We start from the raw sequence: 56,066 nt of genomic DNA, 5'->3' as shown, positions 1-56,066 counted from the left end.
AGAGCAGCGCCCGGGTTCAGCTGTGTATGGGTTAACTGGCCGCCTGAAGACGTAACCTGCATTCCGCCGCTGCTGACGGCTACATTATAGGCATGGCCGCCGTTCGTAATGGCCTGGAGCCCCCCGGACAGAACAGTCGTATTGTAGGATCTACCTGCGGAGCCGACTGTCAGGGTTCCACCATTACTGATGGTCAGAAAACGATCTTCTCCTTCGTCAGAAACAGCACCACCGCTCACAACGGTTACCCTTTGAATAGAGCCACCATTTTCAACGGTCAGAATGTTACCCTCTCCGCTGACGGTACCCCCGGAGATTGCCTGACCTGAAGAAACTATCTGAGACATGAAGATCCTGATTTTGACGGGAAAGGAAATCGCAGATTTTCTAAACCTGACGATGTGAAGAGCGCGGGTTGTAGCGGAAACGCATTCAAAAACACAATTTTATTAACAAAAACTTTAAGACGCGCGGTTTCACGCCAATTTTTAGGTTTCCCTGCTTTTTTTGAGGCCTTCGACGGCCCGACAGGTAGTGTCTCTGGACAGGGAAAACCCCTACACCCTAAACTTTGACTCTTCCCGTCACTCTGCCAGACAGGCGCTTGTTCCATGCACGATCCAAAGTCCGAAACTGCTACCCTTCATGCTGGCGGCGCTTCCATGCAAGCCCCTCTTCTGAAGGGCACCATGGGACCGGACGTCGCGGATCTGCGTGGAATCCAACAGCAGCTTGGTATATTTTCCTTTGATCCCGGCCTGACGGGAACGGCAACCTGCACCAGCAAGATCACATTCATTGACGGGGATGAGGGAACGCTTCTCCACCGTGGCTATCCCATTGAAGACCTGGCTCTCAATGCCAGCTTCACGGAAACTGCTTATCTGCTGCTTTACGGAGAGCTGCCGACAACGGCGCAATATCAGGCTTTTCAGGCTGATATGAACACCCACCGGCTGCTTAACGAGCAGATCCGGAATTTCTTCAACGGTTTCCGCCGCGACGCTCACCCGATGGCGATCCTGTGCGGCACCGTCGGCGCGCTATCAGCATTTTATCATGATGGTCTGGATATTTCACAGGCCGAAGACCGCGATCTCTCTGCCCGCCGCTTGATTGCCAAAGTGCCCACCATCGCCGCATGGGCTTATAAATACTCCATCGGAGAGCCCTTCATCTATCCGGATGAAGAGATGTCGTTCTCCGAGAATTTCCTGCACATGCTTTTCGCCAGACCAGGCAACCACTACCGGGTCAACCCGGTCCTGGCACGCGCCATGGATCGGATCCTGCTTCTACACGCCGATCATGAGCAGAACGCATCAACCACAACGGTTCGACTGGTTGGTTCTACCGGCGCCAATCCATACGCCTGCATCTCTGCCGGCATTGCTGCGCTCTGGGGGCCTGCCCATGGAGGGGCCAATGAAGCTGCCCTGAACATGCTTCAGTCCATCGGAACCCGTGAAGGCATCCCTGCCTTTCTGGAGCAGGTCAAAGACAAAAATTCCAGTGTTCGTCTGATGGGCTTTGGCCATCGCGTCTACAAGAGTTTCGATCCGCGCGCGAAAATCCTACAAGCGACGTGCCATGAAGTGATTTCCGAGCTTGGCCTGGAGCGCGATCCGCTGCTCGACCTTGCCAAGGAACTGGAAAGAGTGGCCACGGAAGACGATTATTTTGTCAGCCGTAAGCTCTACCCGAATGTGGATTTCTACTCAGGTCTGATCCTGAAAGCTCTCGGAATTCCGACAAGCATGTTCACTGTTCTATTCGCGGTTGCGCGGACAGTGGGGTGGGTCAGCCAATGGAAAGAAATGATTGAAGATCCGGCCGGGCGGATTACGCGCCCTCGCCAGCTTTATGTAGGGGAAACAAAGCGGGAGTTTGTTTCCATGAGTGACCGGGGCTGAAAGGCCCCTGTCACACAGGCTGGATTAGCAATCGCAGCCCGGAGTCTGGCCATCAGCCTTGCGGACAACGTGATGGTCGATCCATTCCGCAACAAGGCGGCGTGCTTCCGTGATGGAAGATTCAGGATGATGGATGCGGTAAAGCGTCGTGCATGCAGCAAAGGCCTGCATGTCCGGCTGACCGACCTCACGCAGTTCCTGATAGGCTGTGACAACAGCACGTTCGCATTTCCGGCCGATCCGGCTGGTTTCGATGCTCACTTTTGATCCTGCTTTAGAAGAGGAAAAACGGTCTTACTCCTTAGGGGGCAAGGCCTGACTGCGCAAGCATAGATTGGGTCTCCCTATAACAGCAACAAGTGCGTACGAATTTGGCACTACCCTTTGTGTCTTGTGGCCGGTAAACCACAGAAAACGACGTCAGTGGAGAGCAGCATGACACAACATGGAGAGAGCCCGATCGCGGGTCGCACCCAGTGGGACCGGGACGCAGCCCTGACCACCGCCCGCATCCTTCTGGAGATCAAGGCCGTCAACTTCCGTCCGGAAGAGCCTTACACCCTGACGTCAGGCTGGAAGTCCCCGGTCTATATCGACTGCCGCAAGATCATCTTCTTCCCACGCGCCCGGACCAAGATCATGGAACTGGCTGTCGAGAAGATCGGCCGCCACATCGGCTATGAAAGCATCGATGCTGTTGTCGGCGGCGAGACAGCAGGTATTCCGTTCGCTGCGTGGATCGCGGACCGCATGATGACGCCGATGGCGTATGTCCGCAAAAAGCCGAAGGGCTTTGGCCGTAATGCGCAGATCGAAGGTGATGTGCCCGATGGCATGCGCACCCTGCTGGTCGAAGACCTGACGACAGACGGCGCATCCAAGATCCGATTCGCCAATGCCCTGCGCGATGCAGGCGCCATCGTGAACCACACCTTCGTCGTATTCTTTTACGGTGTCTTCCCAGGCGCCCACAAAACGCTGGCAGACATGGACATCTCCCTGCACGCGCTGTGCACCTGGTGGGATGTTCTCGAAGCCTGTGCAGGCGGCGATTATTTCTCTGAAAAGGACAGTGCCGAGGTTCGTCGCTTCCTTGAAGATCCCTGTGGCTGGTCCCGCAAGCACGGCGGTGTTGGCAGCGCCGAAGAAGCGCTGGCGCTCAAGGCCAAAGCAGAAGGCTGACGTCCGTGGGCTCTCCTGCCCTTTTGTCCCGATGCCTTGTTTTTGACTCGGGCATCGGGGGGATGGGTGTCGTTCAGGCTCTGCGCGACATCCTCCCCTCCCTCACGATCGACTATCTGGCTGACACCGCGCTGTTTCCATATGGGGAACAACCTGATGATCGCCTGACCGGCCGCATCGTCAGCCTGCTCGAAGCAGCCTGCCGTGACGTCCAGCCAGATGTTCTGGTGATTGCCTGCAATACGGCGAGCACTATTGCACTGCCAGCACTCCGGGAACGTCTCTCCATCCCTGTTGTCGGATGCGTCCCCCCTATCCGCTGGGCTGGACGTGTTTCCACAACACGGACCGTTGGCCTGCTGTCTACGTCAGCAACAGCTCGGCGACCCTATGTACTGGAACTGCATCGAGAGTTTGCCTCGGATTGTCGTCTCATCACCCATGGTGCGCGTGGACTGGCTGATCTGGCCGAACGCGCCTTTCTGGGCGATGCCATTCCGGATGCAGACGTCGAACGCGAACTAACCTGCCTGTTCGAACAGCCTCATGGCAAGGACATCGATACCGTCGGGCTTGGCTGCACGCATTACACGTTCCTGATGCCAGCGTTTCAACGCCTTGCACGCCCCAATCTGAACTGGCTTGACCCGGCACCAGCCGTCGCCCGTCAGGTGCGGACTGTGCTTGAGACACTCGCCCCCATCGCAACAGACAAAGTCGCAGCACCGCCCCGGCTTTTTATGACAAGCGCACCATTCAATGCGCCGCGCCTGGAAGCCGCCGTAAGCCGTTTAGGTTTTTCGGAATGGTCTCTTTTCAGCCCGCTCGCACTGACGGCCTGAGAGCAAAGTCTACGCCAGCCCCAAAGGGGCCGACGCAGAACGGGGATTTTTAGCGCGCCCGGTTCACGGTGAACTGAACTGTCTCAATCAGAAGGCGACGCAGTTCGCTATCCGGGAAAATAGACAGGGCTTCAACAGCTGCATCTGCATAAACCTGCGCCCGGGCGATCGTCGTATTGATCGCACCTGTTTTCGCAATCAGGTTCAGCGCGTGAGGCAGATCTTCCTCAGTCTGCTCGCCTTCCCCGATAACGCGCTCCCAAAACACACGCTCTTCCGGTGAGCCGGCCTCATAGGCAGCCAGGACTGGCAGAGTGATCTTGCCTTCCCGCATGTCATCACCGACCGTCTTGCCCAGAACCTGCTGGTCCGCGGCATAATCGAGAGCATCATCAACAAGCTGGAACGCCATACCAAGATTGGTGCCAAACTGCTCCAGAGCATCCTCTTCGGCATCCGGACGCTCGGCCACAACAGCACCGACGCGGCAGGCCGCCGCAAACAGTGCGGCCGTCTTGCCGTGAATGACTTCGAGATACCGCTCAACAGGCGTCGTGAGATCGTTTTGCACAACCATCTGAAGGACTTCGCCCTCAGCAATCGTTGCAGACGCATCTGACAGGATCGCCATGACCTTCAGGGAGCCGTCTGCCGTCATAAGCTGGAACGAACGGGCGAACAGGAAGTCCCCCACCAGAACGGACGCCTTGTTGCCAAACACGGCATTGGCTGAAGCCAGACCGCGACGCAGCGTGCTCTCGTCCACCACATCATCATGCAGCAGAGTTGCGGTGTGAATGAACTCCACGCAGGCTGCGAGCCCGACATGACGCTGATGATCAGGGCCTGGCTGATAACCACACAGCCGTGCTGAAGCGAGCGTCAGAAGGGGACGAAGGCGCTTGCCGCCAGCAGCCACCAGGTGAGCGCCAAGCTGCGGGATCAGGGGGACAGGGCTCTCCATCCGCGCGATAATGGCGCGGTTGCAAGCCAGCATGTCCTCTTCGAGATAGGCTGACAGCGCTGACAGTGCGCTTTCGCCACCTGTACCCTGAACCACAGCTTTATCAACGGTCACGGCAGCATCCGGTGCGGCAGAATCCAAGGGTCTTTACTCCAGTTCCTGCACACTATCCCAGGACTGCCCAGGACCGTGCAGGCACGATATGATGTGGCGTATCCCTGCTCGTTCTTCCTGTCTGGAAAAGCGACCAGGCCATATTAACGCCGGACGACAGGTTGGAATGACCATATGAGCGGCAGCAGGAAGGTGGTCAACCCATTGCAGCCCCCTAAGGCCCATCTGAAGAGCACTTCCCCCCTTTCTGAAAACGAAAGGGACGGAACATTGCTCAACGGACGACTCCATTACCGACAATTTCGGAAGGGCTATCGCACGGGACTTGAGCCTGTCCTGATGGCGGCAGCGGTTCCTGCACGAGCCGGAGAGACTGTTCTGGAAGCAGGATGCGGTGCAGGCGCAGGCTTGCTATGCCTTGCAGCACGCGTTGCTGGCGCGAGCGGCATTGGGCTTGAAGCAGATGCGGACACAGTAAAACTGGCGGCTCACAATTTCCTGAACAACCCGTTTCCAGACTCGCGAACATCGCTTTCGGCTCTTCAGGCCGTGCTCCCGACGATCCCATCATCCTTGCGAGCTCTGGCTCCGACAGCCAATGGTCGCTTCCATCACGTGATGGCCAATCCTCCGTGGCACAGCGCGCATGGTACGCCCTCCCCTGACGAACGACGGCGGCTGGCCCTCAGCACAGAAGACACCGACCCACAGGCGTGGATCCGCAGCCTTACCCGCTGGGTTCTGCCCGGTGGTACACTGACGTTTATCGTATCCGCAGCGATCACGGACAGAGCCTGCCAGACGCTTTTGGAAAACGGGGGCGGTTCACTCCAGCTCTACCCCTTCTGGCCCAAACAGGGGCGGGAAGCGAAGCTGGTGCTGATCCAGGCCATCCACGGCGGCAAAGGCATCTTTCGCCTGCGTCCGGGACTGGTTTTGCATAAAGAGGATGGCCGCTTTACCGATGCGGCCGAACGGGTTCTGCGACGGGGAGAGAGTCTGCCCGAAAGCTGACTCTTCTCTATCCCCAGATTATTCGAAGACGCTGCCTTCGAAGGCTTCTTCCCAGGTGCCGGACGTAGAGGCACGGGAGTATTCCGTAGAGCGGTTTTCGAAGAAGTTGGCGTGCTCAACAGCGTTCAGCATGTCATCAATCCACGGGAGCGGATTTTCTTCCTCACCATAAACCGGATCAAGACCAAGCTGCGTCAGACGACGATCCGCAATGAAGCGAATGTAACGCTTGACGTCTTCCGAGGACATTCCCTCAACCGGACCCATTTCAAAGGCCAGATCAATGAACGCGTCTTCATGCTCAACGGTCGTGCGGCAGATTTCCTTCAGTTCTTCACGGAAATCTTCCGTCCACAGCTCCGGATTTTCACGGATGAACGTGCGGAACAGACGGATCATGGACAGGCAGTGCAGCGTTTCATCACGCACCGACCAGGAGACGATCTGTCCCATGCCCTTGAGCTTGTTGAAGCGCGGGAAGTTCAGCAGGATCGCGAACGATGCGAAAAGCTGAAGCCCTTCCATGAAGGCGCCAAATGCCGCCATGGTCTTCGCAATTTCACGCTTATTGTCGATGTTAAACGACTGCATGAAATCGTATTTGTCCTTCATCTCCTTGTACTTCAGGAAGGCCGAATACTCCGTTTCTGGCATCCCGATGGTGTCGAGAAGATGGGAATAGGCCGCAATATGGATCGTCTCGATGTTCGAGAACGACGACAGCATCATCAGCACTTCGGTCGGCTTGAAGACCTGGCTGTAATATTTCATGTACGCGGAATTCACTTCCACGTCCGCCTGCGTGAAGAAGCGGAAAATCTGCGTCACGAGATGCTGCTCGGCTTCCGTCAACGTACGGTGCCAATCCTTCACGTCATCAGCCAGCGGCACTTCTTCCGGAAGCCAGTGAACGCGCTGCTGGGTCAACCAGGCGTCATAGGCCCACGGATAGCGAAACGGCTTGTACACCGGGTTCGCAGTCATCAGGTCATAATGCTGCTCGGTCGCTGGCGTTTCGCCAGCATTCGGGGTCGTGTTGCTCATGACCTTACTTTCCTCAAAGACACGTTTTCAATACGCCCGACCTGCCGGAAAGGCTCCAAGCGCACGAATACCGCTTTTTTCAATATCTTACCCAGGACACAGGGTTTCCTTTAAAGGGCGCTGAGGTGCGCAGCCAGTAAGGCCTGTAGGCGCCCCGCTGGCCCCAGCATAGCTTCGGATGCGATCATAGTCACGCTTCACAGAGCATTCTCTTGAAGCACTGGATGCCCCTAGTTATGCAAAGGACACAATCCTCCCGGCGGAGCCTCCATGCCCAAAAAAATGCGTCGCTTCTGGCCACGTTCTCACCTTCTCGCGCTGATCCTCCTGCCGATCTGCATCTATCTGCCGGAGTGGCTCGGATTACGCTCCAGCGACCCAATGATGACAACGTCACTGATGGTGCAGAACTCCGCCAGTGCGACGAAGGGACTAATCCCGGGACATCCAGGCTGGATCGACGGTTGCGCAGGCGTTTTCGTAGAAGCCCTCGGCCGACTTGTGGCGCACGACTGGGTGCATGGTGTCATTCCCTGGTGGAATCCCTACAGCGGTGTCGGCATGCCTTTGGCGGGCGAATATCAGCCTGCCGCATTTTTTCTACCATTCGTGCTATTTCTGGGGCTGCCGAATGGTCTCCTGATGATGAAGTGCACTCTGCAAATCATCGCGGGCCTGTCCACATATGCATTTTTGAAACAGCTGCGCCTCGATCCGCGTGCCGCGCTGATCGGTGGCCTGCTCTATGCTTTCAACGGCACCTATGCATGGGCGTCGGACGGCCCGTCTGAACCCCTCGCCTTTCTGCCCCTCGCTCTCTATGGCGTGGAACGTGCCCGAACCGGAAATTGGGGCTGGCTTGCCCTAAGCCTGACCTATCTCCTGCTCGCAGGCTTTCCCGAAACTGCCTTTCTTTTAGGACTGATCGCGCTAGGGCTTGCAGTTCTGCGCTTTTTCCAGACTGCTCCTGGCAGCAGATCCCGCTTTGCCCTTCACATCTGCCTTGGGGGACTCACGGCAGGTTTGATTGCCGCCCCACAACTCCTCGCTTTTCTGACATTCCTTCCCCATGCTGACATCGGTGTTCACGGCGGGATCAATGATGAGACCCTGCCGCATCAAGCATGGTCGATGCTGCTATTCCCCTACATCAACGGCCCCATATTCTACGGCTCCGAATTGGATGCATGGTATGCTCTAGGAGGCTATTGCGGGCTTACTCTCCCGTTTCTGGCTTTATGCGCCATCGGGGGCAACAACCAGCGAGGGCTGCGCTTCCTGCTGCTCGGCATTTTCCTTGCTGTCGTGGGAAAACAGGCCGGTGTTCCGGGGCTCACTCAACTCGTCGATCTGGTGCCAGGACTTGGCCACACCGTATTCTTTCGCCTTTGCGAACCCATGGTGGAAAGCTGCCTGATCCTTCTCGCAGTCTTCGCCCTGGATGACATGTTCCGTGGTGTGTGGCGCCGCAGAGCAATCATCCTGTCTGCTTGTGTGATGGGCGCCCTGATTGTCACGACCTATGCTCTGGATCATCAGTTCCTGACGAAACTTCGTTCCGTTTCCGAAGGACCAGTTTCCTCCCACATTTATGCGGTGGGATCGCTAGCTTTCGGCACCCTCTGCTTGGCTACTGTGGTTTTTCTTGCATGGAGCAGGAAACATCCGAAAATTATTGGAACGGTTCTCTGTTTTGAGACCCTTCTTTTGTTCGGATTTCCTCTTCTAAGCGCCTATCCGGAACAACCCCGCCCAGACCAACGCCTTATTACGGCACTACAGGGAGAAACCGGCCTACAGCGCTTCGTGACCATTGGACCGATTGAGCCAAATTATGGCGCTTATCTGCGGATCGCCTCTATCAATCACAATGCCATTCCCACGCCGAAAGCATGGATCGAGCGCCTGAAACAGGACTTCGGCTCAAAAGTCGACGCCGTAACCTTTAATGGCTCCTATCCTTTTGCTGAAAATGGGGATGCCTTTCTGGAAGCCTCTTTAGCCCGGCATCCTGATCTGTTCGCCAAACTCGGCGTATCAGCCCTGCTGGTTCCTCCAGGTCATGGCATGCCAAGCATCGCGCCCTACCCCCTAGAAAACCGCCAGCCAAACGGCTTTCCTCTGACGCCGAACTCGCCAGAGGTCACAATCAATATTTCATCATGGGAAAAGCCGGTTAGCCGCCTGGCAACGCTGCAATTGGGCACTTACGCCGGAAACTCGAACGGAATTCTGATTCTGTCCATTTGTTCCGACACGCAATGCGCAACGGGTCAGACACGGTTGAAAGAGGCAACAGACAACGGTCTGACGTCGATCGAACTGGATAGAATCATTCCAGCCGATGCCCACACCCTGACATTAAGCCTCAAAGAGGCCACCACAGACGTTATGATCTGGTCCACCGTGAAAGAGCGTGTGGGTTGGCCGCGCATCCGCTTTGAGACAGAGGCTGTGCGCGAAGCCATGATGCCCGTTCTGCATACGGGAACCGGAGACCTCATCCGACTGAAGAACGCTGCCCCCTATTTTGAGACTGAAGCAGCCTGCACCCTTACTCTGAAAGACCGGGAGACGCTTGCCGCAAACTGCCCGGCGCCGACTTATCTTATCCGTCGCGAAGTGATACTGCCGGGATGGACGGCCGAGGTAAATGGCACTTTCATCGTCCCGGAAGTGTGGGACGGGTTATTTGAACGTATCCCGCTTCCTGCAGGACCAACCCGGATCCACTTTCATTTTGCACCTCCCGGCGCAATATTCGGATGGATCGCTACAGCACTGGGCCTCATCCTGCTCTGGTTGGGTTTCCGTCGCGTTAGAGCGCCTGACACGCCGTGAGAACATAAAAAAAACCCGGTTCCCCAAACGAGGAGCCGGGCTTTTCAAACCGATACTACCAACCCGCCTTACTGACAGGCGAGGCACTCGTCGTAATCGCCACTGCTCATTTTGCCACGCGGGGCAGCCTGCACGGTAGCTTCGTACTTCTCATCGTCCAGAATGTCGCTCTTCACGGCCAGCGTGGAGACTGCATCGGCACGCTGTACCGACAGGGAACGACAGTAATACAGAGACTTCAGGCCTTTCTTCCAGGCCTGGAAGTGGATCTGATGCAGGTCGCGCTTATGCACATCCGCCGGCAGGAAAAGGTTGACCGACTGTGCCTGACAGATGAACGGCGCACGGTCGGCAGCATGTTCAACAACCCAGCGCTGATCCAGTTCGAAGGCCGTCTTAAAGACGTCTTTCTCATCCTGCGTCAGGAAGTCCAGATGCTGAACGGAGCCTTTGCTCAGGGTAATGTCAGACCACACCTTATCCGTATTCTGACCGCGCTCTTCGAGGATCGTGGTCAGATGGCGGTTACGGACCGAGAACGAGCCGGACAGGGTCTTCTGAAGGAAGACGTTGGCACTGATTGGCTCAATGCCTGGGCTGGCATTGCCCGTAATGATGGAAATGGACGCCGTCGGAGCAATTGCCAGCTTGTGCGAGAAACGCTCCATGAAGCCGTACTCTTCGGCATCCGGGCACGGACCACGTAGTTCCGCCAGCTTCTTTGAAGCCGCATCGGCCTGAGCGCGGATGTGCTGGAAGATCTTTTTGTTCCAGACCTTCGCCATCACGCTCTCGAACGGGATCATCCGGGCCTGAAGGAAGGAATGGTATCCCATCACGCCAAGACCGACAGAGCGCTCCCGGGCAGCGGCATACTTGGCACGCGCCATGTCGTCCGGGGCACGGTCAATGAAGTCCTGCAGAACGTTGTCGAGGAACAGCATGACGTCCTCAATGAACTGCGGATCATCCTTCCACTCGTCCCAGGTTTCCAGGTTCAGGGAAGACAGGCAGCAGACAGCCGTCCGGTTCTTGCCATGATGATCGATACCGGTCGGCAGCGTGATCTCGGCGCAGAGATTGGAGGTCTTGACCTCAAGACCGGCGAGTTTGTGATGTTCGGGGCGAGCGCGGTTCACATGATCCGAATAGATGACGTACGGCTCACCCTGCTCCATACGGGCCGTCAGGATGCGGATCCAAAGCCCACGAGCAGACACCTTGCGGATGATGCTGTGATCCTTCGGGGACAGCAGCGGCCATTCCTCGTCCGCCTCAACAGCGCGCATGAAGGCGTCTGTGATCAGAACGCCATGATGCAGGTTCAGGGCCTTACGGTTTGGGTCACCACCCGTTGGGCGGCGCATTTCCGTAAATTCTTCGATTTCAGGATGCCAGACCGGCAGATACACAGCCGCAGACCCACGACGCAGGGACCCCTGCGAGATAGCCAGTGTCAGGCTGTCCATCACGCGGATGAACGGAATGACGCCGGACGTCTTGCCGTTACGACCGATGTTCTCGCCAATCGAGCGCAGATTGCCCCAATAAGACCCGATGCCGCCGCCCTTGGATGCCAGCCAGACGTTTTCGTTCCAGAGGCCGACGATACCTTCCAGGCTATCTTCGGCTTCGTTCAGGAAGCAGGAAATCGGCAGGCCGCGGGACGTTCCACCGTTAGACAGAATCGGTGTAGCTGGCATGAACCAGTGGCGCGAAATGTAATCATAAATACGCTGGGCATGGCCCTGATCCGCCCCGTAATAGGACGCAACACGCGCAAACAGATCCTGATAATGCTCGCCTGGCAGAAGGTAGCGATTGTTCAGAGTCGCCTTGCCAAAATCCGTCAGAAGCGAATCACGCGAACGATCCACACGGACGGCATGATGACCCGGAAGCTGCACGACATCATCGAACATGTCTGGCGTTTCTTCCCCCTCCCCGACAGCACGCTCGCCAACAGGGTGGTCAACAGGCGGAAGCACGTCATGCGGGCGGCCGGCCGTATGTGGCGTGTCCATCGTCACGTCATGAAGTGTCATTGCGCTCTCCAAAATACTTCTATCGGCTGTCGGTGATTAGGCGCTTTCCTGCCCTCGAGGAGGGCAGGGTTGCAAGCAATCTCTTTGCATTTCAACCAAAGAGATTGCTTGCAAATTCAAATTACCTGTGAACCTCACGGACACTATATCTGGGGGAAATCTTCTTTTCGGGCCCCAGATATAGGGCCAATCGCAGAAAACCGCCATAGGTTCCCATTCATCCCCAAGGGCTTTTCCTGAGTGGCATCACAACCACACCACACGGTTTTTTCACGGCAACGTTTCCTGTCTGGTCACGTTGGAGACAGCATCCCCTCAACACGCGGAGAGCGTCTCATGACCATCAACAAGAAAGCTTCGGCCCACTGGAGCGGCACCATCAAGGAAGGCAAGGGCACCATCTCGACGCAGAGCGGCGCCCTTCAGGACCAGCCTTATGGTTTCAACACGCGATTCGAAGACAAGCCCGGCACCAACCCGGAAGAACTGCTCGGCGCGGCGCACGCAAGCTGCTTCACAATGGCGCTCTCTCTGATCCTTGGTGATGCTGGCTTTACGGCCGACTCCCTCGATACGGAGTCGACAATTTCCCTCGATAAGGTTGGCGATGGCTTTGCCGTCACGAAGGCCCATCTAACGCTTCGTGGCGTGGTGCCGAACGCGACTGAGGCCGACTTTCTCGATGCCGCCAACAAGGCGAAGATCGGCTGTCCGATGTCCAAGGTTCTCAACACGGAGATCACCCTGGACGCCAAGCTCGCCAGCTAAACCCGAAGGCTGGGATCAGTTGTCCCAACCGCACTGCGCGTGATTGCGCAGCAGATGGTCTGCCAGAACGCAGGCCATCATAGCTTCCGCCACGGGCACGGCACGGATACCGATACACGGATCGTGTCGTCCCTTGGTGCGAACCTCTACCGAATCCCCTGCACTGTTGATGCTGGGCACGGGTGTCAGGATCGAACTGGTTGGCTTGATGGCAAAGCGAGCCACGATCGGTTGCCCCGTGGAGATGCCTCCCAGGATGCCACCCGCATGGTTCGACGCGAACTGTGGCCCCGGTGCGATCGGATCAGCGTTCTGCTCACCACGAAGAGCCGCTACAGCGAAACCGTCGCCGATCTCAACGCCCTTCACACCATTGATGCCCATTAGAGCGCCAGCAAGGTCTGCGTCCAGCTTGCCATAGACTGGCGCACCGAGGCCCGGCGGCAAGCCTTCCGCGACAACTTCAACAGTGGCCCCGATGGACGATCCATTTTTACGGACAGAGTCGAGTAGCTCTTCCCAAGGACCAACGCTCGCAGCATCCGGGCACCAGAGCGGGTTGCGCTCCACTTCGTCCCAGTCCCAGCGGGAGGGATCAATAGTCTGACCGCCGATCCCTGTCAGAGCTGCGCGAATCTTCAAGCCTTCCCCAACCAACGTTTTCAGCAGCACACGAGCGACAGCACCCGCTGCGACACGCATGGCCGTTTCACGAGCGGACGAGCGACCACCACCCCGATAATCACGGATGCCATATTTCAAATCATAAGCAATGTCCGCATGACCCGGACGATAGCTCTGGGCAATCTCACCATAATCTTTCGACCGCTGATCGGTGTTTTCGATCATCAGCGAAATAGGCGTGCCGGTCGTCTGGCCTTCAAACACCCCCGACAGGATCCGGACCTGATCCGGTTCCCGACGCTGGGTAGTGAAGCGGGACTGCCCCGGCCGACGGCGATCAAGCCAAGGCTGGATGTCCGCTTCGGACAGCTTCAGGCGGGGTGGACAGCCGTCTACGACACAGCCAATGGCCGGCCCGTGACTTTCACCCCAGGTGGTGACGCGAAAGAGTTGCCCGAAGCTATTGTCTGACATGTCAGTCCCCGGAGCTGACAGCTGCAATGTCCGGAGCTGCCGGGTTCTTCATGCCAACCGTGTGGTAGCCACAATCCACATGATGGATTTCACCCGTCACGCCGCTGGAGAGGTCGGAGAGCAGGTACATGCCTGAACCGCCAACGTCCTTCAGGGTCACGTTACGCTCCATCGGGGCGTTGAGCTGGTTCCAGCGCAGGATGTAGCGGAAGTCACTGATGCCGTTGGCTGCCAGCGTCATGATCGGTCCTGCGGAGATACCGTTCACGCGGATATCGTCACGGCCGAGATCAGCGGCCATGTAACGCACGGAGGCTTCAAGAGCCGCCTTGGCAACGCCCATGACGTTGTAGTGCGGCATGACGCGCTCGGCACCGAGATAGGTCATGCTCAGGAACGAACCACCAGCATTCATCATGGCAGACGCGCGACGGGCGACGGACACGAAGGAATAGCAGGAAATGTCCATGGCTTGGAGGAAAGCATCACGCGGCGTGTCGATATAACGGCCGCGCAGGTACTGCTTGTCAGCAAAAGCAATGGCGTGAAGCACGAAATCAATCTTGCCCCACTTCTTTTCGATCTCGTCGAACGTGGCGTCGATTGCGGCATCATCGCTGACATCACAGGGCAGGACCAGATCAGAGCCAACGCTTTCTGCCAGCGGACGAACGCGCTTGCCAAGAGCCTCACCCTGATAGGTGAAGGCCAGTTCCGCACCCTGTGCAGCACAGGCACTAGCGATTGCCCACGCGATGGAGTGCTTGTTGGCAACACCCATAATGACACCGCGCTTACCCTTCATGAGGGTGCCGGTCACTGGTGCCGGGATGTTGTCTTCTGTTTCAGACATTGTGGTTTCCTGAATCGCGTTGGCGTGTTAGCGCCGTGGTCGCACAAGAGATGCCAGCAAACAAGAGTAACACGACACTCAATGCCCCTTCGACGGCAGTTTCCAGCCGTAGTGTGGATTTCAGGCCCATGAGGCAGGTCAAGGCATTTGCTCTTCCTTTCTCTATATAGTGCACCCAACGTCATAATTCAGAACCGGAACCTGACAGGGTCTGTTCCGGGTCCCGGACGGAACCGCTATGGTTCTTAAATCGCCCTTTCGGGCCGGCCACGCTGCTTCAGGAGACTTCCATGTCCTCTCTGCCTCTCATCGATCTGACTGCTGATCCGTTCGCACTGTTCGCAGCATGGATGTCAGATGCTGAAGCGTCTGAGCCCAATGATCCCAACGCCATGGCCGTTGCGACATCAACGCCAGACGGTCGCCCTTCCGTCCGCATGCTTCTTCTCAAAGGGGCAGATGAACGCGGGTTTGTCTTCTATACCAACGTGGAGAGCCGCAAGGGTGGCGATCTGCTGGCCAATCCGCATGTCGCCCTGCTGTTCCACTGGAAGTCCCTGCGTCGGCAGATCCGGATCGAAGGACCGGTTACGCAGGTCAGTGACGAAGAAGCAGATGCTTATTTCGCCAGCCGGTCGCCCATGTCCCGGCTGGGGGCGATTGCATCTGACCAGTCACGCCCTCTGGATGAGCGCAGCACCTTTGAAGAGCGCCTGAAGGCCGCAGAAGAAAAATATGGCAATGGCCCTATTCCACGCCCGAACAACTGGACAGGTTTCCGCGTTGCTCCAGACGCCATAGAGTTCTGGCAGGACCGGCCTTTCCGCCTCCATGACCGAGCATTATGGACTCGTGATGGATCTGAATGGAACGTCACGCGTCTTTATCCGTAAAGATAGAGAACACCCTTTTCCCAAGGTGGGGAGCCTTACGTTATGCTTATCGAAATCAAGAACATCCTTCTCCCCCTCACCGGGGCCGACGATCTGGATTCAGTCATGTCGGTGGCCCTGGATTTTGCCCGTCGTTTTGATGCACACCTGTCTGCTGTCGTTGTCGGATCAGACCCGACCGAAGTTGCCACACTCGCTGGCGAAGGCATTTCTGCCGGAATGGTGACGGAAATGATTGATGCGGCGGCCACGGAAGCCCACCGCCGCGCTATCAGGATCCGACACAGCTTCGACAGCTTTGTGCATAATAACGGACTTCGCCGCGTCGAAGCCTCCAAGATCGGCATGTCGATTGGCGGCGGTGTCAGTGCCAGCCTCGAAGTACTGGACGGCACGGAACATGATGCTCTGACATGGCGCTCACGCCTGGCAGACATGACGCTCGTGCCCAATCTCATTTCAGCCACTGACCCGCGCGCATCAGAAACACTGCATGCCATTCTTTTTGACAGCGGGCGTCCTCTGGTCATTGCTCCGCCAATTGCTCCGAAAACAGTAGGCAGCCGCATTGCTATTGCCTGGAACGGAACACCCGAGTCTTCGCTTGCACTCCGCTGCATTCTGCCATGGGCGCATACCGCGGAAGGCGTTCAGGTTTTGACATGCCAGGAATATCAGCGTCGCGGCCCTACGGGCGACGATGTTGTCCGTTATCTGCGTCTGCATGGCATTTCCGCTACGACACGCGCCTGCGACCCCATCAATAAGGATGTCGGTGCCGGCCTGTTGAAGGGGGCTGAAGATTTTGGTGCCGATATGCTGAGCATGGGGGCCTACTCCCACTCCCGTCTTCGCCAGATGATTCTGGGGGGCGTGACCCGTCATATTCTTGAGAACATGAAACTCACGGTTCTCATGAGCCGCTAATCATGCGTCCTTTTCGGGAGTTCTGCGTTGAAACAGTCATCTGACGTCACAACCAGAACCCCGGAAGGACACATTATGATCTCCCGACTTGCTGGCCCAGCTTTTTGCCTGAGTGCTCTGATCGCCATGCCGGTGCATGCCATGGATGTACCGCAAGCGCCGGACATTTCGGCTTTTACACTTCAGGAGCCTGCCAAGCGTCTGGGCCTGCATCTTGTTCCGTCCACGACACTCGGCTCTGGCTACAACACAGCTTTTTACTCCCGCGATCAGCAGACAGGTGCCCTGACGCTCACGACTGACGGCCTCCAGCCAGTCATCCGTGGAAAGGTCGCTCCGGAGACGCTTTTGCGAGAAAATACCGCGTGGTATTTTCAGCAAACGAATTCTGACATGACGGCGACCGTGCACATTGATCAGCTTCCGCGAAATGGAAAAGTGGTCATCGGCCGCCTGGCAAGCACACAGCATCCAGTGGCGGAGCTAAGTGTTCAGGGCGACCGGGTCTTTGCACTCGTGGATAATGGCACATCCAAGCAGAGCGTTGTGGTCGGCACGGTTTATCCGCATCAGACCATTCGCTATGAAATTCACACGTCTCCGAATGGTCTGATGCGCATCATCGTCAACGGAACAGAAAATCACTTCTCATTGCCCTCTGCCGCGATAGCACAGGGTGTATGGTTTGAAGCCGTGGTCGGCGAACAGGGTTGGCATGCGCCAAGTCACGCCGATATGGCCCGGGTAACCTTCACCGGTCTTCAGGTTCATCACGAAGCAGCCTGACAGTCTGTCACAAAGTTTTGCGAGCGCCATCTGACCATGCTACCCGACTGCTCATGATATCGCCCGCTCGCATGATCCATGTCTGGTTAGGTGCCTGTCTGCGCTCCACCCACTGGAATGTCGGAGGCACCAAACAGGCAAGAGCGCTTCTGACGCAAGCTGATCAGGGAACAGTTCTTGCCCTCTGGCACCGTTCCCTGACACTGGCTCCAGCGCTCTGGTTCTGGGCCCGGGCGATCGAACCACGGGTGAAGCTGCGGGTACTGATTTCCCGTAACGCGGATGGACGCCTTATCGCGGATGCTATTCGTCCTTGGGGAATCATTGGCATTCATGGCTCCACGTCCCGCAAAGGGAAGGACAAAGGCGGCGCGGCGGCACTGAGAGTCGCTTTCCGGGAACTGAAGCAGGGTGCCTTTGTCGCCATTACTCCAGATGGACCGCGCGGCCCGGCAGAGGAGGTTCAGCCGGGCATTCTCGTGCTATCGCGGATTTCCAGACGCCCCATTATTCCGCTGGGTATGGCCTGCAACAGCCTTCGTCTGCCCTCGTGGGACGGCCTTACATTTCCACTTCCCTTTGGGCGCGGGTCTGTCGTGGTCGGTGAACCGCTTCTTGAACCGGATACCGAGACGCTCCGTGTTGCACTCAATGCCGTTGCGGAGCAGGCGGAAGCTAACGTCCGCAATCAAAATCTTTCCGTCATGGATCGGTTGTGGGGGGGCGTTGGCAGCCTTCTGGCTCCTGCTCTGACGATCATGCTGCGGGTACGTCTGAAGCGAGGACGGGAGCTGCCAGACCGCCTTCGTGAAAGAATGGGTCTCGGGGGCGGTCATCGCCCTGAAGGTACACTTCTCTGGATACATGCTGCCAGCGTGGGGGAGACCCTGTGTGCGCGACCATTGCTTGATGATCTTCTGGAAAAGCGCCCGGATCTGCATGTCCTGTTCACAACCGCCACGGTGACCGGCGCAGAAATTGTCAGCCGCCATCCGGAATTCGGGCGCCGCGTCTCTCATCGTTTTATTCCTCACGATGTGCCGCGCTGGTTTGGCCGATTTCTCAAACGTTGGAAGCCGGACGGTGCTGTCTTTGTAGAAAGTGAACTCTGGCCCGGCATCATTGCAGCCTGCTACCGCAAGGCTATTCCCGTCATGCTGGTCAACGGTCGCCTCTCGGATCGCTCGGCTCGCCGGTGGAAAAAAGCCTCAAGCCTGACTGGACGCATGTTTTCTCGCCTTTCCTGGGTTGCAGCCCGAGGCCCGGAAGATGCGGCACACTTCCGCTCCCTAGGCACCAAAGCCGTTTATGAAGATGGAGACCTCAAACAGGACGCTCCTCCTCTGTCATGCGACTTCGCTGAATTGGAACGACTTCAGGACGTGATTGGAAATCGTCCGGTTTTCGTCGCGGCTTCGACTCATCCTGGTGAGGAGGAACTGGTGCTGGCCGCAGCAGCGCTTGCCAGAGAAAAACAACCCGACCTTCTGACGATCCTCATCCCCCGGCATCCAAAACGCGGAGAGGAACTGGCTTCGCGCTTCGATCTGCCCCGACGATCCGTTGGGCAGGAGCCGAACAACAAGACACATGGCTGGATTGCCGACACATTAGGGGAACTGGGTCTGTTCTACAGACTCGCAAATTGCTGCTTCCTCGGCAACTCTCTCGCGGGGAAAGGCGGTGGCCATAATCCTTTCGAGCCACTTCGCCTGGGCATTCCAACGGCAACCGGCCCTCTTATGGAAAACTGGCGGGAAGCGGTTAGCCTGCTGCACGATTATCTTCACATCGTTAAGGATATCGATAGTCTGAGCCAGTGGATCACTGAACCTCATGTCACGCCTTCACCCGCAGTGCTTCAGCGCTCCGTGGTGTCCAGACTAAGCCCCCGCATTCTGGAGACACTTGAACGATGAGACTACGGGCTCCGCGATTCTGGTCCGTCCCGAGGGTAGGCCTTGCGGCATTCATGCTGCGCCCTTTGGCAGGAATCGCGACCCGTCTGACCCGTCGCCGCATGACCCGCGAAGGCTATCGAGCCGTAGTCCCGGTACTATGCTGCGGCAACGTGACTGCTGGGGGCACGGGGAAAACACCCCTGACACTGGATCTGGTCCAACGACTGAAAGATCGTGGACATTCTCCCCATATTCTCAGCCGCGGTCATGGTGGCAGAGAGAAAGGGCCGCTGGAGGTCAATCCGGGACGTTCGAGCGCCCGTGATGTTGGCGATGAGCCTCTTCTTCTGGCAAAAGCCGCGCCAACATGGGTCGGAGCAGACCGGGCCCAGACCGCGAGACTGGCGGTTGGCCAAGGCGCTGATTGCCTTGTGATGGATGATGGTTTCCAGAACCCGGGCCTTCACAAGGACCTCTCGGTGCTGGTCGTGGATGGTGTCGTGGGGTTTGGCAATGGACAGGTCATGCCCGCCGGTCCTCTGCGTGAGCCGGTGCTGGATGCTCTGAAGCGTGCGCAGTGTGTGGTCATCATCGGGGAAGACCGTCACGGGCTGCTTCTTACCCTTCCCCCGTTCCTCTTCAAAGCTCAGGCCAGACTGGTTCCGGGCCCTGAAATCCGCGGTCTGCAAGGCCGGAGAGTTGTCGCTTTCGCGGGGATCGGCCGCCCCGATAAATTTTTCATCATGCTGCAGGATGCAGGAGTCTCTCCTGTTCGCTGCCTTCCCTTTCCGGATCATCATGCCTACTCGGCCAATGACATCCAGCGCCTTGAAACGCTGCGTCGGGAATCCGGAACCACGCTCGTGACCACAGCCAAGGATGCGGTCAAACTTCCTCCCGCTTTCCGGGCGCAGGTCACCGTCATCAACGTTGAGCTTCTTTGGGCGGACCCAAAAGCGCCGGACCATATTCTGGATCTTCTGTTCCCTCACTCATGACTTCAATTCCACATCGGGCGGAAGCCCTGCTTGTGCGCGTCCTGCTGGGCTGGCTGCGCATTCTCCCCCCTGCGGCCGCGTCCACACTGGGTGGCTCCGTTGCACGCCATATCGGACCTCTTATTCCCGTCTCCAGAGTGGCCGACCGAAACCTGCAACTGGCCATGCCACAGCTGACCAGGGAAGAGCGGCGCGGTATCGTCAAAGACTGCTGGGAAAACCTGGGGCGCACCGTGGCGGAGTTTCCGCATGTGGGCCGATTGAAACAGAACACGCCGACGGGACCAGGATGGCGTGTTGAAGGATCAGAATATCTGGAAGCCGCATGCGCAACGGGGCGCCCGATCATTTTCTTTTCCGGCCATATTGGCAACTGGGAACTCATGCCCCCGGTCGTCGCGCGATTCGGGATGCCCTTTGCTTCCTTCTATCGGGCAGCCAGCAATCCGATTGTAGATTCCATCATCCACGCCCTCCGCCGCCGAGCCATGCGCATGGATGTTCCGATGTTCCCCAAAGGAGCACGTGGAGCACGGTCTGCGCTGAAGCACCTGTCTCACGGCGGGCATTTAGGCGTGCTCGGCGACCAAAAAATGAATGATGGCATCGAGGCCCGTCTTTTCGGCCGCCCTGCCATGACAGCCTCTGCAACCGCCGTGTTTGCCCTGCGGCATAAAGCCTTGATTGTAACCGGACATGTGCGCCGCGAAGGGCCTGCCAGACTGGTACTCGTTGTGGATCCCCCCATTGATCCACAGCCTACCGAGAATCGTCAGGCAGACGTGTTGGCACTGACACAGCAACTCAATGACCGGCTTCAGGAGTGGATAGAGCAAGAGCCGGGTTCGTGGCTCTGGCTTCACCGGAGGTGGGATAAGGCGCTGTATCGGAATATGACAACAACATGTTGAGCTATGCAATTTTTGCATGGCAGATTTGTCACAGTAGAGAAAGTTTATGTCGCCGGAAGCCGTTTTGGCGTCATTTTAGATTGTGAAAGGGGCCGTTTGGATTTTAGCCTGACCTTATCGCAATCCACGGGCTCCCCCGCCCCGCTCTGATGAGGACTTTCCTGATGGCGCAGGCAACTCCCCTATACGATCTTTCACCCGTTTCGATGGGCGGTAATGTCGTGACGTTGAGGCAGGGTGTTCTCCCTCGTCATCGCGAATATCTGTCGCGGTGGCTGGAAGCCGGAATGCGGATGGGTCTCTTCGATGCAGAAATCACACCGACGGATTCCGGGATCACGAATTTCGATGGAACGACACCCATTGAGCATGTTCTGGTCTGGGTCCGTGAGAACCCGGATCCAGCCTACATGCTCCGCCCGCAAGGGATGCGCTGGGTGCTGATCGATCATCTACGCAATCATGAACTGGGCAGCTATGCCAGCTTTGAACTGGCTCTTCACACCATTCGCCCGGTTCTGCCGCTGGCCGAGACCTACGCAGCCTGATCTGCACGGTCAGGATTGCCCCTGACACGCCAGTTGGCTTTCAAGAAAAGCCATAAAAAAACACGCGCCAATCACCATGGACGCGTGTTTCTGTTTCTGAACCAGCAGTATTTTCTCAGCTTGGACGGATCGCAATGTCCCGTGATGCTGGAACAACGATGCGGGCACCACCGCCACGCTGAATCTGGAAAATGGCCAGCGCGCGAGTGACATGACCATCAGCGCGCAGGCGGAACAGGCCATCCACGCCCATATAGCCGTCCGGACGGGTCAATGCCTGAACGGTCGGGCCTCCCTGCTTCATCAGATTGCCGGCAAGAGCTGCGGCATCATAGGCGAAATCCGTCACAGGTGATGGCGCCTGATGATAAACCGCTTTGTATTGGGCCACGTACCCATTGCGATCCTTGGCATCGGGCGCAGCATACCAGGCCCCATGCAGGGCACTGAGCTTGCCATCGAATGCCTTCCAGAGTGCTGGCCCCATGATCTGCACCTGATCTGACGTCACTTGGTCAGCGTGTAGCGCAGTGATGATGCGCCCTAGCTCCATACCGGTATCTGCCAGCAGAAGAGCATCAAACGGAGGGGGCGGCACCACTGGCGCAGCAACTGGAGTTGCTGGTGGCTGCGCAGGCGTTGTCGAGTCGGCAGGCGAATCGGCGGCAGGATCAACAGCCGATGGACCGGTCGGCGTCGAAACCACAGGTGCCGGCGGCTGGCGATTGGCGATATCTGAAAGGGATTTCAGGCCATCATCGATGGTTTGTGCGTCTGTGGAATGGAAAACAATCTGAGGATCTTTCAGCCCATCATCCCGACAGGCCCGCTGCAATCCTTCTGCCATAGCGTGCCCCAAAGCATTATCCGGCAGGAAGGCTGCAAAATTCTTACGGCCTGTTGCACGTGCAGCATCCACCATCCGGCGAACCTGCTGCTCCGGTGTCAGGCCCATCACCCAGACGCCAGAACGAGCCTGCGTGGAATCGCTTGTAAACGCTAGAACAGGCTTGCCTGCTTCAACAGCCAGCGGTGCGAGAGCCGCAGTTTCTGTAGCCGTTAGCGGCCCCAGGAGCATGGCATCGCCACGCGTCAGGGCGTCATGGGCAGCCTGAGCTGCGCCACCGGCAGCGTTGCTGTCATGAACGTCCAGCACAGGCGAGCCTTGTGAAGACAGAGCCAGCTTGGCTGCATCACGCATTCGCGCACCGATGGCACCGTAGCGTCCCGTCAGGGGAAGGATAAGGCCAACGTCATGCGCGCCAGGAGCCTGGCCTGAGCCGGGAATTCCACCCACGCCAGATGTCAAAGAGGAGTTTCCGCCGGAGCAGGCGGCCAGCGTCAGGAAAGTTCCTGCGGCCAGCCCAGTGCTTACACCCTTGCGCAGACGGCTCATCGGTCCAGAATAGACCCTTGAGTTCGTCACCGAGGATGCAGATGTCCGAAAAGTCATGTTCCGCTGAAACTCCCTTGAGCGATACGGCTGAAACGTTAACGGCCGCCCCGCCTTCGGAGCATGGCCCGAGAGTGGGGGGACAACTGATATTGGTTGCGACACCGATCGGCAACCTGGCCGATATCAGCGAGCGCGCGATTGAAGCCTTGAACAGTGTTGAAGCTATTTTATGCGAAGATACACGCGTTACGGCAAAATTATTGATGTCGCGCAACATCTCCACTCCCACACGAACGCTTCATGATCATAACGAACAGGATCGCGCACCGTTCTTTGTGGAAAAAATGGTGGCTGGTGCCAGCTTCGCCGTGGTGTCAGACGCAGGTACTCCGCTTGTCTCGGACCCGGGCTATCGGCTCGTCCGGGCAGCAATCGCCGCTGGCGTTCATGTTACGGCCATCCCGGGCCCGAACGCTGTCATCACGGCTCTGACCCTTTCAGGCCTCCCCCCTCTTCCCTTCATGTTTCTCGGCTTTCCAGCGCCACGAAGCGAAGCCCGCAAGACAGGCTTCGCGACGCTTCGGGCCTCAGAACAGGCTGGCGTTCGTTCCACACTGATCTGGTATGAAGGGCCGCACCGCCTCGTCGAGACACTGGAAGACCTGATCACTGTCTTCGGCCCTGACCGTGAGGCAGCGGTTGGCAGAGAACTAACAAAACGCTTCGAAGAGATGGTGCGGGGAACGTTGGCGGAAGTGCTCGCCCATTTCCAGGAAACCGCACCACGAGGGGAGATCACGCTCCTGATCGGCCCCTCAGCGGAAGACGATAGCGGAGCAGATGATCTGGATACGCATCTCCGCGAAGCGCTGACCAGTCATTCGGTGAAGGATGCGGCCACTCTCGTGGCGGGAATTATCAAACTGCCCAAGCGCACGGTTTATGCCCGCGCACTGGAGCTTTCCCGCGAAACAAAGGACTGAACGTCAGTCCTCAGACTTCGGGAGCGTGAACAGAGATTGGGATACGCTCCCTCCCGTCCTGATATCTGACAGGGCGATGCGCGTTGTTCGGCCCTGAGCATCCACGACTTCCCACCCCAGAAGAGCAAGTGGCGCTTCGGAGAACATAAGGGTCAGATTCCCCTCACCCGGGTTGTCTGTTTTTTCAACTTGAAGGTTGATCTGACCGTTCTTACGCTCAAATCCTGTCACCGTGACATCGCCCGAGAGCTTCAGATCAGGCCGTAGCAGCAAACCGAGGGGAGTACGGTCCAGCGGCATGACCGTTACCTGTCCGACGCTCCGATCCTGAAAAACGACCTTGCCATCATTGGCGACAAGAAGAAGCGGGCTGGGACTGTCATAGTCGAAGCGCATCCGCCCCGGACGATCAAGCGTCGCTGTCCCGGCAACAGCTTTCCCATCTGGTGCAATTTGTTGAAACCGCGCCTGAAGCGTTGTGATCTGCGCCAGCGTATCCTGAACGCGCGCGACCCAGCCCTGATCCACAGGACGGAGTTGCGCGGGAACGGCCTGAGCCATGGCAGGCAGCGGAAGGGCTGCTACGGATATGAAAGCGCTGGCTACAGCCGCGCGGAAGAAAAGACGGTTCATCATGCCTCTGGAACTGCCGATCAGGTCATGGGTTGCAAAAAGCTTCGCACCTGCATTCCATAACGTGTTCCTGCACAAACCGGAAACTGATCGCAGCAGGGCTTAACGCCCTACTCCAATACGTCTGACTTTAGATCGATGCTTCGCGGAACAGCGGCTTCACATTTCCGCCCCATGCACCTTCATACAGGGCAAGCCAGTACTCAGCCTGGTTGGGACCACCATCTGCAATCAGATGCAGCGGGTCCAGGAACTGTGCTTCGTTGCGAACACGGGCACGAAGTCCCTGCTCCGCGAGAGCCACAACGCGCTTTGCCAGCGCTTTCAGGCCCCCGGGGAAGTCAGCCTGCATGCCTTTGGCAGGAACATCCGCACGGAGTTGCTGATAAACCTCCCAAGGCTGTTCCAATACCAGCTTTTCAGCGGCTTCCAATGTTGCGGCATCGTAGAACAAGCCAACCCAGAGCGCAGACTGGGCAACCATCATCTCCGGACGACCGGCGTCCGCGCCACGCATCTCAAGGAACTGCTTGAGGCGCACGTCAGGGAAAACAGTCGTGAGGTGATCCTCAAAATCACCAATAGTCGGCGTCAGACCGTCCAGAGCGGGCTGCGCACTACCTTCCAGCCAACGCCGGAAGGAGCAGCCGCTGGCATCAATGTTTTTCCCGTCCCGAGCGACGAAATACATCGGCACATCCAGCGCCCAGTCCACGTATTTCTCGAAGCTGAAATCTTCTGCAAAGAACAGCGATGGCTGACCTGAACGCTGATTATCGGTATCGGTCCAGATACGGGCGCGATTGGAAAGGAAGCCGTTTGCTTTGCCTTCCACAAAAGGCGAATTCGCGAACAGAGCCGTAGCCAATGGCTGAAGCGCCAGCGATACACGCATCTTGCGAGCCATGTCGGCTTCATCACCGAAGTCCAGATTGACCTGCACAGTGCAGGTCCGCGTCATCATATCCAGGCCCAGCGTGCCAACCTTGGGCATATAACTGCGCATGATGGCGTAACGACTCTTGGGCATCCACGGCATCTCGTCGCGCGCCCAGAGCGGCTGGAAACCAAATGGCAGAAAGCCCAATCCGAGTTCAGCAGCAGGACCGCGGATCAGATCGAAATGCTCCTGCATCTCGCTCTGCGTTTCCTGCAAAGAGACAACCGGCGCACCAGAAAGCTCGAACTGTCCAGCGGGCTCCAGAGAAATGGACCGCCCTTTCTGGCTGTTCTGCCCTGCCAGACCGATCAGCGCCTCACCGTCGTGGATAGGGGCCCAGTCCGGCCCCTCCAGTTTCCGCAGCAGCGCACCAATACCTTTGGGTTCATAAGGCGGCGCTGACAACGGTGTACGCCCATCATCCTGCCCCGGCAGTACAAAGCCGAACTTCTCGTGTTCGGTTCCGATCTTCCATTCGGACCGCGGCTTGGAGCCCCGTTCCAGAACCTCGACGAGTTGCGCCCGATTCTCGATCGTTGCGCTATTAGACGTGCCGGGATTGGACATGGCGGTTTTGCCTCGATTTGCGATCGTTGTTCGATATTGATTGAACTTGTAGCACCTCAGACTGTCCTGTCACCCTCAGGCGCCACGACGCAGTGCAAGTCGCGCCAGTCCGGCGCAGACAGCCGTCTCGGCGCGCAGCACCAACGGCCCCAGTGTCAGTGCATGAACAGCAGGATGCTTCTGAAGCATCGCCACCTCTGGATCGGAAAAGCCACCTTCAGGCCCAATGAGAAGAGCAGATGCGACCAAAGGACCATCCGCCCCGGGACGTCGCTCAAGAGCCGCAAACAGCGGCTTGTCTTCAGGCCATTCCGCAAGAACGGATTTCAAGGGCTCCAGCGGCTGGATTTCGGGAATATCCAGCCGCTCGCATTGTTCAGCAGCTTCACTGGCAATCAGGGCAAGACGGTCGAGGTTCAGGCGGTGCGTGTTGGTTCGTTCGGTTACGACGGGCCGAAAACACGTCACCCCGAGTTCAGTCCCCATCCGAATAACGAGTTCTGTTGCATCCCGCTTGAGGGGCGCAAACAGCAGTTCCACACCCTCTGTGACCTGAGGTGCGCGCTCTCGCGTTCCCAGCCGCACTGTTCCCTTGTCTTTTCGCAAGGTCTGGATGATGGCGTTCCACTCTCCATCGCGCGCATTAAAGACACGTACCGGATCTCCAGGGCTCTGCCGCATGACATTGCCAAGATAGTGGGCCTGACTGGCGGGAAGAGGAAGTTCCAGCCCTTCCGTGAAGGGAACATCCGGCACTTCAAGATAAAGACGGGGATCAGATCGGCTCATCCTTTTCCGATAGCGCGCAACAGCCATTGACGGAAGCGCATCTGCCCCTCATCACGTGCTTTGATGAGTGAAACCCGCCCCCATACCGATATCAGCCTGACAGGCTGGACCGGCCGCCTGCCTGAACCTTGGCGGTCCTACGCACTTTTGGCCCGACTGGATCGCCCAGTTGGGACATGGCTGCTGTTTCTCCCTGGGGTTTGGGGATTGTTCCTTGCACCAGATGCGCCACTCGGACTCCGAATTGTCTACACGGCCCTTTTTGCATTCGGCTCACTCGTTATGCGCTCTGCCGGATGTGTGGTTAATGACATCTGGGACCGCGATATTGATGCCAAGGTTGCTCGAACCGCGGGCCGTCCGCTTGCCAGCGGTGCGCTCTCCCTGAAGCAGGGCCTTAAGCTGCTGGCCTTTTTACTACTGTGCGGTCTGGGCGTTTTGGTGTGTCTGCCGCGCACATGCTGGCTTCTGGCGCCCTTTGCTTTGCTGCTTGTGGCGCTCTACCCCGCGGCGAAACGTGTGACGTGGTGGCCACAACTCGTCATGGGCTTCACGTTCGGTTTTGGTGCGCCCATGGGCTATGCCGCAGCAGGGGGCGGCCTGGATGGAAATGGCGCGCTGCTGTATGGCGCTGTCATCCTTTGGCAGCTTGGCTTCGATACCATCTATGGCTTCCAGGACATGGAAGATGATGCCCGCATCGGTGTTCGCTCCACGTCTCGCCTTATGGAAAAGCGCGCTCAGCCCTTTATTGCCACCTGCTACAGCCTGATGCTTCTGGCGCTGGGACTCGTCGCCATTCATGCCCATCTGCATCTGGGGTTCTGGCTGTTCTTCCTGATTGCAGGTGGCCTCCTTCTCCAGCAGGCCCGCACGCTGAACCCATACGATGCGCCAAACTGCCTGCGACAATTCAAGCAGAACGTTCCAATCGGTTTCCTTCTGGCTCTGGCCTTTATCTGCGGAAGACTTTGAACATCATGTCAGTCAGACTGCAGGACCCCGCGGCATTTATCCGCGAGAATACGGCGGTCGAGACCGCCAGCCTTGTTCCCGAAATTCCCCTGCATCTGGCAACAGACATCACTCCCATCTGGCAGGCCAGCGAAGCCTTCCTCGAAGCGCACGGTATTGAGCCCCCGTTCTGGGCATTTGCATGGCCAGGTAGCCAGCTTATTGCGCGATACATTCTGGATAATCCGCAGCGCGTTGAAGGCAAAAGAGTTCTGGACGTGGCGTGTGGGTGCGGATTAGCCGCCATTGCCGCCGTAAAAGCGGGTGCGTCCACTGCTGCGGCCAATGATATTGACCCTATGGCTCTCGAAGCAACGGCCCTTAACGCTACGCTCAATGCCGTGACAGTAGTGCTTTGTCCGGGCGATCTTGTCGGATCGAAACCGGACTGTGATCTGCTGGTGATCGGAGACGTCTGTTACAACGAGGCTATGGCTGCACGCATCATGCCATGGCTGCTGGAATGTGCCCGGCACTGCGAAGTCTGGCTCTGTGATCCGGGTCGCCATTACGCCCCAAAGCTGGATCTGGACATTCTGATTCAACAGAAAGTCCAGACCACTCAGGAGCTGGAAAGTACCGATCAGCGAACGACGACGCTCTTCAGTCTGCGAGGTATTTCCGCCCAAGACTAAGGGCAGATCCCGTTAGCGCGGCGATCATCGCGCCTCCAAGGCAGATGAACGCTGGATATGGGAAGATCGTGAAAAGAGCTGCAACGAGCAGCGCACCCGTCGTCTGGCCACCCAGCCGAGCGACGGACAGCATGCCGCTGGCCCCACCTTCCCGCCCAGCCGGCGCAGACACCATGATGGCCCGATTGTTGGGTGGCTGGAAAAGCCCGAACCCACATCCAGCCAGAAGGGTTCGCCACGCGATCGCAGCGTTGCTCGCGTCCAAGGGCAACAACCAGAGCAACATAAATCCGAATGCTGTCAGGAGCAGTCCGAGCGAGGACAGAACCGAAGCGGGAAAGCGGTCAGCAATCTTTCCAACGACAAAAGACATCACCGCGACGCCAACAGCCCAAGGCGCAATCAGCAATCCAATCGTGGAATCTCCACGATGAAAAGCCGATGCCAAGGTGAATGGCATGGCGACGATGTAGAGGTTGGACGCTACAAAACCGAGAAACCCGACCAGGCACGCTAACAGAAAAGGCCGCCGCGCCAGAAGATCCACCGGAACAATTGGCTCACGCCGTCCCTTTTGATACCGTAGAAGCAGCCACCAGCAGATGATGCCCGCTCCCGTGAGCAACGATCCTGGTAGAAAATCGCCATGCATCAATCCGTCCAACCCGATGCCGAGCAAAGCGAAGGATGCTACGGTCAGAAAGGAACCCGGAATGTCTGCCTGCGTCTCGCTCCGCGGTGTCTGTGGCAACGCAAAATGGGCCATGACGAGAGCGGCAAGTGCGAGTGGAAGATTGATCCAGAAGATCCAAGGCCACGTTGCGACCGAAAGGACGATCGACCCAATCGTCGGGCCAAGAGCGACGCCAATCCCAACAAACAGACCGTTCAGAGCAATGCCCTTACCAAGCTCTGCATGAGGATAAATGAAGCGTACGAGCGCAATATTTACGCTCATGATGCAGGCGCCACCCACACCTTGAAGGGCGCGTGCCAATGTCAGTTCCAGCAGGTTCTGGGACAGGGCACAGCCAACCGACGTAATGAGGAATAGAAAAATCCCAATCTGGCTCATGCGGGCAAAGCCTACTCGGGAGCCAAAAGACGCGAGTGGGAGCAGACAGGACAGATTGGCGAGCTGATAAGCGTTCACCACCCAGATCGCGCGAGACGACGGCGCATTCAGATCATGGGCAATGGAGGGAAGCGCCACGTTTGCTATGGCGTAATCCAGAACGGAGAGAAGCAGCCCGAGAAGAACGGCTGACATGGCTTTGGCACGCTGGGCTCCGTAGAGCCCAGCGTGCCGTTGAGGGTCGACGCCGAGATCACTCTCATCCGCCGCCTTGGCTTTCATCACGATTTAACGTCCCAGATTTCTAAGTTTCTTGCCCGAAAACAGATTGGCCTCAATCGTCTCCAAAGAAACACCTTTTGTTTCCGGAACCATCATGAGCGTGACGAGAACAAAAAGTCCATTGAACGCTGCAAACATAATGAATGTTGATGCTGCGCCCATAGCCACCATGATCATGGGAAAAGTCTTAGAAATGGCCCAGTTTGCAGCCCAGTTCGTAACCGTTGAGCAGCCAATTCCAAAATCACGTCCGCGCGTTGGCTGAACTTCAGAACACAGCGTCCAGACCAGCGGGCCTTCTCCAATAGCGAATCCGGCGACAAACAACAGAACAAATCCACACAGTGCAATCTGTGCCTCAAAGCTTGAAGCCCCGACCGCCAGCAATGCGCCCACGCCAAGGAGCGCAAACCCTGCAATTGCACAACTTAGAATGAGCAGCGGACGACGCCCCCACTTGTCCACGCAGGCAATGGCAACACCCGTCAGGATCATGTTCGTCAGACCAACGAGTGTCGTGGCCCAGATGGACGCGTTAACCCCGAAATGAGCGGCCTGAAAGACCCGTGGCGCGTAATACAACAGTGCATTGATACCCGTGAGCTGCTGCATGACCTGCAGCAGCATTCCAAGATAGACAGAGCGACGGAAATTGGGGTTGCTCCGGAAAAGACCCAAGCCAGCGTCACTGCTTTTGTGAAGACGAGCCTGGATATCGGCGAGTTCAGCTTCTGCCACTTCTTCGTCAGATCGAAGACTATTGAGCACACGACGCGCATGGTCCTTGCGTCCCTGCATCATCAGCCAACGCGGGCTGTGCGGCAGAATCAGAACAATGCCTAGGAACAGCGTGGCAGGAACGGCCATGATCCCCAGCATCCAGCGCCAATGCTGACCTGTTGCCAGCAGACTGTCAGACACAAAGGCCAGGAAAATCCCGAGCGTGACCATGAGCTGATAGAATGAAATCATGGACCCGCGAGCAGATTCCACCGTGATTTCAGAGATGTAGAGAGGAGCGGCGAACGCAGCCAAGCCGACAGCAAGCCCCAGAAAAACGCGCCCTATAATCAGCACCAGAGCCGAAGGCGCCAGCGCGCACAGTAATGTTCCCACAAGAAACAAAACCGCGGCCACAAGCATGGCTCCTGTCCGGCCATAACGGCTGGAAATCCGTCCAGCGACAAGAGAGCCGAACGCCGCCCCCGCCATCATCGAGGATACGATCCACCCCTGCAAGGCATCACTCGCGTGGAAATCTGTAGCGATAAAGGGCAAGGCGCCAGCAACAACGCCGGTATCGAGACCGAACATCAGGCCAGCGAGAGCGGCCATGATACCCAATGCCGTGGCGCGCGCCGTGCTGCGTTGAGACTCTCCTGAGGAGCCTTCACTGCGAACCGCAGCAATCCCGACCATAATCTGTAATCCTCATCTCTAACTCAGGCCTGACGTAGGGCTTGGCGGCCTTTCTAGGGCCGAACACCATGCACCGCCATAGGCTGGCAGGGGATTAGGTATACGAAAATGGGGAGTTTTGCAGTCCGGTAAAGCGATTTTGTTCCGCTATGCGTTCATTGCATAACGGAACAAAAAAACAGCTCTTACTTGTCCGCGTAAGGATTTGTCGTCCCGCGAAGCTGGATGCGAATGGGCACACCAGGCATATGAAATGTCTCGCGCAGCCCGTTCACCAGATAGCGCTTGTACGCATCAGGCAGCATTTCTGCTCGGGTACCGAAAAGAATGAATGTCGGCGGACGAGCCTTCACCTGCGTCATATAACGCAGCTTGAGGCGGCGTCCATCAACCAGAGGCGGCTGGTGACGGTCCAACATTGCTTCGAACCAACGGTTCAGTTCACCCGTCGTGACGCGCGAATTCCAGACTTCATAGGCCTTACGCACCGCCGGAAGAAGGCGATTAACGCCTGCCCCGGTCAACGCCGAAAACGTTACCACCGGGATGCCACGAACCTGAGCAAGGGACGTCTCGATCCGGTCTGAAATGGCCTGACGTGTGGCAACGCGATCTTCAACAGCGTCCCACTTATTGAGAGCCAGAACGCAGGCGCGGCCTTCCTTCTCAATCAGACGGGCAATTTGAAGATCCTGCTCGTGCACACCCAGTGTGGCATCGATCGTCAGCACGACGACTTCTGCCATTTTCAGCGCTTCGATAGAGGCGGAAACAGACATGCGCTCAAGATGCTGCTCAACGCGGGCACGCTTACGCATCCCTGCCGTATCAACAAGCTTGATCGGACCGTGTTCGTCATGCAAATCGACGGAAATCGAATCGCGGGTCAGACCGGCTTCGGGGCCGGTGATCATCCGCTCTTCACCGAGAAGGCAATTCAGAAGCGTGGATTTGCCTGCATTCGGGCGCCCAACAATCGCCAGATGAAGTGGGCCAGCCGGACGTTCTTCAGGCTCTTCACCCTCTTCCGGCTCCTCGTCACGGCGACGACGGCGCTCCTGCTTCGGCGCACCGGGAAGACGATCGACGATCTCTCCCATGAGGTCACTAATGCCCTCACCATGTTCGGCAGACAGCGCCAGAGGCGTGCCCAAACCCAGCGAGTAGGCCTCAAGTGCGGAATTGGTCCCAGCCTGCCCTTCTGCCTTATTGGCAATCAGCAGAACCGGACGGTTCTGACGACGCAGCCAGTTGGCAAAATGAGCGTCAGTTGGCGTGATACCGGCGCGTGCGTCGATGCAGAACAGCACCAGATCTGCCATGGAGACGGCAGATTCGGATGATGCACGCATACGACCGAACAGCGTGTCCGGCGCAGCTTCTTCGAGGCCCGCCGTATCAATCACACGGATGCGGCGACCACGCATGTGGGCTTCGCCCTCCTTACGGTCACGCGTCACACCGGGCTGATCGGAGACGAGCGCCTGACGACGCCCGACAAGCCGGTTGAAAAGAGTGGATTTCCCGACATTCGGGCGCCCGGCAATAACAACTACGGGCAGATTCTCAGAGGTCATTCGTTCAGCCATAGGCCCGCAGAACAGCATCCTGGGACAGCGTCAGAACCAGACCGTCACAGACGATCGGCTGAACCTGGCATGGAGCCGTGGTTTTACGGGTCGATTCAATTTTGCCGGTTACGGCATCAACAATCACCATGCCTTCCTGCGGCAGGGTAGAGAAACAGACCAGCTTGCCGTTTACGAGCAGAGGCCCCACCCACTGGATGGCGTCCTTCTGCACTTCCTGTCGGCGGAAGCGGCGAAGCTGGGTAATCCAGCGTACGTGGCCGGACAGACGGTCCAGACAGGCAAGCTGCTGATCGGTGGACAGGACAAACATCCAGTCCCCGCAGATTGTCAGGGGCGTCTGGCCACTGACTTCGCGCTCCCACAAGCGACGTCCGGAGCGCATATCCACAGCCACAAGAACGCTGGACATGGAAATGGCATACGCCGTGCCGTCCTTGATGACCGGAGCCCCGCGGATGCAGGAGAAATCCAGCATGGCGCCCATACCGTTGGCACCGCCAAGGCTATCGCTCCACACCATTTCACCGGAAGCCGCACGGAGGGCTACGAGGTCGCCACTGCCGAAGCCTGCCAGAACCACACCATCTACGATAGCCGGGGCAGCCTGACCGAAGATGACGGTGTCCGCACCCGTTGCCTGATACGTCCAGACCTGTCGGCCCGTGGCAGCCTCAAGTGCATAAAGACGCTCGTCAATCGTCCCGAAAACAACAAGACCATCAGAAATCGTAGGAGCAGATCGACCGGGTGTGCCGAGATCGACAGTCCACTTGATCTTGCCGCTGGCAGCATCGACGGCCAATGCCTGCGCAACGCCATCCACAATGTAGAGGGTCTCTCCATCAAGTGCGACGCCGCCACCAATATTGGTAGAGCGGGACTTTCGGGGAGCTGGCTGATGAGACCAGAGCTGCTTCATGCCCGGCCACGTCCACGCCTTCACCACGCCCTGTGCATCCGTGGTGAAAATCCGACCATTTCCGATCACCGGAGGGGACTGAATGGCCCCGCGGCTGTTCGGCATGATCGCCACCATGGACAGGAAGCTCGTCGGGTTCACCTCGGCGCCGATGGAACGGCTCCACTTGAGGTTAGACCCGCTCCAGACGGCATTAACCGCAACATGGTCCGGCGTGCGGTCAGGCTGAAGCCATTCCGTCACGGACTGCGGTGCAGACAGTGTGATGGGCGTATGATCGTCGGGATCGACGGTCAGACCCGCACCAGTGGAAAGCACGTCAACGCGATGGCCAGCCAACATGGGCTTCTCATCATCGTTGAACAGACTGCATCCGCCCATCGCGGTCAGAGCGGCGCCAGAACAGGCAACACGAAGCATCGAGCGGCGGTTCATAGACGCAGAAAAACGGTCAGGACGGCGCATTAACCAGCGTCTCCAAAGGTTTCGAGAAGGGCCTGTGCCCGTGCACGAGCCCCTTCAGGTGCAGATACACTTCCAACAATCTGCGTCAGAAGGCGGCGAGCCTCTTTCTGCTGGTCAGCCGTTGCGTTTGGACGGAGATCCAGAGCGACGAGACCTTCCTGAGCCAAAGCGGACCAGGCACCCCCATTCTGCGCAAGCGCTTCATAGCCGGGACGTAACGTCTTCGGGTCTGCCGTATTGGTCTGAGCATTCAGAACCATGTAACGCGCCATATCCTTCAGGGCAGGCTCGACGACAGAATCGGAAGAGACACTGTTCCAAGCCTTCAAAGCAGAGGCCAGATCGTGATCCTGCATCTTCAGATCTGCCAGACGCAGGGCGGCATAAGACCGCACGCCAACAGGCCCATGATCTGCCAGATCCTGAAAAGCGGCTTCGGCTTTCTGTGTGACAGCCTTGTCGTGCTTGGGATCAGCCAGCGTCTCCAATGTATTGAAATACTGGGCTGATGCAGCCTGCTGGGCCTGCTTCCGGGCGTGATTCTGCCATTCCCAGACACCGCCGCCAATCGCTCCCACGACGACAACACCTGCCACAACAGCACCCCATCGGCGCGCAGCTGCCCGTAGGCGCTGAAGCCGAATTTCTTCGTTCACCTCTGTGATGAAATCGTCCGCCACCTGGTCCCCTGCTGGATCGGTCTTGTAAAGTTCTTGCGGAACCATACAGGCGCCGCACGTTTGCGGCAAACGCTTCGCTTGAGAAGCTGTTACCAAAAGAAACCGGCCACCAATTTAGGGGTTCCTTAACCCCTGCCGGATAATGCTGCCGGACATGAAAAACCCAGCTTTTCTTCTATTGTCGGTTCTAGTCTTTTGCGCGCTCGCCGGGTGCGCGCCGGACCGGATTGCCTCTGCCATCACCGGAAAAGACTGCAATACAGCCTATCTGTATGATGACGAAAGCTTTTGCTCCCGTCCGGTTGGGCCACCCCCGCCCCAGCCATACTGCACCACCAGTTTTGAGGGCACGGAATGCTGGGCAAGGCCGGACCTGATGCCGAATGTCGCGCGCCAGACCTATGAAGGCCCGACTTCTCTAACGCCACAACAGAATCAGGTGCGGATGGGCCAGTGAAAACCCGTCAGTGATGTCCGAGCTTGCGTCCCGCAGCAGTCAACTCAGAGGAAAGCTTCTGAAATGACCCTGCGATGTGAGTCTGGACGGCCGCACTGGCAGAATGAATCCGTGAAATTTTCGCGCTAGCTTCCTGGCTGATGGCAGTCTCTTCACGGTTCGCCTGCCCGGAAACGCATGCATTGTAAGCTCGCGCTTCTTTCTCATAGGCTGTCACACGGTCCACGCTCTCGTTGTACTGGGCAACGGTCCCGGCCTTCACGACTGGAGCTTCCGGCTCGGCACCACATTTCGGTGCACTCCAGCCGGATTCGGCGGCTCCTGCTGTTCCAAATGCAAGCGCGGACAGAAGGGACAGACCGCAGAACGCGGCAACGGGGCGAATCATAAAACTCTCTTTCATGGTCGAAGCGTCGCGCGCCCTACGCCCCGATCAAGGCGCAAATTTGGCAAACCGTCCCGTCGCTTCACCAATCACCTCATCATCCTGCATGACCACCGTTCCACGAACGATGGTTGCCATCGGCCAACCCGTTACATGCGTACCGTCAAATGGTGTCCATCCTGCAGGAGAGACGATCCAGTCGTTGGTGATCTCCCGCTGAGCCTTCATGTCCACAAGCGTGAAATCGGCGTCGAAACCGACAGCCATGCGGCCCTTGGTCTGAAGCCCATAGACGCGGGCTGGCCCAGCGGACATCAGATCTACCAGACGTGCCAGAGACAGACGGCCTGCATTCACATGATCAAGCATAACCGGAACAATAGTCTGCACACCTGTCAGACCAGCCGGGCAATTCGGCCATGGGCGTTTCTTTGCGTCCAATGGATGCGGCGCATGATCTGAAGACACAACATCGACGCGACCATCCTGGATGGCCTTCCAGCTCGCATCGTAGTGATAGCGATCCCGCAAAGGCGGGTTCATCACGGCAAGGCCACCCAGCTTTTCGTAGCATTCCGGGCCAACCTGAGTGAGGTGATTGACCAAGACTTCAACCGTTGCAACATCCCGGAAATCAGCCATATAGGCGAGCTCTTCCGCTGTAGATGTGTGGAGGATATGAGCAGGACGCCCCGTCTTGCGGGCAATCGCCATGATGCGGCGCGTTCCCAGAAACGCGCATTCCACATCCCGCCAGACACTATGTGTGGCGTAAGGCTGGCCTTCATGGAACATCGGCTTGCGTGCCTGCAGGCGGTATTCGTCTTCGGAATGAAAACAGACACGACGGTGGCCGGAACGCATGACGGCTTCGATACCTTCGTCGTCCTCGATCATCAGGTTGCCGGTGGAAGACCCAGCGAAAACCTTGATGGCACAAACCCCTGGCTGCTGCTCCAGCATGGCAAGGTCGGGTGTGTTATCACGGGTCGCCCCAATGTACATTCCGACGTCAACATGAGCGACCTTGCTGATGTGCTCGCGCTTCCAGTCCAGCATCGCCTTGTCCGTCACGCTGGGTGAGGTGTTCGGCATGTCAAAAACCGTTGTGACACCGCCCAGAGCCGCCCCGCGCGTTCCGGTTTCAAGGGTTTCCACCGCGGCATTTCCGGGGTCACGCAGGTGAACATGGCTATCGATCAGGCCAGGCAGAACATGCAGCCCTGTCGCATCAATGACCCTGTCAGCCTCATCGTCATGTGAAACGGACAAAGAAGCGATGCGGCCGTTTCGGACACCCAGATCGGCCTCCGCTTCTCCCCATGGGAGTACACAGCGGCCACCCCGGATAATCAGATCGTAATGCATAGTCTGTCCTTGTTAGTCTGATGGAAACCGCGCTTAGCAAGAGCGGGAAAGTGTCTCGAAAACATCTCCGTCAGCCGGAATGCCTTCAACATGGTGTCGAAACCACAAAGCGTAGAACAACAGCGTCCAGGCCTGCCGGGCGTGACCGCGCTGTGTCGCTGTTGAGAAAATACGTTCGACCTTTTGTGAGGCCATAATGTCCTGGATGCAGGACTGCTGTGCGACCATCGGACCCAGTCGTTGAGACTGCTTTTCGATCCAGGGCCCAACAGGCACGGTGAAACCCTGCTTTGGAGCAAACGGCTTTGCCTGTGGAAGAGCATCCTGAAGCCACCGACGCAGGAGCCACTTGCCGTATCCATCCCGCACTTTGAAATGATCCGGGAGAGACCAGACAGCCTTGGCCACAACAGGGTCTAACAGCGGTGTGCGTCCCTCAGCAGAATGCGCCATCAGGCAGCGGTCCAACTTGAGCAATAAATCATTCGGGAGCCATTCGGCGATATCAAGCGCCTGCACTGCGGGAAGCCCCGTCAAACGCTGGGACAGTTCCATGGCCGCGAGCCCAGCGCGCCACTGACGCCCCTGTCCTGGCACACAACGACCAAACGTGCCCGAACGCCAGGGTCCTCTTCCGCCGCGCCACCACGGCTTCATGGCCCGACGATAGCGCCCATATCCGGCAAAGAGTTCATCTCCCCCCTCGCCGCTCAGGATCACAGTGACGTCCTTGCGCGCTTCCTGCGCCAGAAACCACGTTGGAATAATCGCGTAATCTGCCGCAGGATCATCCATGCAGGCCACAATGGCAGGCAGATGGGACCAGACCATTGCTTCTGTGACGGTCAGAACATGATGATCTGCACCAACCGAAGCCGCCAATGCTGCTGCATCGGCAGATTCGTCCGCTTTTCCAGTGTCAAAGCGCGCCGTCCAGGTCATGGGGCGCGGTAGCCCGAGTTTATGAGCGGCAGCGAGAATGGCAGAACTATCAATTCCGCCCGATAGAAACAGTCCCAGAGGAACATCGGCCCGAAGGTGCGCATGAACACTGTCGGTCAAGGCGGCATCTAGCCTGCGCAGAGCCTGCTCGTCCGTCAGGTCAGTGGGGATGGTTTCCGTGGCTTCCTGCAAAGCGTGGCGACGACGCGATTCAACGATTCGCCCATCCACAATCCGCAGGGTTTCACCCGGCAACAAGCGCCGTATTCCCGGGAAAACTGTTTTTTGCCCGGTTGTGAACTGAAGCTGGAGCAGTTCATTCCGCGCCTTGCTCCTGACCCGCCGGACACCAAATCCTCCGGCCAGCAAAGCCTGCGCCTCCGAGGCGAAAGCGATTCCACCTTCGTATTCCGCAATATAAAGTGGCTTGATGCCGAACGGATCGCGGGACAGCAGCATTTCGTGCTGGCCTTGCTCGTTCTCAACGGCGGCGATAGCATACATGCCACGCAGTTCGTGCGTGTAACCCGTTCCATCTCTCAGCCAGAGGTGCAAAGGCGGCTCACAATCGCTCCTGGTCTGAAAACGATCAGCAGGAAACGTACTGCGAATGTCCGGATCGTTGTAAATCTCTCCATTGGCAATCAACGCCGCATTCCCAACTCGAAAGGGTTGGGTTCCGCCAGCAATATCCACGATGGACAGACGACGATGTCTCAGCGCGGCGCCCGTAAGATCCAAGCGCCCTTCCCCATCCGGCCCACGATGAAAAATCGCAGCAGACATTCGTTCCAGCGCGGCTTTATCAGGCGCTTTTCCGGGCAGACACGACAGACCGGCGATTCCACACATCAGGTCAGCTCTCCGTCCAGAAATTCGGACCAGCGGGCCATCACAACATCCTGTGCAAACTCGCGCTCGAACCGGACACGACCATTATGTCGCAAACGCAGGGCAAGAGCTTTATCTTCCAGAATATTTCCGATCTGGGCAGAGAGGGCTTCAGCATCCTCAACGGGAGCAAGAAGGCCATCGTCGGTCCCGGAAAGAATTTCCTGAGGCCCCTGAATAGCACTTCCGACAACAGGCACCGCTGCTGAAAGACCTTCAATCACGACATTTCCAAGCGGCTCGATCCGCGATGGGCAAACCATAACATCACAGGCCCGCAACCATGGCCCACTCTCCGCGACCCACCCCGGAAGATGAACACGGTCTGAGAGATTTTCGCTTCGGATCAGCGCTTCCAGCATCGCACGCTCCGGACCTTCCCCCGCAATGACGAGGTGCACGCCTGGCAGACGGGTCATGGCACGGATCAGAACATCAAACGCCTTGTTTTCATGCAGGCGCCCTAGAGCCAGCACAAACGGAACATCGGGAGGCAGGAAATCCGGGCGTACCGGCGTCACAGACGCAAAATCTGTCGCAAAATTTGGTAGGTAATGAACGCGATCCGCAGGCCATCCCTGGGCTTTCATCCAATCTGCCAAACCACGCGTATTCCCAATCAGATGCTCGCAGCGCCGATAATTGGACAGATCGTAATATCCGCCCAGACGCCCCGCTGTCCGCCAGGGACCAGTCGGCAGTTTGCGCGCCGCACGGCTCATCCAGGCCACAACGACATCAGGCTGAAACTCATGCAGGTTCCGGAGCAAGTGCGACCGCGTTCTGACATCCAGAGCGCCACCAAATTTGAACGTATGTGTGTCGACGCGAGCGGCACGAAGACGATCTTCCCGCGCTGCATCATGGCGAATCAGGGCGCGAACGGAACGCTCATCCTGGGTTTGAGCCATGGAAAGGCGCTCAAAAAACAGTTCCGCCCCGCCGCGTGCCGACCCCGCCATGACATGGGCCACTCTGGCTTTGCGCCCGGAAAAAGACGGCGACACCATAGGCGAAGGCTGGAAAGAAACGCTCATACTTTCTCTATCGGCCATGCGGAGCAGCGCTTCAAGGTCACGTCCTGAAGGTGTTGGCATTTCCTGCCAGAATGGCTTTGGCGACATCCAGAACGGCTTCGACCGTCAGATCCTCCAACGAGGCTTTCCCTTCCGGCCCGGGAGCCGCGATCGCGAACGCTTCAGTGCCCGACGGAGCATATTCGGACATACGGGAGGGCCCAAACAGACCAAGCGTAGGCGTTCCGGCAGCGGCGGCCAGATGCATGAGGCCTGAGTCATTGCCTACAAAGAGCGCACAACGAGCAAGGAGCGCTGCCACCTCTCCGAGAGACCTGTCTCCGCCCAGGTCCAGCGCCTCCGGGAGCGCTTCCAGAACAGGCTTGGCCCGTTCCTTTTCGGCATCTCCCGGCCCATAAAACAGAACAGGTCGCATCCCCTGACGACGCAGGCCCTCAGCAAGCGCGACAAATCGCTCTGGAGGCCAGATTTTGCCATCCCAGTTCGCCGTTGGCCCCAAAGCCAGCCAGGGGCCACCCGCAAGCAGGTCTTCTGCAGTTTTGTCATGCTGTCTGGACGTCCAGACACGCGGCATCGGGGTTTTGTGACGGCCAAGCGCATCACGAAGCTGCTCGATCTTGCGTCCGTCCCGACGCCCCCCCTGAACGATCAACCTTCGACGCGTTCGGAGCGTGAGGCTGAGGAGGGAACCCCGCAGATCCACGACCATAAACCAGCGCGTTCGAACGCAGGTAGACCAGAGGTCCAGCCAGTGTCGATCGTGGCGGCGTTTTTCAAGAGTAATAACCCGCTCACAGCGAGGATTTGGTTCGAACAACCCTGCCGCGACCGGTCCACAGACAACGGTAAATACAGCTGCCGGATAGCGTTTTTGCAGAGCATCCAGCACACCGGTGGAAATAACGGCATCGCCAAGCCTGTTGGATGTGATGAACAGGATCTTCATCAGTCGCGACGCCACACTGGGTCCTTCAGATCGTCCACAAAAGCTGTATGAGCAGCCAGCTCTTCTGCACTCGGAAGCGCCATTTTCCGTGGGGTCCGGTTTGCGAGCATATTGCCCGCTTCTGCAATACTGCGGCTCCGTGAAGGTCCAGCCAGTCCAAGCCCGCGCTGGCGGCCGCCCATCAGTTCGACATACACTTCCGCCAGCAATTTGCAGTCCAGCAGAGCGTTATGAGTTCCGCGCTGGGACAGGTCGATGTTGAGGCGGCGACACAGCGCATCAAGGCTGGCGGGCATACCCGGATATTTTTTGCGCGCCATTTCGACAGTATCGATCGCACGACTGGCGTAATCCAGCGGCGCGCGGCCACATTTTTGCAGCTCGGCGTTCACGAATTTGAAGTCGAAGCGCGCGTTATGCGCGATCATCGGGGCATCGCCGATAAACTCCAGAAATCCGTCTGCGATTTCTGGAAACTTCGGCGCACCCTCCAGATCTTCAATCCGAAAACCATGCACCTTCGTAGCCTCGGCCGGAATGTCGCGCTCAGGGTGCACCATAACGTGGTAATAATTGGTCGTCGGCAGATCATCGATTAGTTCGATGGCCGCGATTTCGATGATGCGATCGCCCTGATCCGGGTCAAAGCCTGTGGTTTCCGTATCGAACAGGATCGAGCGTTTCATGAAGCCTCGCGCAGACGGTGCAAAAGAGCGCGAACCTGCCGGGCAGCAGATCCACGGGAAAGGCCGGTTCGTATCACGATGTGTGCCCGGCGTCTGCGTTCGTGGTCCGGCATTTGCCGTGCGATAAAGGAACGTGCTTGTGCCTCGCTCATTCTGGCACCCGTTTTCCCGCGCTGATGAATACGGGACAGGCGTGTTGCCATTGGGGCCTCAACCACCACCACCACATCGCATTTCCGGTCTTCCCCGATTTCCATCAGGAGCGGAATATCCAAGACACAGAACGGTTCTTTTCGCGCACGACAGTGACGCAGGAACCTCCCGCGCTCGGCTTTTACAAGCGGATGCATGATGGCCTCCAACGCTTGAAGCGCGGCGACATTTCCAACCACAGCCTGACGCAGAGCCATACGATTCAGAACGCCGCCCTGCACTGCAACAGGAAAGACGCGGGCAATGGCGGGGAGCGCCTTTCCTCTTGGCCCCTGGAGGGTCCGTACAACAGCGTCCGCGTCAAAAACCGGCACACCGGCCCGACGAAACAGAGCGGCGACTGTACTTTTCCCCGCCGCCATTCCGCCTGTCAGACCGATGATTTTCATGGGTTAGCGCAGACTTGCAGCCAGTAGATTAAAGGTTGCCTCATCGGCTTCCGGGTCTACTCCGAACCAGGATCGAAACCCTGCCCGAGCCTGATGAATCAGCATCCCGAGACCATCAACCGTTTGCAGATCGGCAGCTTTTGCCGCTTTCAGGAGCGGTGTCTCCCGCGGAGTATAAACAATATCTGTCACGCACAGGCTGGACCCGGCCTGCCGCAGCATTGCATCCCAGTCTATGTTGGCTTTGCCGTTCATACCCAGCGACGTTGCATTGACCAGAAGTGAACAGCCCGGAAGGAGAGACGGCCAGTCATACCACTCGACAGCTTCCCCTCCCTTCAGGGCCTCGACCATCGCTTCGGCGCGCGCCATGGTTCGGTTCGCGACTACAACCTCACAGCCGCGATCCAGCAGTGCAGCCGCAACAGCGCGCGCTGCGCCTCCAGCCCCCAGGATTAGCGCTCGGCCGGACAAGGTGACGCCATGCGCGGTGAGGTTGTCACAAAAACCCGTACCGTCAGTGCAGTCACCGATAATCTGACCATTCTCAAAACGCACCGTATTAACGGCTCCCGCACGCCTGGCGGTATCCGTCATGCTGTCGCAGGCTCGCATCGCGGCTTCCTTGTGCGGAATCGTGACGTTCACGCCCTGAAAGCCCGCTGCAGCCAAGCCCTTGAGAGCAGCCTCAAAATGTTCCGGTCGCGTGGGGAGCGGCACATACGCCCCGTTCACATCGTGAACCCTGCACCAGTGATTGTGCAGCATGGGCGAACGGGAATGCTCTACGGGCCATCCCATGACACCAGCAAGTTTTGTATGTCCGTCAATCATGCAGCCAGTGTCTCCCAGACCTGAGGCAGAAGTCTTGCGAGACGCTCCGCCCATGCACGTTGCCCCTCCTCATCCGCAATAAGGTCCTGTCGAAGTTCAATTTCCAGATAGGGCAACCCGTTTGCTTCTGCATGCCGGGGGACTGTGTATTCGTTGGTATCGGTCAGGACGTAAGGCTCGTTGTCTCCAACGCAAAGATCACCTTCTGCCCGCAGAGTATCGATCATCGCACGAGCCATCCGGCTATCCTTGTGATGAAGAATGCCGATCTGCCAAGGGCGCCGAACACCCGTCATTTCCGGAGTAAAACTGTGCAGGGCAATCAGCGCCGTCGGGCGCGATGTCCGTTCCGCCAGAACCTCGGCAATTGCATCGTGATAGGGATGAAGGATTTCGCGCTCGCGCCGTGTCCGGCAATGAACAGGTGCTTCACTGTTTCCTGGAACGTAGGTCCCATCACTGACATGGGGCATGGATGTCGGGTGACCCGGCGCACGATTACAATCGATGACCAGCCGGGAATAGACCTGCTCAATCAGGGGAGAGCCCAGCAGGTCACGCAGAAACCGCCCTACCCCGACGATTCCGATGTCCCATGCAATATGCCGGTGCCAGTCCGGTTCCCTGACGCCCAGAAACTCCAGTGCTTTGGGAACAGCTTTTCCCGCATGGTCACTCACCAGCACAAACGGTGACGGCTGGGTCTCGGGGAACAGGAGGAACGGTGCCGGATCATCGGCACCCAGCAGAGAAAGGGACATCGACTCTTTACGTTGTTAGCCTGCGAGGACGGACAAGGTATGGCGGACCGCATCGGCAGACCAGTCCATATTCCCAATGGCCTCGGCAACAACCTCACCCTTGGCGTTCAGCAGAAGGGACCGGGGCACGCCATGCAGCGCCATGACACTTGGCGTAAGATCTTTCAGATCGTCCGGACGTACATGCTTGATAGACGCCACCAGAGCATCCTGATCCGCCGTTTCCATCATTACAGAGGACGTCGGGTCCACGAGAAGCGGCAGGGCGTCAATCTGGTGTGCATCATAAAAAGCCCGGACCTTTGGCACCGTACTGCCGCGTACGGCTGCCGTCACAATCTGTGGCCCGTCTGCGCCCAGAGCCTTGGCCGTCGCGTTAACGGACGGAAGTTCACGAATGCATGGCGGGCACCAGGTCGCCCAGAAGTGCAGAACGAAGGGCTTGCCGAACCAATGCGACAAAGGGACTTCCTGCCCCTGCTCATTCTGGAAAGAGAGCACTGGCAGAGCACGAGGCTTGGCCAGAACGCCGAACGAATTCGGGACAAAGGGTATGCCTTTGTCTTCAGCTGAAGCACTGAAAACACGGGAAGAAGCGAGCAGTCCGGCGGCTCCGGCGAGGGCGGCACGGCGGGTCAAAGAAAAAGCCATTAGTGGAATTCCTGGTGTCGTCAGAAAATTAAAATCAGATTCCGGCAAGAACGTCGTGCAGTTGACGCGCGGCATCAGGGGCGGACCAGTTCACACCACCTTCGGCCGCAGCCCGAAGACGACCCGACGAATCAATCAGGTATGTGACTGGAATGGCGACATCGGATGTCTTCAACCATGCTTTGTAAGCAGCCTTGTCCATCGTCCACGCCGGGAGGTGCTTCAGACCCGCCGCATCCAGAAATGACGCGACCTTTTCCGGTGTGCCACTGGCTACAGCAGCGGGAATGATGGGACAGTCTGTTCCCAGGGAAGCACAGAAAGCGTCGAGCTTTGGAAGCTCCTGTTTGCAAGGACCGCACCACGTTGCCCACACATGCAGCAGGAACGGCTTACCCCGCATTGAGGCCAGCGATTGCGTTGCCCCTGCTGGGCCAATCAGTTGCAGCGCTACAGGCTCAAGCTGCGGCTTACCCGGCGCCAAACTCCTGACCGAACGAAGATTTTCCTGCTTTCCAGCCCATGCGGCGCCAGACAGGCCGGCAGCCACACTTAAACCGCCTACGCCCGCAATAAATCCACGCCGACCAATCGTCACTGCCATCAAATCACTCGTTCTGCTGTCACTTTCGCCAGAACACCATTACTTTTTCAAAGCTGCAATAACTTTTCTGAACTGCGCCACACTCTCTGGCGCCCCCCAGTCCGTTTCGCCTTCAATCACCGCGCGAAGACGACCCTCTGCATCAATCAGATAGGTAGAAGGAAAGCTCAGCGGCTTGTCGCCCAGCCAGCTCTGGAATTCATGAGCATCCGCAGACCACGGATCAATATGGGTCAGATTTTGCGCCTTAAGAAACGCAGCGACAGCATCAGGCCCATGACTGGCCATAGCGACCGGGACGATAGGGCTGTCGTCTCCAAGCGCCTTCATAAAGGCGTCCAGCTGCGGCAGTTCGTGCTTGCAGGGCGCACACCAGGTTGCCCAGACATGCAGAACAAATGGCGTGCCACGCCAGGCGGACAAGGCACGACTGCCGCCCTCCGGCCGCTGGAGCTTCAATTCCAGCGGAGCAAGACGTGCCGCCCCCGGCTCCAGAGACGGAACAATCGGTTTCGGGCGATCTTCAGCACGTGCGGAATTGCGCAGGCTGGCCGCCGCAGCTAGGCTTAGACCTCCTGAAAGAAGGGTTCGCCGGTCGATCTGCTTCTGTTTCATCCTGTTACGGTTATCATGAAAAACGTTCCTGTCGAAAAAGAAACCGATCCTGCCTCAAGCTTTGAAGGTACGGCTGCCAACCCGCAATGGGGTGGCCGTTTCGCCTCCGGACCGGCTGCGATCATGAGTGAGATCAACGCTTCCATCGGCTTTGATAAAATCCTCTGGCGTCAGGATATCCGCGGCTCTCTCGCACATGCAGCGATGCTTCAGAAGGTCGGCCTGCTGACGGAAACCGAGCTTGCGGAAATCCGGCAAGGGCTGGGTGATATCGCGCAGGAAATCGGCGAAGGACGCTTCGAGTTCTCCCCTGCCCTCGAAGACATTCACATGAACATCGAGGCACGCCTCTCCGAGCGGATTGGCGAAGCCGGCAAGCGCCTGCACACGGCACGGTCCCGCAATGATCAGGTGGCCACAGATTTCCGCCTGTGGGTGCGTGATGCGATTGACGGCCTTCAGGAACAGACCGCCTCCCTGATGCGCGCCCTTGCGACACGCGCACTGGAACATCACGCAACGCCGATGCCCGGCTTCACGCATCTTCAGGTCGCTCAGCCTGTAACGTTCGGCCATCACCTTCTGGCTTACGTTGAAATGCTCTCCCGCGACCGTGGACGCCTGCGCGATGCACGGGCTCGGTTGAACGAATGCCCGCTAGGATCAGCGGCTCTGGCTGGAACGTCCTTCCCGATCGACCGTGCAATGACGGCAGCAGCGCTGGATTTTGATCGCCCGACGGCCAATTCGCTCGACGCCGTTTCAGACCGTGATTTCGCTCTGGAGTTCCTGTCAGCCCTGTCTCTTCAGGCCATGCATCTGTCGCGACTGGCTGAAGAAATCGTCATGTGGGCATCCGCTCCTTTCGGATTCGTAACCCTGTCGGACGCGTTCACAACCGGCTCGTCCATCATGCCCCAGAAGCGTAACCCCGACGCGGCTGAACTGGTGCGCGCCAAGATCGGCCGCATTATGGGGAATTTCGTTGGCCTGCTGACTGTTATGAAGGGACTGCCGCTGGCTTACGCAAAGGACACGCAGGAAGACAAAGAGCCTGTCTTTGACGCGACAGAAGCCATGACGCTGTCCCTTGCTGCTATGGACGGAATGATCCGAGACCTTAAGCCCAACACGGACCGTATGCGTGAAGTCGCAGGCATGGGCTTTTCCACCGCCACAGATCTGGCGGACTGGCTGGTGCGTGAACTCCGCGTGCCTTTCCGAACGGCTCATCACGTTACAGGCCGTTTGGTCGGCCTGGCTGAACAGAAAGGCTGTGATCTGGCTGATCTCTCCCTTGCCGAAATGCAGGCCGTGGAGCCGGGCATCAATGCAGGGATTTTTGATGTTCTGACGGTTGAATCTTCCCTCGCCTCCCGCACCAGCTTTGGCGGCACGGCTCCGTCCAACGTTCAGCAGCAGGCGCAGGTTTGGCTGAACAAACTTGGAGAGACGACATGAAACGTTTTCTGCTTCTCAGCCTGACACTTCTCGCCCTCAGCACCAGCCTGAGTGCCTGCGGAAAGAAAGGTGCACCACGCCCACCAGGCCCAGACTCTGACGTCACATATCCGCGCACTTATCCTGCGGAGTAACGCTTTTTCTGAGAGTCACTATGTGATGGAGCAGCTTGGCCCCCGTCAGGCCGCTCCATGACTTTAGCTCTCCGCAAGCGCTTCAAGCACGAGCGGATGAGCCAGAATTTGCTCGGGTATCCACCCCGCAGCGCGCAAAGTGCGAATACCTTCTACCCCATTCCGTTTCGAGAGCTTCTGCCCACTCTCGTCTTTGATAAGGGCATGATGGCGATAGTGAGGTTCTGGCCATTTCATCAAGCACTGAAGAACACGATGAATGGATGTTGCGTCATACAGATCCCGACCACGCGTGACGCAGTTCACACCTTGTTGGGCATCATCATGCGTGACGCAAAGGTGATAGGAAACACCCGTGTCCCGTCGGGCCAGCACAACGTCTCCAAATTCGTCAGCCCGGCCAGAAATTCTTTCGTCACCCACTTCATACCAGGACGGCACTTCCTGAAGCTCATCAAGCGCGCGCGCCATGTTCAGACGCCAGGCTGGCACACGCCCGGAGATTGACCGGGCGCTTCGAAGACATGTGCCCGGATAAACAATGCTTCCGTCTGGAGCACAACGTTCGGAAGCCGCAGCGATCTCGGCGCGCGTGCAGAAACAGGGATAGATAAGCCCCCTGCTTCTGAGTTCAGACAAAACATGCGCATATTCCGCCAGATGAAGGGATTGCTGACGCACAGTCTCCTGCGGCCATAGCCCCAGCCATTGCAGGTCCTCTTTCAGAGCATCGGTAAAAGCCGACGTGCACCGCGCGGTATCAATGTCCTCAATCCGCACAAGAAACCGCCCACCCTGTCCGGCGGACGCACGCGCGTGAAGGGCAGACACAACGTGTCCAAGATGCAAGAAACCAGTCGGGCTGGGCGCAAAGCGCGTTACAGGAGGCAGCGTCATCAAGCTTTCATCAGGGTTTTCTTGCAGTTCATGAATTTTACTGAAATAGTTATCTCAAAGAAGCCGACGACGCATGTTTATCGGCGTTTGTCTTAAGTTTTCTACGCCGAAGTTCCCGCATGTGCCGTCCTTCAAAAAAGGAAGCGCGTGGTGCCTGTCAGTAGTCAGCATTTTCCGGCTCTTGTTCTGAATGCGGATTTTCGTCCGCTCTCATACTTTCCGCTGTCGCTATGGTCATGGCAGGAAGCCGTGAAGGCTGTGTTTCTGGACCGGGTATCCGTTCTATCAGAGTACGAAGACGCCGTCGTTCACTCTCCCAGCATGGCCATGCGCCTACCCAGCGTTATCGCACTGAAAGATTACATTCCCTCAGCACGAAAACCCGCTTTCACACGATTCAACGTTTTCTTGCGGGACAATTTTTCGTGTCAGTACTGCCATGATCGATTGCCAACACATGAACTGACTTTTGATCACGTCATCCCTCGGGCAAAGGGCGGGAAGACAACCTGGCAGAACGTTGTTACCGCCTGCAGCCCCTGCAATCTCCTCAAAGGCTCCCGCCTCCCCAGCGAGATCGGCATGCATCCCCACCGGAAACCCGATCAGCCCAGCAGTCGGCTTCTTCAGGAAAACGGGAGGACCTTCCCGCCCCACTATCTTCACGAAAGCTGGCGTGATTATCTGTACTGGAACACTGAACTGGAGACCTGACACCGCGTTCAGTGTCTCCAACTTCTGCAAGGATCACGTTCCATGCGTACAGGTTTCTTCGTTACCGCTCTCGCGCTAGGTCTGTCTGTCACGGCCCTGCCTGCTTCCGCTGAAACGATCCATCTTTTTGGTCCGTTCAAGGGCGAACACGGCGCCACATCCCCGATCAAGGGATCAGCCTCCGCCATGCTGGACACGACAAAAAACACCCTCTCCTACCGCTTTGAAGACAACGGCCTGACAGGTCCGGTCAATGCAATCCATCTGCATGGCCCGGCAGCCGATGGTGAAGATGCAGGCGTGATCGCTCCGATTCCCGGCCCTTATCAGACACGTATGACTGGAACGCTCACCCTGACCCCGGATCAGGTGAAGGACGTGCTCGCCGGCAAAAGCTACATCAACCTTCATACTGAGAAATTTCCATCCGGTGAGGCCCGCGCCCAGCTTACAACTGAGCTGACAGGCCATAAGCATCATATGGAACCGTAAGGTCTTTCCAGACCTCAAAAAGGCCTGCTTCGAAGGGAGCAGGCCTTTTTTGTATGTAGAGCTTAACGAGCATTTTGTCCGCTTTTGATGACCATCCAGTTATCGGAGATCTAGATTTTCTGCCGATCAGAAGGCAAATCGGCCTACGCTATCCCTGCCTTCTAGCTGCGATGAATTCGGGCCGACACGTAAGGTTCCGGCGTGTATGTCAGGTCAGGAACCCAAGGCCATGTCGGTTTACGGCGATGATTACCGATATTGACTATATCCTGATTGATAGCCCCCGGCGAAAGCGCCATGAGTGCCGGATTGGCCAGTGGCTTCATGGTTGGGTTGAGATACCCGCATTTCAGAACGACAATACTGAAATTCGTTGGCTCCAGCCCAATATCCCGGAATGCTTCCGCCGAATGATACAGACGCCGCCGAGCAGAAAGCGTCGCCGTGATGCCATTGAATTCAATGACAGCTTCACCTTCATCGGAATGCGAGACCGGCGTCAGATGTTTCACAGTCGCGCGGACATGCACAGGCTTGCACATCACGGGGTCTAAAGTCGCGCCGATAGATAACGGAAGAACTGCGCCAACACCCGCCTTGTAACAGGCATCCGTTGCAGGCCGGTCCGTCATGCCGCCCAGCAGGACATTCTTCGCGCCAGCTCTTAGCAAAGCCTGAAGGAAAAAAGTCTGGTCAGAGTTGCCGCCACCGCCCGGATTATCTCCGGAATCCGAAATGACCACGGGATGCGTTTTTGATGACATCGCACGGCTGAGACACTCATCGATCGTCCCGGTTGGTGTGCCGAAATGAAAGTCGTGTCGTGCGTCCCAGTATCGCTGCGCCAGTTCCGTAGCGATGCGTTTCTGCTCTTCGACGTTCGTACCTGTGACAACCACGGATGCAGCCGAACGGGGTTCATCAGCCCAGACATATCCAACCAGTTGGGAGACATCGAGAATACCCGGAAGCCGATTATATTCCGCCAGATCTGCCCACAGGCGGCGGCCAGGCTCCCATTCTGTGCTGCTCTGCTCCCCCGGAAGCAGCGCCGGTATGCTTGCCCACACAATTCCGGGGCGCAGGCCGTAACGCAGACAATGCGTAAGCATATCCGTAGCCCGCATGACATTCTCGATACGATCAACATGCGGCGCGGTACGGTATGCCGTCAGAGCATCCAGTGTATCGACACTGCGCTGACTAAGATTGCCGTGAAGATCGTAATAGGCAGATAATAGGCAATCCGGCCCGACGACAGACCTCGTTGCGGCATACCAGTCCCCTTCCGCATCATCCATGCCTTCGACACTCAGGGCGCCATGCATCGCCAGATAAACACCGTCCAGCGGCAAGAGCTTGCGCAGACGCTCAAGATATTCTGCTTTCAAAGCCTCATACGTCTTGCGCTCAACTGGGCCGCCTGGTGGGGCGGATGCTTCCAGGGTCGGCAGGAGGTCAAAATCATAACGATGCAGCGGCTGGGACAGCGGCGCTCCGAAAATTTCGTTGCCTCGGAGCGTGGTGAACTCCGGCATGCGGGAGCGAATACGGCTGTAAGTACTGCATTCTGACGCAATCCCACCCACGGCAATCCGGGGCGTACCTTTAAAAGCTGGTATCAGCCCGGTTCCGCGATCTTGGGCATACCCCTGCCCTCGTAATGCCAGTAGCCCCGCTGGAAGCATCTTCAAGATCAGTCTGCGACGCACGTCGTTAGCCCTCGTCCTATTGTCCAGATGTTCAAAAAGCAGGAATTGTCGCCGCGTCTTCGAAGACCCCACGTGGCTTCAGCAGAGAACCAACGAAACTTTCAGCTCTTCTCCATGGCTGACACCGGCAATTCCCCACTCGTTTTGTCCGCCAGAAAATGGCCAGGACACGAACAGGCTAAGTCTGAACGAGGTCGATATTGTTTTGCTATAAAAACTAATGTTGCGATTGCTCTAAATCGAGAGCGGTACGAACCCCCACACTCTCCGCAACATCATAAAAAAAGGCCTGCCCCATAGGGGACAGGCCTTTTCCAAATGGCTAGAGGCTTAAAATCCTCATTCCCACTCGATCGTCCCCGGTGGCTTGGACGTAATGTCGTAAGTCACGCGGTTAACACCCCGGACTTCATTAACGATACGGCCAGCAACGCGATTCAGGAACGCGAAGTCGAACGGATAGACTTCAGCCGTCATGCCGTCAGTACTGGTCACGGCACGCAGAGCGCAGGCCTGATCATAGGTCCGGCCGTCGCCCATCACACCGACAGTCCGCACAGGAAGCAGAACCGCAAAAGCCTGCCAGATGGCATCATACAGGCCGGCATTGCGGATTTCTTCCAGGTAGATCGCGTCCACCTTCCGCAGAAGATCCAGCTTTTCCTTGTCGATCTCACCTGGAATACGAATAGCAAGCCCCGGCCCTGGGAACGGATGACGTCCCACGATGTGTTCCGGAATGCCAAGTTCACGCCCCAGTTCACGAACTTCATCCTTGAACAGTTCGCGGAGAGGCTCGACCAGCTGCATGTTCATGCGATCCGGCAAGCCGCCAACGTTATGATGGGACTTGATGGTAACGGACGGGCCGCCCGTGAAGCTGACGCTTTCAATCACGTCTGGGTAGAGCGTACCCTGAGCAAGAAACTGCGCGCCACCAAGCTTTGCAGCTTCTTCCTCGAACACTTCGATAAAGAGACGGCCAATGGTCTTCCGCTTGATTTCCGGATCTTTGACGCCTGCAAGTTCACTCAGGAACAGGTCAGATGCGTCGCGGTGAACCAGACGGATATTGAAGCGACCGCGGAACGTCTTAACGACCTCGTCGGCCTCACCGGAACGCAGGATGCCTGGATCAACGAAAATACAGGTCAGCTGGTCGCCGATAGCATCGTGGATCAGCTTCGCAGCCACGGAGCTGTCCACACCGCCGGACAGACCACAAATGACGCGGCCATCCCCGACCTGCTTGCGGATACGAGCGATTTCCAGCTCGCGGAAGCCAGCCATCGTCCACGTGCCGCTGCAACCCGCAACATTGTGCGTAAAGTTACGGATCAGCGCAGCACCATGCGGCGTGTGCACGACTTCCGGATGGAACTGCACACCATACAGGCGACGGCCTTCATCGGCGATGATCGCGAACGGAGCCCCTTCCGAATAGGCAACAGCACGGAAGCCCGGCGGAAGCTGCGTTACACGGTCACCATGGCTCATCCAGACCTGCTCGCGCTTACCACGAGCCCAAACGCCACGGAACAGAGCGCAATCTTCAGCGATGTCGATATAGGCGCGACCGAATTCACGATGTTCGTGCGTTTCGACCTTACCGCCCAGCTTCTGGCACATGGCCTGCTGGCCATAGCAGATACCGAGAACCGGGCGGTTCAGGGAGAACACGATTTCCGGAATCGCAGGAGCGTTTTCATCATGGACGCTGGCAGGGCTACCCGACAGAATAATGCCACGTGGATTGAATTCGCGGATCTTTTCGTCTGTCGCCGTGAAGGGCCAGATTTCGCAGTAAACGCCGCTTTCGCGCACGCGGCGGGCGATAAGCTGCGTTACCTGGCTTCCGAAATCCAGAATGAGGATGCGGTCTTCGTGGAGTGTTTCGTCGAGCTTCGCGACGGTGGTGGCGTCCTGCTGGGTCAATGTGATGGCCTCGCGTTCCGTGTTCATGGTGCCTTTTGATGCTCTCCTATAAGGTGTTGTGTCGTCTGCGTCATCCATTCTGCATCACAGGACAGGCACAACATGCGCCCGATCGCTCTTTTTTCTCTTTCTGCCATGGCTTTTCTGGCAGCTTGCGCCACTCCTGACCCTGGAAATGATCCCTCAGGACGGTGGGTAGGCGCGCTCGTCACGGATCAAGGCTCCTGCCCGACCGAACGCACGTCCACGCTCGAAATCCGTGGACGAAAAATCGTTTTTACACCGGGAGACGGCTCTGAGGTTCTCGTGGGAACCTATCAACCTGGCGCACATCACTATCATGCGGAACTTGCCAGCAAGGACATGAATGGCCACCAGACTGCACTGGTTTTTAACGGATATCCCGTTGGCCAGGCGATTGGCGGCACTTTCGGTTCCAGCGCCTGTCGGGCCCACATCACCATGACAAGAAAGTAGAAATTAATTTTCGGAGGGGGGTTGTCAGGTTTTAAAACCGCCTGTAAAACCCCGCCTCAAGACGCACCCGTAGCTCAACTGGATAGAGCACCAGACTACGAATCTGGGGGTTAGAGGTTCAAGTCCTTTCGGGTGCACCATCTTACTTTTGGCTCTGCCAAAAACATATCGTGTTCGCACCCGTAGCTCAACTGGATAGAGCACCAGACTACGAATCTGGGGGTTAGAGGTTCAAGTCCTTTCGGGTGCACCACACGACGTCTTCATAAAAATCAGTGCTGCAACGCCTTAAGGGCGCGATAGACGTCTTCCCATTCGTATGGCTTGGGAAGGAACATCGCCTTGTTTGGCAGAGGCCGCTTTTCCTGAAGATAAGCACCAGAGGTCAGCACCACACCGATCTGCGGCCAACGAGCGCCCACCGTCTCAGCCAGATCCAGTCCGTTAATCCGTCCGGGCATATTCACGTCAGAAAATACCAAATCGACGGCTTCTCCTTTGGAAAGGATATCCATGGCTTCATCGGCAGTCGCAGCAAGAATCGGGTTATAGCCCGCATCTTCAAGCATATCCGCAGCCAGGAAGCGCAATAGAGCCTGGTCTTCAACCACCAGAACATTCTTGCGATGCGTCAGATAGGCGTTGCTCGCATGCATGCCACGAGACTGCCCGACAGACGCCGTTCCTTTCCCTGCCATGACATACATAAAGTGCCCCTTTCCGGACCGAATAAAAAGCGGGAACATCACGAATGATGTTTCCCGACCCTTCAAACGCGTCATGCAGGCGATGTTTGCAGAATTATGAAAATTCTTCTGCGATCAACTAGGGAACGAGCGGAGCAGCCAACCCGCCCGGCCCCACATCTGCCGCGACAGCAAGCCCGCCGATACCCCACGTTCCGTCAGACTTTTGAAGCAGAAGCGGAGCGCCGCTCACTCCTTTTGTCGCCTCGCAATCGTGATGGACAAGGCCACTGACTGTCACTCCATTGATATGACAGTCCAGATCGCCGAATGGCACTTCGTTTCTATCTTGCGAATACCCAACCAGCATTGCCCTTGCGCCATCCTGCACCGGAATCGCCGGAAGCAGGTCCCGCGTCGCGATAACTGGTTCTGACAGCAACAGTGTTGCCCGATCACTGGCCCCAGTAGCGGATTCGTTTTTCGGGTCGTATCCGGGTGGGATAATGAATCGCACAACATGAGCATGTTGGCGGTATGAGCCCCGCGAGTATCCCATCAGCACATGAACATCGCCTGGTCGTATATAAGTGTGCGTCTTCGGCAGCCAGAGACAGTGAGCTGCCGTCATGACTACATTGGGAGCAACGGCAAAACCCGTGCATTTGACACCGAGTTCTGTCTGTACTCGCCCCAGAATTCGCCAGGGTGCCGCACGGACATCAATCAGTTCACGTCTGGCCCCGTCCCCAAGACCGGGCAGAGACGGAAGAGGCTGCGCACAGACCGTTCCCACCACCAGCAGTCCAAGCAGACAGGGCCAGTATTTCATTCCAGATTGTCCGGACCGAATGCGTCAGGCAGCAACTCTGCGAGGGTACGTGTCAGGAGCAAGGTTCCTGTGGGCGAAATCATGTGCACTTTCAGATCAGGCAGGCCGAATTCACGTAGCTTCTGCCGACAGCCGCCACATGGTGTGCAAGGTTGATCTCCGCCCCCTACAATCACGATTTCCTCAATGCGCCGGCCCCCGGCAAGAATCATGGCTGAAATCGCGCCGCCTTCAGCACAGGTTCCGAGCGGATAGGCTGCATTCTCGACATTACAGCCTGAATGAACCACGCCCTCACAGCGCAGGGCCGCGCCAACCTGAAAGCGGGAGTATGGCGCATAGGCCCGGGATCGGGCTTCAAGAGCCCGGGAGATCAGTTCTTCCATCATAATTCAGACACTAGCGCCTGTGTGAACAGCTTGGAACATCCAAGCGTCCACGATACGGTAGGAAGATCATGAATGCTCTCTCTTCCGAACCCACGCTCAACGACCTTCTGACAAGCCGCCCTCCTCTGGAGGTCAATGCGCGCGATGGTCTTCTTTTTGAAGGCGTGCCTCTGCATGTCATCGCCGCCGTAGCAGGAACACCCTGCTGGATCACAGGAGCAGGCACTCTGCGTCGCCGGGCAAACGCGCTCAAAGCTGCGTTTGAATCTCGCAGGTTGCCGGTGCATTTCCATTTCGCGATGAAATCACAGGATCATCAAGCCACACTGACGATCCTCCGCGAATGTGGCTATGGCGTGGACATCGTGAGCGGTGGAGAGATGACCCGCGCACTACATGCCGGGATCAAGCCGGATGGAATCGTCTTTTCAGGCGTCGGGAAATCGGACCTTGAACTTCGCGCCGCAGTGGAACACGGCATCCGACAGATCAATGTCGAGAGCGTGGAAGAGCTTTATCGCCTGAAC

57 protein-coding genes and 2 tRNA genes (2 of these 59 cut by a window edge) are annotated in these 56,066 nt (G+C 57.5%); 25 read left to right on the top strand and 34 right to left on the bottom strand.

Going from position 1 to position 56,066, the window contains the following annotated elements:
• On the bottom strand, positions 1-347 hold the beginning of the coding sequence (locus tag KP702_RS03420) for a Hint domain-containing protein (protein ID WP_252348498.1). The gene continues 1,399 nt to the left of window position 1, outside the view; the window shows 347 of its 1,746 coding nt (coding positions 1-347); the start codon lies at positions 345-347; the stop codon falls past the left edge of the window.
• Between the two features lie 264 nt (positions 348-611).
• Between KP702_RS03420 and KP702_RS03415 the strand changes: the two genes are divergently transcribed.
• Complete coding sequence (locus tag KP702_RS03415) at positions 612-1,913, top strand: citrate synthase (RefSeq protein ID WP_202206649.1); 1,302 nt, start codon at positions 612-614, stop codon at positions 1,911-1,913.
• Between the two features lie 24 nt (positions 1,914-1,937).
• Here the strand turns inward: KP702_RS03415 and KP702_RS03410 are convergent, their stop codons facing one another.
• On the bottom strand, positions 1,938-2,174 hold the full coding sequence (locus KP702_RS03410) for a hypothetical protein (protein WP_046899580.1): 237 nt from the start codon (positions 2,172-2,174) through the stop codon (positions 1,938-1,940).
• A gap of 174 nt (positions 2,175-2,348) precedes the next feature.
• On the opposite strand from KP702_RS03410, the gene KP702_RS03405 reads away from it, so the two are divergent.
• A complete protein-coding gene (locus KP702_RS03405; protein WP_016737749.1) occupies positions 2,349-3,095 on the top strand; it encodes an orotate phosphoribosyltransferase in 747 nt (248 codons plus the stop codon).
• Between the two features lie 5 nt (positions 3,096-3,100).
• On the top strand, positions 3,101-3,937 hold the full coding sequence (gene murI, locus KP702_RS03400; protein ID WP_202206648.1) for a glutamate racemase: 837 nt from the start codon (positions 3,101-3,103) through the stop codon (positions 3,935-3,937).
• A 49-nt stretch (positions 3,938-3,986) separates the two neighbouring features.
• Here the strand turns inward: murI and KP702_RS03395 are convergent, their stop codons facing one another.
• A complete protein-coding gene (locus KP702_RS03395) occupies positions 3,987-5,042 on the bottom strand; it encodes a polyprenyl synthetase family protein (RefSeq protein ID WP_086634068.1) in 1,056 nt (351 codons plus the stop codon).
• A gap of 147 nt (positions 5,043-5,189) precedes the next feature.
• Here KP702_RS03395 and KP702_RS03390 point away from each other — a divergent pair, with 147 nt between their 5' ends.
• The gene (locus KP702_RS03390) at positions 5,190-6,029 is read left to right on the top strand and encodes a tRNA1(Val) (adenine(37)-N6)-methyltransferase (RefSeq protein ID WP_252348497.1); all 840 of its coding nucleotides are present in this window, start codon (positions 5,190-5,192) and stop codon (positions 6,027-6,029) included.
• Between the two features lie 18 nt (positions 6,030-6,047).
• Here the strand turns inward: KP702_RS03390 and KP702_RS03385 are convergent, their stop codons facing one another.
• Positions 6,048-7,073 carry a ribonucleotide-diphosphate reductase subunit beta gene (locus KP702_RS03385; RefSeq protein ID WP_046899852.1) on the bottom strand — a complete coding sequence of 342 codons (1,026 nt, stop codon included), beginning with the start codon at positions 7,071-7,073 and terminating at the stop codon, positions 6,048-6,050.
• Between the two features lie 270 nt (positions 7,074-7,343).
• Between KP702_RS03385 and KP702_RS16095 the strand changes: the two genes are divergently transcribed.
• Complete coding sequence (locus KP702_RS16095; RefSeq protein ID WP_252348496.1) at positions 7,344-9,914, top strand: YfhO family protein; 2,571 nt, start codon at positions 7,344-7,346, stop codon at positions 9,912-9,914.
• A 68-nt stretch (positions 9,915-9,982) separates the two neighbouring features.
• Here the strand turns inward: KP702_RS16095 and KP702_RS03375 are convergent, their stop codons facing one another.
• On the bottom strand, positions 9,983-11,836 hold the full coding sequence (locus tag KP702_RS03375; RefSeq protein WP_232309134.1) for a ribonucleoside-diphosphate reductase subunit alpha: 1,854 nt from the start codon (positions 11,834-11,836) through the stop codon (positions 9,983-9,985).
• A gap of 459 nt (positions 11,837-12,295) precedes the next feature.
• Here KP702_RS03375 and KP702_RS03370 point away from each other — a divergent pair, with 459 nt between their 5' ends.
• A complete protein-coding gene (locus KP702_RS03370) occupies positions 12,296-12,727 on the top strand; it encodes an OsmC family protein (RefSeq protein WP_086634066.1) in 432 nt (143 codons plus the stop codon).
• A 15-nt stretch (positions 12,728-12,742) separates the two neighbouring features.
• On the opposite strand, the gene aroC is transcribed toward KP702_RS03370, so the two are convergent.
• Together aroC and fabI are read right to left on the bottom strand one after the other, a co-directional pair.
• Positions 12,743-13,825: a chorismate synthase gene (aroC, locus tag KP702_RS03365; protein ID WP_202206647.1), complete on the bottom strand. Its 1,083-nt coding sequence runs from the start codon at positions 13,823-13,825 to the stop codon at positions 12,743-12,745.
• A gap of 1 nt (position 13,826) precedes the next feature.
• On the bottom strand, positions 13,827-14,678 hold the full coding sequence (gene fabI, locus KP702_RS03360) for an enoyl-ACP reductase FabI (RefSeq protein WP_034881234.1): 852 nt from the start codon (positions 14,676-14,678) through the stop codon (positions 13,827-13,829).
• Positions 14,679-14,968: 290 nt separating this feature from the next.
• Between fabI and pdxH the strand changes: the two genes are divergently transcribed.
• From pdxH to KP702_RS03325, 7 genes are all read left to right on the top strand, one after another.
• Positions 14,969-15,571 carry a pyridoxamine 5'-phosphate oxidase gene (gene pdxH, locus KP702_RS03355; protein ID WP_202206646.1) on the top strand — a complete coding sequence of 201 codons (603 nt, stop codon included), beginning with the start codon at positions 14,969-14,971 and terminating at the stop codon, positions 15,569-15,571.
• A 42-nt stretch (positions 15,572-15,613) separates the two neighbouring features.
• A complete protein-coding gene (locus KP702_RS03350; protein WP_046899585.1) occupies positions 15,614-16,498 on the top strand; it encodes a universal stress protein in 885 nt (294 codons plus the stop codon).
• Between the two features lie 75 nt (positions 16,499-16,573).
• Positions 16,574-17,284, top strand: coding sequence for a polysaccharide lyase family 7 protein (locus KP702_RS03345; protein WP_202206645.1), 711 nt, complete (start codon positions 16,574-16,576; stop codon positions 17,282-17,284).
• Positions 17,285-17,337: 53 nt separating this feature from the next.
• Entirely contained in the window at positions 17,338-19,203 is a 1,866-nt protein-coding gene (locus KP702_RS03340; RefSeq protein ID WP_202206644.1) for a glycosyltransferase N-terminal domain-containing protein, read from the top strand.
• Entirely contained in the window at positions 19,200-20,183 is a 984-nt protein-coding gene (gene lpxK, locus KP702_RS03335; protein ID WP_215768494.1) for a tetraacyldisaccharide 4'-kinase, read from the top strand. Before KP702_RS03340 ends, lpxK begins: the two co-directional genes overlap by 4 nt.
• Positions 20,180-21,094 carry a lysophospholipid acyltransferase family protein gene (locus KP702_RS03330; RefSeq protein WP_215768493.1) on the top strand — a complete coding sequence of 305 codons (915 nt, stop codon included), beginning with the start codon at positions 20,180-20,182 and terminating at the stop codon, positions 21,092-21,094. The genes lpxK and KP702_RS03330 overlap by 4 nt, the downstream gene beginning before the upstream one ends.
• 164 nt (positions 21,095-21,258) lie before the next feature.
• The gene (locus tag KP702_RS03325) at positions 21,259-21,642 is read left to right on the top strand and encodes a hypothetical protein (RefSeq protein WP_202206641.1); all 384 of its coding nucleotides are present in this window, start codon (positions 21,259-21,261) and stop codon (positions 21,640-21,642) included.
• A 115-nt stretch (positions 21,643-21,757) separates the two neighbouring features.
• Here KP702_RS03325 and KP702_RS03320 read toward each other — a convergent pair whose 3' ends face one another.
• Positions 21,758-23,038, bottom strand: a complete 1,281-nt coding sequence (locus KP702_RS03320) for a penicillin-binding protein activator (RefSeq protein ID WP_215768492.1) — start codon at positions 23,036-23,038, stop codon at positions 21,758-21,760.
• 149 nt (positions 23,039-23,187) lie between these two features.
• On the opposite strand from KP702_RS03320, the gene rsmI reads away from it, so the two are divergent.
• On the top strand, positions 23,188-24,021 hold the full coding sequence (rsmI, locus tag KP702_RS03315) for a 16S rRNA (cytidine(1402)-2'-O)-methyltransferase (protein ID WP_215768550.1): 834 nt from the start codon (positions 23,188-23,190) through the stop codon (positions 24,019-24,021).
• Between the two features lie 3 nt (positions 24,022-24,024).
• On the opposite strand, the gene KP702_RS03310 is transcribed toward rsmI, so the two are convergent.
• From KP702_RS03310 to KP702_RS03300, 3 genes are all read right to left on the bottom strand, one after another.
• Positions 24,025-24,657 carry an outer membrane lipoprotein carrier protein LolA gene (locus KP702_RS03310; protein WP_215768491.1) on the bottom strand — a complete coding sequence of 211 codons (633 nt, stop codon included), beginning with the start codon at positions 24,655-24,657 and terminating at the stop codon, positions 24,025-24,027.
• Positions 24,658-24,784: 127 nt separating this feature from the next.
• On the bottom strand, positions 24,785-26,161 hold the full coding sequence (locus KP702_RS03305; RefSeq protein ID WP_099210279.1) for a glutamate--cysteine ligase: 1,377 nt from the start codon (positions 26,159-26,161) through the stop codon (positions 24,785-24,787).
• A 75-nt stretch (positions 26,162-26,236) separates the two neighbouring features.
• Positions 26,237-26,977, bottom strand: a complete 741-nt coding sequence (locus KP702_RS03300; RefSeq protein WP_202206639.1) for a 16S rRNA (uracil(1498)-N(3))-methyltransferase — start codon at positions 26,975-26,977, stop codon at positions 26,237-26,239.
• Positions 26,978-27,013: 36 nt separating this feature from the next.
• Here KP702_RS03300 and ubiA point away from each other — a divergent pair, with 36 nt between their 5' ends.
• Together ubiA and KP702_RS03290 are read left to right on the top strand one after the other, a co-directional pair.
• Positions 27,014-27,925 (top strand): 4-hydroxybenzoate octaprenyltransferase, encoded by a 912-nt coding sequence (ubiA, locus tag KP702_RS03295; protein WP_202206638.1) that lies wholly within the window; start codon positions 27,014-27,016, stop codon positions 27,923-27,925.
• Positions 27,926-27,930: 5 nt separating this feature from the next.
• On the top strand, positions 27,931-28,599 hold the full coding sequence (locus tag KP702_RS03290; protein ID WP_202206637.1) for a methyltransferase: 669 nt from the start codon (positions 27,931-27,933) through the stop codon (positions 28,597-28,599).
• On the opposite strand, the gene KP702_RS03285 is transcribed toward KP702_RS03290, so the two are convergent.
• The 5 genes from KP702_RS03285 to KP702_RS03265 all read right to left on the bottom strand — a co-directional run bounded on the left by KP702_RS03285 (position 28,568) and on the right by KP702_RS03265 (position 35,031).
• Entirely contained in the window at positions 28,568-29,956 is a 1,389-nt protein-coding gene (locus tag KP702_RS03285) for an MFS transporter (RefSeq protein WP_202206800.1), read from the bottom strand. The two genes, KP702_RS03290 and KP702_RS03285, sit on opposite strands and share 32 nt — an antisense overlap.
• A 6-nt stretch (positions 29,957-29,962) precedes the next feature.
• Complete coding sequence (locus KP702_RS03280; protein ID WP_202206636.1) at positions 29,963-31,375, bottom strand: sugar porter family MFS transporter; 1,413 nt, start codon at positions 31,373-31,375, stop codon at positions 29,963-29,965.
• Between the two features lie 185 nt (positions 31,376-31,560).
• Entirely contained in the window at positions 31,561-32,952 is a 1,392-nt protein-coding gene (gene der / locus KP702_RS03275; protein WP_046899857.1) for a ribosome biogenesis GTPase Der, read from the bottom strand.
• Positions 32,953-32,956: 4 nt separating this feature from the next.
• Complete coding sequence (locus tag KP702_RS03270) at positions 32,957-34,351, bottom strand: PQQ-binding-like beta-propeller repeat protein (RefSeq protein ID WP_202206635.1); 1,395 nt, start codon at positions 34,349-34,351, stop codon at positions 32,957-32,959.
• Complete coding sequence (locus KP702_RS03265) at positions 34,351-35,031, bottom strand: tetratricopeptide repeat protein (protein WP_373687827.1); 681 nt, start codon at positions 35,029-35,031, stop codon at positions 34,351-34,353. The genes KP702_RS03270 and KP702_RS03265 overlap by 1 nt, the downstream gene beginning before the upstream one ends.
• Positions 35,032-35,185: 154 nt before the next feature.
• On the opposite strand from KP702_RS03265, the gene KP702_RS03260 reads away from it, so the two are divergent.
• Positions 35,186-35,488, top strand: a complete 303-nt coding sequence (locus KP702_RS03260; RefSeq protein WP_215768489.1) for a hypothetical protein — start codon at positions 35,186-35,188, stop codon at positions 35,486-35,488.
• Between the two features lie 7 nt (positions 35,489-35,495).
• Here KP702_RS03260 and KP702_RS03255 read toward each other — a convergent pair whose 3' ends face one another.
• Genes KP702_RS03255 through KP702_RS03200 form a run of 12 tightly spaced genes read right to left on the bottom strand, consistent with a single transcriptional unit; the run spans position 35,496 to position 45,810 of the window.
• A complete protein-coding gene (locus tag KP702_RS03255) occupies positions 35,496-35,876 on the bottom strand; it encodes a hypothetical protein (protein WP_215768488.1) in 381 nt (126 codons plus the stop codon).
• 45 nt (positions 35,877-35,921) lie between these two features.
• Positions 35,922-37,241, bottom strand: a complete 1,320-nt coding sequence (locus KP702_RS03250) for a dihydroorotase (RefSeq protein ID WP_215768487.1) — start codon at positions 37,239-37,241, stop codon at positions 35,922-35,924.
• 33 nt (positions 37,242-37,274) lie between these two features.
• A complete protein-coding gene (gene asnB, locus KP702_RS03245; RefSeq protein WP_215768486.1) occupies positions 37,275-39,035 on the bottom strand; it encodes an asparagine synthase (glutamine-hydrolyzing) in 1,761 nt (586 codons plus the stop codon).
• Positions 39,035-40,111: a glycosyltransferase gene (locus tag KP702_RS03240; RefSeq protein ID WP_252348495.1), complete on the bottom strand. Its 1,077-nt coding sequence runs from the start codon at positions 40,109-40,111 to the stop codon at positions 39,035-39,037. The genes asnB and KP702_RS03240 overlap by 1 nt, the downstream gene beginning before the upstream one ends.
• A 37-nt stretch (positions 40,112-40,148) precedes the next feature.
• Positions 40,149-41,057, bottom strand: coding sequence for a glycosyltransferase family 9 protein (locus tag KP702_RS03235; protein ID WP_215768549.1), 909 nt, complete (start codon positions 41,055-41,057; stop codon positions 40,149-40,151).
• Positions 41,057-41,743: a DNA polymerase III subunit epsilon gene (gene dnaQ, locus KP702_RS03230; RefSeq protein WP_202206629.1), complete on the bottom strand. Its 687-nt coding sequence runs from the start codon at positions 41,741-41,743 to the stop codon at positions 41,057-41,059. Before dnaQ ends, KP702_RS03235 begins: the two co-directional genes overlap by 1 nt.
• Entirely contained in the window at positions 41,740-42,345 is a 606-nt protein-coding gene (coaE, locus tag KP702_RS03225; protein ID WP_202206628.1) for a dephospho-CoA kinase, read from the bottom strand. Before coaE ends, dnaQ begins: the two co-directional genes overlap by 4 nt.
• A gap of 3 nt (positions 42,346-42,348) precedes the next feature.
• Positions 42,349-43,179 (bottom strand): shikimate dehydrogenase, encoded by an 831-nt coding sequence (locus KP702_RS03220; protein ID WP_202206797.1) that lies wholly within the window; start codon positions 43,177-43,179, stop codon positions 42,349-42,351.
• Positions 43,176-43,940, bottom strand: a complete 765-nt coding sequence (locus KP702_RS03215) for an N-formylglutamate amidohydrolase (protein WP_202206627.1) — start codon at positions 43,938-43,940, stop codon at positions 43,176-43,178. Before KP702_RS03215 ends, KP702_RS03220 begins: the two co-directional genes overlap by 4 nt.
• 15 nt (positions 43,941-43,955) lie before the next feature.
• Positions 43,956-44,591, bottom strand: coding sequence for a TlpA disulfide reductase family protein (locus KP702_RS03210; RefSeq protein ID WP_215768485.1), 636 nt, complete (start codon positions 44,589-44,591; stop codon positions 43,956-43,958).
• 34 nt (positions 44,592-44,625) lie between these two features.
• Positions 44,626-45,195, bottom strand: a complete 570-nt coding sequence (locus KP702_RS03205) for a TlpA disulfide reductase family protein (protein ID WP_215768484.1) — start codon at positions 45,193-45,195, stop codon at positions 44,626-44,628.
• Positions 45,196-45,234: 39 nt separating this feature from the next.
• A complete protein-coding gene (locus tag KP702_RS03200) occupies positions 45,235-45,810 on the bottom strand; it encodes a TlpA disulfide reductase family protein (protein ID WP_046899610.1) in 576 nt (191 codons plus the stop codon).
• A 15-nt stretch (positions 45,811-45,825) separates the two neighbouring features.
• Between KP702_RS03200 and argH the strand changes: the two genes are divergently transcribed.
• Complete coding sequence (gene argH / locus KP702_RS03195) at positions 45,826-47,271, top strand: argininosuccinate lyase (protein WP_202206624.1); 1,446 nt, start codon at positions 45,826-45,828, stop codon at positions 47,269-47,271.
• Entirely contained in the window at positions 47,268-47,405 is a 138-nt protein-coding gene (gene lptM / locus KP702_RS03190) for an LPS translocon maturation chaperone LptM (protein WP_202206623.1), read from the top strand. The genes argH and lptM overlap by 4 nt, the downstream gene beginning before the upstream one ends.
• A gap of 63 nt (positions 47,406-47,468) precedes the next feature.
• On the opposite strand, the gene gluQRS is transcribed toward lptM, so the two are convergent.
• Positions 47,469-48,302 carry a tRNA glutamyl-Q(34) synthetase GluQRS gene (gluQRS, locus tag KP702_RS03185; RefSeq protein WP_202206622.1) on the bottom strand — a complete coding sequence of 278 codons (834 nt, stop codon included), beginning with the start codon at positions 48,300-48,302 and terminating at the stop codon, positions 47,469-47,471.
• Positions 48,303-48,452: 150 nt separating this feature from the next.
• Between gluQRS and KP702_RS03180 the strand changes: the two genes are divergently transcribed.
• Together KP702_RS03180 and KP702_RS03175 are read left to right on the top strand one after the other, a co-directional pair.
• Complete coding sequence (locus KP702_RS03180) at positions 48,453-49,016, top strand: HNH endonuclease (RefSeq protein ID WP_046899613.1); 564 nt, start codon at positions 48,453-48,455, stop codon at positions 49,014-49,016.
• Between the two features lie 42 nt (positions 49,017-49,058).
• Positions 49,059-49,508 (top strand): CHRD domain-containing protein, encoded by a 450-nt coding sequence (locus KP702_RS03175; RefSeq protein ID WP_202206621.1) that lies wholly within the window; start codon positions 49,059-49,061, stop codon positions 49,506-49,508.
• Positions 49,509-49,669: 161 nt separating this feature from the next.
• Here the strand turns inward: KP702_RS03175 and KP702_RS03170 are convergent, their stop codons facing one another.
• On the bottom strand, positions 49,670-51,220 hold the full coding sequence (locus tag KP702_RS03170) for a M81 family metallopeptidase (RefSeq protein ID WP_237389842.1): 1,551 nt from the start codon (positions 51,218-51,220) through the stop codon (positions 49,670-49,672).
• Positions 51,221-51,559: 339 nt separating this feature from the next.
• Positions 51,560-53,182, bottom strand: a complete 1,623-nt coding sequence (guaA, locus tag KP702_RS03165) for a glutamine-hydrolyzing GMP synthase (protein ID WP_202206620.1) — start codon at positions 53,180-53,182, stop codon at positions 51,560-51,562.
• Between the two features lie 75 nt (positions 53,183-53,257).
• Here guaA and KP702_RS03160 point away from each other — a divergent pair, with 75 nt between their 5' ends.
• The 3 genes from KP702_RS03160 to KP702_RS03150 all read left to right on the top strand — a co-directional run bounded on the left by KP702_RS03160 (position 53,258) and on the right by KP702_RS03150 (position 53,885).
• On the top strand, positions 53,258-53,632 hold the full coding sequence (locus KP702_RS03160) for a hypothetical protein (protein ID WP_202206619.1): 375 nt from the start codon (positions 53,258-53,260) through the stop codon (positions 53,630-53,632).
• 63 nt (positions 53,633-53,695) lie between these two features.
• Positions 53,696-53,772 (top strand) — tRNA-Arg (locus KP702_RS03155).
• A gap of 36 nt (positions 53,773-53,808) precedes the next feature.
• Positions 53,809-53,885: transfer RNA gene (locus KP702_RS03150), tRNA-Arg, on the top strand.
• 19 nt (positions 53,886-53,904) lie between these two features.
• On the opposite strand, the gene KP702_RS03145 is transcribed toward KP702_RS03150, so the two are convergent.
• The 3 genes from KP702_RS03145 to KP702_RS03135 form a co-directional block, all read right to left on the bottom strand.
• On the bottom strand, positions 53,905-54,378 hold the full coding sequence (locus KP702_RS03145; protein ID WP_237389862.1) for a response regulator: 474 nt from the start codon (positions 54,376-54,378) through the stop codon (positions 53,905-53,907).
• Between the two features lie 79 nt (positions 54,379-54,457).
• On the bottom strand, positions 54,458-55,150 hold the full coding sequence (locus KP702_RS03140) for a serine protease (RefSeq protein ID WP_202206618.1): 693 nt from the start codon (positions 55,148-55,150) through the stop codon (positions 54,458-54,460).
• Complete coding sequence (locus tag KP702_RS03135; protein ID WP_202206617.1) at positions 55,147-55,539, bottom strand: cytidine deaminase; 393 nt, start codon at positions 55,537-55,539, stop codon at positions 55,147-55,149. The genes KP702_RS03140 and KP702_RS03135 overlap by 4 nt, the downstream gene beginning before the upstream one ends.
• Positions 55,540-55,607: 68 nt before the next feature.
• On the opposite strand from KP702_RS03135, the gene lysA reads away from it, so the two are divergent.
• A protein-coding gene (gene lysA / locus KP702_RS03130; protein ID WP_202206616.1) for a diaminopimelate decarboxylase crosses the window boundary here: on the top strand, positions 55,608-56,066 show its start. 873 nt of this gene lie beyond the right edge of the window; only the first 459 of its 1,332 coding nucleotides appear in the window; it begins with the start codon at positions 55,608-55,610; its stop codon lies beyond the right edge, outside the window.

This window comes from Gluconobacter sp. P5B12, assembly GCF_018812035.1.
GTDB lineage: Bacteria > Pseudomonadota > Alphaproteobacteria > Acetobacterales > Acetobacteraceae > Gluconobacter.
This window is presented reverse-complemented; position numbering and strand designations above follow the sequence as displayed.

Excerpts from the sequence above, each read along its gene's own strand:
- KP702_RS03415 (WP_202206649.1), top strand. The coding sequence starts at position 612 with ATGCACGATCCAAAGTCCGAAACTGCTACCCTTCATGCTGGCGGCGCT.
- KP702_RS03405 (WP_016737749.1), top strand. The coding sequence starts at position 2,349 with ATGACACAACATGGAGAGAGCCCGATCGCGGGTCGCACCCAGTGGGAC.
- KP702_RS03390 (WP_252348497.1), top strand. The coding sequence starts at position 5,190 with ATGAGCGGCAGCAGGAAGGTGGTCAACCCATTGCAGCCCCCTAAGGCC.
- KP702_RS03385 (WP_046899852.1), bottom strand. The coding sequence starts at position 7,073 with ATGAGCAACACGACCCCGAATGCTGGCGAAACGCCAGCGACCGAGCAG.
- KP702_RS16095 (WP_252348496.1), top strand. The coding sequence starts at position 7,344 with ATGCCCAAAAAAATGCGTCGCTTCTGGCCACGTTCTCACCTTCTCGCG.
- KP702_RS03375 (WP_232309134.1), bottom strand. The coding sequence starts at position 11,836 with ATGTTCGATGATGTCGTGCAGCTTCCGGGTCATCATGCCGTCCGTGTG.
- KP702_RS03370 (WP_086634066.1), top strand. The coding sequence starts at position 12,296 with ATGACCATCAACAAGAAAGCTTCGGCCCACTGGAGCGGCACCATCAAG.
- aroC (WP_202206647.1), bottom strand. The coding sequence starts at position 13,825 with ATGTCAGACAATAGCTTCGGGCAACTCTTTCGCGTCACCACCTGGGGT.
- fabI (WP_034881234.1), bottom strand. The coding sequence starts at position 14,678 with ATGTCTGAAACAGAAGACAACATCCCGGCACCAGTGACCGGCACCCTC.
- pdxH (WP_202206646.1), top strand. The coding sequence starts at position 14,969 with ATGTCCTCTCTGCCTCTCATCGATCTGACTGCTGATCCGTTCGCACTG.
- KP702_RS03350 (WP_046899585.1), top strand. The coding sequence starts at position 15,614 with ATGCTTATCGAAATCAAGAACATCCTTCTCCCCCTCACCGGGGCCGAC.
- KP702_RS03345 (WP_202206645.1), top strand. The coding sequence starts at position 16,574 with ATGATCTCCCGACTTGCTGGCCCAGCTTTTTGCCTGAGTGCTCTGATC.
- KP702_RS03340 (WP_202206644.1), top strand. The coding sequence starts at position 17,338 with ATGATATCGCCCGCTCGCATGATCCATGTCTGGTTAGGTGCCTGTCTG.
- lpxK (WP_215768494.1), top strand. The coding sequence starts at position 19,200 with ATGAGACTACGGGCTCCGCGATTCTGGTCCGTCCCGAGGGTAGGCCTT.
- KP702_RS03330 (WP_215768493.1), top strand. The coding sequence starts at position 20,180 with ATGACTTCAATTCCACATCGGGCGGAAGCCCTGCTTGTGCGCGTCCTG.
- KP702_RS03325 (WP_202206641.1), top strand. The coding sequence starts at position 21,259 with ATGGCGCAGGCAACTCCCCTATACGATCTTTCACCCGTTTCGATGGGC.
- KP702_RS03320 (WP_215768492.1), bottom strand. The coding sequence starts at position 23,038 with ATGAGCCGTCTGCGCAAGGGTGTAAGCACTGGGCTGGCCGCAGGAACT.
- KP702_RS03310 (WP_215768491.1), bottom strand. The coding sequence starts at position 24,657 with ATGATGAACCGTCTTTTCTTCCGCGCGGCTGTAGCCAGCGCTTTCATA.
- KP702_RS03305 (WP_099210279.1), bottom strand. The coding sequence starts at position 26,161 with ATGTCCAATCCCGGCACGTCTAATAGCGCAACGATCGAGAATCGGGCG.
- KP702_RS03300 (WP_202206639.1), bottom strand. The coding sequence starts at position 26,977 with ATGGCTGTTGCGCGCTATCGGAAAAGGATGAGCCGATCTGATCCCCGT.
- ubiA (WP_202206638.1), top strand. The coding sequence starts at position 27,014 with ATGAGTGAAACCCGCCCCCATACCGATATCAGCCTGACAGGCTGGACC.
- KP702_RS03290 (WP_202206637.1), top strand. The coding sequence starts at position 27,931 with ATGTCAGTCAGACTGCAGGACCCCGCGGCATTTATCCGCGAGAATACG.
- KP702_RS03285 (WP_202206800.1), bottom strand. The coding sequence starts at position 29,956 with ATGAAAGCCAAGGCGGCGGATGAGAGTGATCTCGGCGTCGACCCTCAA.
- KP702_RS03280 (WP_202206636.1), bottom strand. The coding sequence starts at position 31,375 with ATGGTCGGGATTGCTGCGGTTCGCAGTGAAGGCTCCTCAGGAGAGTCT.
- der (WP_046899857.1), bottom strand. The coding sequence starts at position 32,952 with ATGACCTCTGAGAATCTGCCCGTAGTTGTTATTGCCGGGCGCCCGAAT.
- KP702_RS03270 (WP_202206635.1), bottom strand. The coding sequence starts at position 34,351 with ATGCGCCGTCCTGACCGTTTTTCTGCGTCTATGAACCGCCGCTCGATG.
- KP702_RS03260 (WP_215768489.1), top strand. The coding sequence starts at position 35,186 with ATGAAAAACCCAGCTTTTCTTCTATTGTCGGTTCTAGTCTTTTGCGCG.
- KP702_RS03255 (WP_215768488.1), bottom strand. The coding sequence starts at position 35,876 with ATGATTCGCCCCGTTGCCGCGTTCTGCGGTCTGTCCCTTCTGTCCGCG.
- KP702_RS03250 (WP_215768487.1), bottom strand. The coding sequence starts at position 37,241 with ATGCATTACGATCTGATTATCCGGGGTGGCCGCTGTGTACTCCCATGG.
- asnB (WP_215768486.1), bottom strand. The coding sequence starts at position 39,035 with ATGTGTGGAATCGCCGGTCTGTCGTGTCTGCCCGGAAAAGCGCCTGAT.
- KP702_RS03240 (WP_252348495.1), bottom strand. The coding sequence starts at position 40,111 with ATGAGCGTTTCTTTCCAGCCTTCGCCTATGGTGTCGCCGTCTTTTTCC.
- KP702_RS03235 (WP_215768549.1), bottom strand. The coding sequence starts at position 41,057 with ATGAAGATCCTGTTCATCACATCCAACAGGCTTGGCGATGCCGTTATT.
- dnaQ (WP_202206629.1), bottom strand. The coding sequence starts at position 41,743 with ATGAAACGCTCGATCCTGTTCGATACGGAAACCACAGGCTTTGACCCG.
- coaE (WP_202206628.1), bottom strand. The coding sequence starts at position 42,345 with ATGAAAATCATCGGTCTGACAGGCGGAATGGCGGCGGGGAAAAGTACA.
- KP702_RS03220 (WP_202206797.1), bottom strand. The coding sequence starts at position 43,179 with ATGATTGACGGACATACAAAACTTGCTGGTGTCATGGGATGGCCCGTA.
- KP702_RS03215 (WP_202206627.1), bottom strand. The coding sequence starts at position 43,940 with ATGTCCCTTTCTCTGCTGGGTGCCGATGATCCGGCACCGTTCCTCCTG.
- KP702_RS03210 (WP_215768485.1), bottom strand. The coding sequence starts at position 44,591 with ATGGCTTTTTCTTTGACCCGCCGTGCCGCCCTCGCCGGAGCCGCCGGA.
- KP702_RS03205 (WP_215768484.1), bottom strand. The coding sequence starts at position 45,195 with ATGGCAGTGACGATTGGTCGGCGTGGATTTATTGCGGGCGTAGGCGGT.
- KP702_RS03200 (WP_046899610.1), bottom strand. The coding sequence starts at position 45,810 with ATGAAACAGAAGCAGATCGACCGGCGAACCCTTCTTTCAGGAGGTCTA.
- argH (WP_202206624.1), top strand. The coding sequence starts at position 45,826 with ATGAAAAACGTTCCTGTCGAAAAAGAAACCGATCCTGCCTCAAGCTTT.
- lptM (WP_202206623.1), top strand. The coding sequence starts at position 47,268 with ATGAAACGTTTTCTGCTTCTCAGCCTGACACTTCTCGCCCTCAGCACC.
- gluQRS (WP_202206622.1), bottom strand. The coding sequence starts at position 48,302 with ATGACGCTGCCTCCTGTAACGCGCTTTGCGCCCAGCCCGACTGGTTTC.
- KP702_RS03175 (WP_202206621.1), top strand. The coding sequence starts at position 49,059 with ATGCGTACAGGTTTCTTCGTTACCGCTCTCGCGCTAGGTCTGTCTGTC.
- guaA (WP_202206620.1), bottom strand. The coding sequence starts at position 53,182 with ATGAACACGGAACGCGAGGCCATCACATTGACCCAGCAGGACGCCACC.
- KP702_RS03160 (WP_202206619.1), top strand. The coding sequence starts at position 53,258 with ATGCGCCCGATCGCTCTTTTTTCTCTTTCTGCCATGGCTTTTCTGGCA.
- KP702_RS03145 (WP_237389862.1), bottom strand. The coding sequence starts at position 54,378 with ATGTTCCCGCTTTTTATTCGGTCCGGAAAGGGGCACTTTATGTATGTC.
- KP702_RS03140 (WP_202206618.1), bottom strand. The coding sequence starts at position 55,150 with ATGAAATACTGGCCCTGTCTGCTTGGACTGCTGGTGGTGGGAACGGTC.
- KP702_RS03135 (WP_202206617.1), bottom strand. The coding sequence starts at position 55,539 with ATGATGGAAGAACTGATCTCCCGGGCTCTTGAAGCCCGATCCCGGGCC.